The sequence below is a fragment of the Achromobacter veterisilvae genome (assembly GCF_037619525.1).
GTDB classification, from domain to species: Bacteria; Pseudomonadota; Gammaproteobacteria; order Burkholderiales; family Burkholderiaceae_B; genus Achromobacter; species Achromobacter veterisilvae.
Genome location: NZ_CP148753.1, coordinates 3172258 through 3229090 on the forward strand (window position 1 = coordinate 3172258; position 56833 = coordinate 3229090).

Annotated in this window: 48 protein-coding genes (2 of these 48 running past the window's edge); 34 read left to right on the forward strand and 14 right to left on the reverse strand. The window is 68.4% G+C overall.

The window, feature by feature from the left end; translation table 11 throughout:
• Positions 1 to 915: the 3' portion of a hypothetical protein gene (locus WHX56_RS14785; RefSeq protein WP_287752196.1), read on the forward strand. It extends 45 nt beyond the left edge of the window; only the last 915 of its 960 coding nucleotides appear in the window; the start codon falls outside the window, past its left edge; it ends in the stop codon at positions 913 to 915.
• Positions 916 to 962: 47 nt separating this feature from the next.
• Here the strand turns inward: WHX56_RS14785 and WHX56_RS14790 are convergent, their stop codons facing one another.
• The 5 genes from WHX56_RS14790 to WHX56_RS14810 form a co-directional block, all read right to left on the reverse strand.
• The gene (locus tag WHX56_RS14790; protein WP_287752198.1) at positions 963 to 2579 is read right to left on the reverse strand and encodes a DHA2 family efflux MFS transporter permease subunit; all 1617 of its coding nucleotides are present in this window, start codon (positions 2577 to 2579) and stop codon (positions 963 to 965) included.
• Positions 2576 to 3769, reverse strand: coding sequence for an efflux RND transporter periplasmic adaptor subunit (locus tag WHX56_RS14795; protein ID WP_129240613.1), 1194 nt, complete (start codon positions 3767 to 3769; stop codon positions 2576 to 2578). Before WHX56_RS14795 ends, WHX56_RS14790 begins: the two co-directional genes overlap by 4 nt.
• 22 nt (positions 3770 to 3791) lie before the next feature.
• Positions 3792 to 5213 carry an efflux transporter outer membrane subunit gene (locus WHX56_RS14800; protein WP_287752202.1) on the reverse strand — a complete coding sequence of 474 codons (1422 nt, stop codon included), beginning with the start codon at positions 5211 to 5213 and terminating at the stop codon, positions 3792 to 3794.
• Positions 5214 to 5318: 105 nt separating this feature from the next.
• Positions 5319 to 5804 carry a MarR family winged helix-turn-helix transcriptional regulator gene (locus tag WHX56_RS14805; RefSeq protein ID WP_129240611.1) on the reverse strand — a complete coding sequence of 162 codons (486 nt, stop codon included), beginning with the start codon at positions 5802 to 5804 and terminating at the stop codon, positions 5319 to 5321.
• Positions 5805 to 5835: 31 nt separating this feature from the next.
• Positions 5836 to 6732, reverse strand: coding sequence for a DMT family transporter (locus tag WHX56_RS14810; RefSeq protein ID WP_287752204.1), 897 nt, complete (start codon positions 6730 to 6732; stop codon positions 5836 to 5838).
• Between the two features lie 53 nt (positions 6733 to 6785).
• Between WHX56_RS14810 and WHX56_RS14815 the strand changes: the two genes are divergently transcribed.
• From WHX56_RS14815 to WHX56_RS14860, 10 genes are all read left to right on the forward strand, one after another.
• Positions 6786 to 7763, forward strand: a complete 978-nt coding sequence (locus WHX56_RS14815) for a DMT family transporter (RefSeq protein ID WP_287752205.1) — start codon at positions 6786 to 6788, stop codon at positions 7761 to 7763.
• A gap of 50 nt (positions 7764 to 7813) precedes the next feature.
• Entirely contained in the window at positions 7814 to 8803 is a 990-nt protein-coding gene (locus WHX56_RS14820; protein ID WP_129240608.1) for a quinone oxidoreductase family protein, read from the forward strand.
• Positions 8804 to 8999: 196 nt separating this feature from the next.
• Complete coding sequence (gene styD, locus WHX56_RS14825; protein WP_338881668.1) at positions 9000 to 10496, forward strand: phenylacetaldehyde dehydrogenase StyD; 1497 nt, start codon at positions 9000 to 9002, stop codon at positions 10494 to 10496.
• 69 nt (positions 10497 to 10565) lie between these two features.
• A complete protein-coding gene (locus tag WHX56_RS14830) occupies positions 10566 to 11447 on the forward strand; it encodes a transporter (RefSeq protein ID WP_338881670.1) in 882 nt (293 codons plus the stop codon).
• Positions 11448 to 11478: 31 nt separating this feature from the next.
• A complete protein-coding gene (locus WHX56_RS14835; protein WP_338881671.1) occupies positions 11479 to 12669 on the forward strand; it encodes an amine dehydrogenase large subunit in 1191 nt (396 codons plus the stop codon).
• A complete protein-coding gene (locus tag WHX56_RS14840) occupies positions 12666 to 13217 on the forward strand; it encodes a MauE/DoxX family redox-associated membrane protein (RefSeq protein WP_338881672.1) in 552 nt (183 codons plus the stop codon). Before WHX56_RS14835 ends, WHX56_RS14840 begins: the two co-directional genes overlap by 4 nt.
• Positions 13218 to 13228: 11 nt before the next feature.
• Entirely contained in the window at positions 13229 to 13867 is a 639-nt protein-coding gene (gene mauD / locus WHX56_RS14845) for a methylamine dehydrogenase accessory protein MauD (protein ID WP_129240603.1), read from the forward strand.
• On the forward strand, positions 13851 to 14372 hold the full coding sequence (locus WHX56_RS14850; protein WP_338881674.1) for a methylamine dehydrogenase light chain: 522 nt from the start codon (positions 13851 to 13853) through the stop codon (positions 14370 to 14372). Before mauD ends, WHX56_RS14850 begins: the two co-directional genes overlap by 17 nt.
• Before the next feature lie 119 nt (positions 14373 to 14491).
• The gene (locus WHX56_RS14855; RefSeq protein ID WP_338881676.1) at positions 14492 to 14893 is read left to right on the forward strand and encodes a cytochrome c; all 402 of its coding nucleotides are present in this window, start codon (positions 14492 to 14494) and stop codon (positions 14891 to 14893) included.
• Between the two features lie 80 nt (positions 14894 to 14973).
• A complete protein-coding gene (locus WHX56_RS14860) occupies positions 14974 to 15927 on the forward strand; it encodes a helix-turn-helix domain-containing protein (RefSeq protein WP_129240601.1) in 954 nt (317 codons plus the stop codon).
• Positions 15928 to 15963: 36 nt separating this feature from the next.
• Here the strand turns inward: WHX56_RS14860 and WHX56_RS14865 are convergent, their stop codons facing one another.
• Positions 15964 to 16638, reverse strand: a complete 675-nt coding sequence (locus WHX56_RS14865) for an epoxyqueuosine reductase QueH (RefSeq protein ID WP_129240600.1) — start codon at positions 16636 to 16638, stop codon at positions 15964 to 15966.
• Positions 16639 to 16727: 89 nt separating this feature from the next.
• Complete coding sequence (glnE, locus tag WHX56_RS14870; protein ID WP_338881678.1) at positions 16728 to 19508, reverse strand: bifunctional [glutamate--ammonia ligase]-adenylyl-L-tyrosine phosphorylase/[glutamate--ammonia-ligase] adenylyltransferase; 2781 nt, start codon at positions 19506 to 19508, stop codon at positions 16728 to 16730.
• 192 nt (positions 19509 to 19700) lie between these two features.
• Between glnE and WHX56_RS14875 the strand changes: the two genes are divergently transcribed.
• Positions 19701 to 23330, forward strand: a complete 3630-nt coding sequence (locus tag WHX56_RS14875) for a YhdP family protein (RefSeq protein ID WP_338881781.1) — start codon at positions 19701 to 19703, stop codon at positions 23328 to 23330.
• Positions 23331 to 23490: 160 nt separating this feature from the next.
• Here the strand turns inward: WHX56_RS14875 and rho are convergent, their stop codons facing one another.
• Positions 23491 to 24750 (reverse strand): transcription termination factor Rho, encoded by a 1260-nt coding sequence (gene rho / locus WHX56_RS14880; protein WP_006218533.1) that lies wholly within the window; start codon positions 24748 to 24750, stop codon positions 23491 to 23493.
• 117 nt (positions 24751 to 24867) lie between these two features.
• Positions 24868 to 25194: a thioredoxin TrxA gene (gene trxA / locus WHX56_RS14885; RefSeq protein WP_129240598.1), complete on the reverse strand. Its 327-nt coding sequence runs from the start codon at positions 25192 to 25194 to the stop codon at positions 24868 to 24870.
• Between the two features lie 327 nt (positions 25195 to 25521).
• On the opposite strand from trxA, the gene parE reads away from it, so the two are divergent.
• The 4 genes from parE to WHX56_RS14905 are packed head-to-tail and all read left to right on the forward strand — an operon-like array spanning position 25522 to position 31662.
• Complete coding sequence (parE, locus tag WHX56_RS14890) at positions 25522 to 27483, forward strand: DNA topoisomerase IV subunit B (RefSeq protein WP_338881679.1); 1962 nt, start codon at positions 25522 to 25524, stop codon at positions 27481 to 27483.
• 2 nt (positions 27484 to 27485) lie between these two features.
• Positions 27486 to 28079, forward strand: a complete 594-nt coding sequence (locus WHX56_RS14895; RefSeq protein WP_287756257.1) for a YcxB family protein — start codon at positions 27486 to 27488, stop codon at positions 28077 to 28079.
• A gap of 45 nt (positions 28080 to 28124) precedes the next feature.
• Positions 28125 to 30449, forward strand: coding sequence for a DNA topoisomerase IV subunit A (gene parC, locus WHX56_RS14900; protein ID WP_129240597.1), 2325 nt, complete (start codon positions 28125 to 28127; stop codon positions 30447 to 30449).
• 7 nt (positions 30450 to 30456) lie between these two features.
• A complete protein-coding gene (locus WHX56_RS14905; RefSeq protein ID WP_129240596.1) occupies positions 30457 to 31662 on the forward strand; it encodes a DUF418 domain-containing protein in 1206 nt (401 codons plus the stop codon).
• Here the strand turns inward: WHX56_RS14905 and WHX56_RS14910 are convergent, their stop codons facing one another.
• From WHX56_RS14910 to WHX56_RS14925, 4 genes are all read right to left on the reverse strand, one after another.
• Positions 31663 to 34296, reverse strand: coding sequence for a TRAP transporter fused permease subunit (locus tag WHX56_RS14910; RefSeq protein ID WP_338881680.1), 2634 nt, complete (start codon positions 34294 to 34296; stop codon positions 31663 to 31665). It lies immediately after the preceding gene.
• A 164-nt stretch (positions 34297 to 34460) separates the two neighbouring features.
• Positions 34461 to 35465 carry a TAXI family TRAP transporter solute-binding subunit gene (locus WHX56_RS14915; RefSeq protein ID WP_129240594.1) on the reverse strand — a complete coding sequence of 335 codons (1005 nt, stop codon included), beginning with the start codon at positions 35463 to 35465 and terminating at the stop codon, positions 34461 to 34463.
• A 158-nt stretch (positions 35466 to 35623) separates the two neighbouring features.
• Positions 35624 to 36964 (reverse strand): aspartate aminotransferase family protein, encoded by a 1341-nt coding sequence (locus tag WHX56_RS14920; RefSeq protein ID WP_129240593.1) that lies wholly within the window; start codon positions 36962 to 36964, stop codon positions 35624 to 35626.
• Positions 36965 to 37009: 45 nt separating this feature from the next.
• Complete coding sequence (locus tag WHX56_RS14925; protein WP_338881681.1) at positions 37010 to 37942, reverse strand: MurR/RpiR family transcriptional regulator; 933 nt, start codon at positions 37940 to 37942, stop codon at positions 37010 to 37012.
• 261 nt (positions 37943 to 38203) lie between these two features.
• Here WHX56_RS14925 and WHX56_RS14930 point away from each other — a divergent pair, with 261 nt between their 5' ends.
• From WHX56_RS14930 to WHX56_RS14955, 6 genes are all read left to right on the forward strand, one after another.
• The gene (locus WHX56_RS14930) at positions 38204 to 38752 is read left to right on the forward strand and encodes a MarR family winged helix-turn-helix transcriptional regulator (RefSeq protein WP_129240644.1); all 549 of its coding nucleotides are present in this window, start codon (positions 38204 to 38206) and stop codon (positions 38750 to 38752) included.
• Positions 38749 to 39309: a diaminobutyrate acetyltransferase gene (gene ectA, locus WHX56_RS14935; protein ID WP_287754427.1), complete on the forward strand. Its 561-nt coding sequence runs from the start codon at positions 38749 to 38751 to the stop codon at positions 39307 to 39309. Before WHX56_RS14930 ends, ectA begins: the two co-directional genes overlap by 4 nt.
• 125 nt (positions 39310 to 39434) lie before the next feature.
• Positions 39435 to 40742, forward strand: a complete 1308-nt coding sequence (gene ectB / locus WHX56_RS14940) for a diaminobutyrate--2-oxoglutarate transaminase (protein WP_129240590.1) — start codon at positions 39435 to 39437, stop codon at positions 40740 to 40742.
• On the forward strand, positions 40739 to 41143 hold the full coding sequence (locus WHX56_RS14945; RefSeq protein ID WP_129240589.1) for an ectoine synthase: 405 nt from the start codon (positions 40739 to 40741) through the stop codon (positions 41141 to 41143). Before ectB ends, WHX56_RS14945 begins: the two co-directional genes overlap by 4 nt.
• A gap of 15 nt (positions 41144 to 41158) precedes the next feature.
• Complete coding sequence (gene thpD, locus WHX56_RS14950) at positions 41159 to 42085, forward strand: ectoine hydroxylase (protein WP_129240588.1); 927 nt, start codon at positions 41159 to 41161, stop codon at positions 42083 to 42085.
• Positions 42086 to 42190: 105 nt separating this feature from the next.
• On the forward strand, positions 42191 to 43063 hold the full coding sequence (locus WHX56_RS14955; protein WP_129240587.1) for an MOSC domain-containing protein: 873 nt from the start codon (positions 42191 to 42193) through the stop codon (positions 43061 to 43063).
• 23 nt (positions 43064 to 43086) lie between these two features.
• Here WHX56_RS14955 and sugE read toward each other — a convergent pair whose 3' ends face one another.
• Entirely contained in the window at positions 43087 to 43404 is a 318-nt protein-coding gene (gene sugE, locus WHX56_RS14960) for a quaternary ammonium compound efflux SMR transporter SugE (RefSeq protein ID WP_129240586.1), read from the reverse strand.
• Positions 43405 to 43595: 191 nt separating this feature from the next.
• Between sugE and panD the strand changes: the two genes are divergently transcribed.
• The 12 genes from panD to WHX56_RS15020 all read left to right on the forward strand — a co-directional run.
• Positions 43596 to 43964, forward strand: coding sequence for an aspartate 1-decarboxylase (panD, locus tag WHX56_RS14965; RefSeq protein WP_062681977.1), 369 nt, complete (start codon positions 43596 to 43598; stop codon positions 43962 to 43964).
• A 64-nt stretch (positions 43965 to 44028) separates the two neighbouring features.
• Entirely contained in the window at positions 44029 to 45075 is a 1047-nt protein-coding gene (locus tag WHX56_RS14970) for a CDP-6-deoxy-delta-3,4-glucoseen reductase (RefSeq protein ID WP_338881683.1), read from the forward strand.
• A 180-nt stretch (positions 45076 to 45255) separates the two neighbouring features.
• Positions 45256 to 46512 carry a D-amino acid dehydrogenase gene (locus WHX56_RS14975; protein WP_129240584.1) on the forward strand — a complete coding sequence of 419 codons (1257 nt, stop codon included), beginning with the start codon at positions 45256 to 45258 and terminating at the stop codon, positions 46510 to 46512.
• Positions 46513 to 46516: 4 nt separating this feature from the next.
• A complete protein-coding gene (locus WHX56_RS14980; RefSeq protein WP_129240583.1) occupies positions 46517 to 47857 on the forward strand; it encodes an extracellular solute-binding protein in 1341 nt (446 codons plus the stop codon).
• Between the two features lie 245 nt (positions 47858 to 48102).
• Complete coding sequence (locus WHX56_RS14985) at positions 48103 to 48972, forward strand: TcpQ domain-containing protein (RefSeq protein WP_338881686.1); 870 nt, start codon at positions 48103 to 48105, stop codon at positions 48970 to 48972.
• Positions 48969 to 50558: a hypothetical protein gene (locus WHX56_RS14990; protein ID WP_338881687.1), complete on the forward strand. Its 1590-nt coding sequence runs from the start codon at positions 48969 to 48971 to the stop codon at positions 50556 to 50558. Before WHX56_RS14985 ends, WHX56_RS14990 begins: the two co-directional genes overlap by 4 nt.
• 2 nt (positions 50559 to 50560) lie before the next feature.
• The gene (locus tag WHX56_RS14995) at positions 50561 to 51886 is read left to right on the forward strand and encodes a hypothetical protein (RefSeq protein WP_338881688.1); all 1326 of its coding nucleotides are present in this window, start codon (positions 50561 to 50563) and stop codon (positions 51884 to 51886) included.
• Complete coding sequence (locus WHX56_RS15000; RefSeq protein WP_338881689.1) at positions 51873 to 52385, forward strand: hypothetical protein; 513 nt, start codon at positions 51873 to 51875, stop codon at positions 52383 to 52385. Before WHX56_RS14995 ends, WHX56_RS15000 begins: the two co-directional genes overlap by 14 nt.
• Entirely contained in the window at positions 52382 to 54097 is a 1716-nt protein-coding gene (locus tag WHX56_RS15005) for an ATPase, T2SS/T4P/T4SS family (protein WP_338881690.1), read from the forward strand. Before WHX56_RS15000 ends, WHX56_RS15005 begins: the two co-directional genes overlap by 4 nt.
• Positions 54090 to 55226, forward strand: coding sequence for a hypothetical protein (locus WHX56_RS15010; protein WP_338881691.1), 1137 nt, complete (start codon positions 54090 to 54092; stop codon positions 55224 to 55226). The genes WHX56_RS15005 and WHX56_RS15010 overlap by 8 nt, the downstream gene beginning before the upstream one ends.
• Before the next feature lie 52 nt (positions 55227 to 55278).
• Positions 55279 to 55896 (forward strand): type 4 pilus major pilin, encoded by a 618-nt coding sequence (locus WHX56_RS15015; protein WP_338881692.1) that lies wholly within the window; start codon positions 55279 to 55281, stop codon positions 55894 to 55896.
• On the forward strand, positions 55893 to 56833 hold the 5' portion of the coding sequence (locus tag WHX56_RS15020; protein WP_338881693.1) for a prepilin. 94 nt of this gene lie beyond the right edge of the window; 941 of the gene's 1035 nt are visible here — the first part of the coding sequence; it begins with the start codon at positions 55893 to 55895; its stop codon lies beyond the right edge, outside the window. Before WHX56_RS15015 ends, WHX56_RS15020 begins: the two co-directional genes overlap by 4 nt.

The following is a 56833-nucleotide window of genomic DNA, read 5'->3' on the forward strand; positions in this document are numbered from 1 at the left end:
GGGCGGGCCGATCGTTTTGTGCGCAAGCTGTTTCGCTTGTTGCGATCGCGCACGCAGAGGCACAACCAGCACCTGTGGCCCTTTGTCAGGATCTGGCGGGACCGGTCGGGCGCCATTTGCGGGTTCCGCGCGTTCGGCCGTTCGCTGCCGGTCACGCCCCTGGAACAGGGGTACGACCCCGGCGATCAGGAAGTGCATCTCATCCTGAGCGGCCCTTCGGTCGCTGAAATCCCCTACGACCGGCTCGACATCCGCGTGGCGATGGGCGTGAACGGCGCCATCGCGCTGGCGCGCAAGTTCGACCTGCCGTTCAAGTACTACTGCATCATCGACCAGAACTTCGTCCGCGACCGCATCGACCTGGTGCGGGAAATCGTGTCGCGCGACCTGACGCTGTACGTGTTGCCCGAAGTGCTGCGCTACATCATGCAGGGCATCCCGCAGGAATCGATCCGCTGCCGGATCTGCATCATCGAATTGATTTCCGAACGCGCCTACCAGCGCAGCGCCGCGCCGGCCGTCCTCAAGCGCATGGCGGCGGCGACGCCCGACGTGAAGCTGCTGGACGCCAAGCAGGGGCTGGGATACAGCTTCGACGTGGCGCTGGGCGTCTTCGACGCCGATACGGTGGCCTATGCCGCCTTGCAGGTGCTGGTGTCCGGCGGAGCCCGCCACGTATACGTGCACGGGCTGGACCTGACGCTGCAGAACGGCCTGCGTTTCTACGACGAGGGGCCTTCCCCACAGGCCAGCAGGCTGGCGCGCAATTTCTCGCGGCTGATCGAGCCGTCTTTCCGGTTCGCGGCCGCGCAGTGGCGCACTCGCGGCGTGTCGGTGTTCAATCTGTCGCCCATCAGCGCGTTATCGGCCGACATCATCGAGCGCCTGGACTGGCAGGTACTGCTGAAGGAATGACGCGGCTGGGCGCCAGGCGCGCAACGCGCCCGGCGCCCGGACGGCGGTCAGTGCGCGCCGGCGGCCGCTTCGGCGGCTCCGCCGCCGCCGCCCACCTTGGCCGATTTCGGGCGGGCGAACCACACAAGGCCCGTCAGCGCCAGGAAGATGATGGCGGACGCGTAGAACACGTCCACCGCCGACATCGTGAAGGCCTGCCCGTTGATCATGGCGTCGACCGTGCTCAAGGCCTGCGGGTGCGTCATGCCCAGCCCGTTCTGCAGCGTATTCAGCGTGTGGTCGAACGCCTGCTGGCCGGGCCTGGCCGCTTCGGTCAATTGCGCGTGATGCATGGTCGCGCGGTTTTCCCAGAGCGTCGTCGCGATCGACGTGCCGAACGCGCCCGCCGTCAGGCGCAGGAAGTTCGACAGGCCGGAGGCGGCGGGGATGCGCCACGGCTCGATGCTGGCGAGCGTGATCGAGGTCAGCGGCACGAAGAAGGCGGCCATGGCCGCGCCCTGGATGATGGTCGGGATCATCAGCGTGCGCACGTCGGTCTGGGTGTTGAATCCCGACCGCATGAAGCACACCAGGGCGAAGATCATGAATGCCACCGTCACGATCTGCCGCGGGTCGCGCGTGGCCAGCATCTTGCCGACGATGGGCGTCAGCAGGATGGCCAGCAGCCCGACCGGCGCCGTCACGAGGCCCGCGTACGTGGCGGTATAGCCCATATTGCTTTGCAGCCACAGCGGCAGCAGCACGACGTTGCCGAAGAAGACGCCGTAGGCCACCGCGAGCGTCAGCGCGCCGACCGTGAAGTTGCGGATCTTGAACAGCCGCAGGTCCACCACGGGATGGGCGTCGGTCAGTTCCCAGATCAGGAAAAAGACGAAGGCCACGAAGGCGGTCGCCGCCAGCGCGATGATGGTGGGGCTGGCGAACCAGTCCAGTTCCTTGCCCTTGTCCAGCATGATCTGCAGCGCGCCCACCCAGACCACCAGCAGCGCCAGGCCGACCTTGTCGATCGGCAGCTTGCGCGTGACCGATTCCCGGTTGCCGTAGATGCGCCAACTGATCCAGGCGGCCAGCAGGCCCACCGGCACGTTGATATAGAAGATCCACGGCCAGGTGTAGTTGTCGGAGATCCAGCCCCCCAGCAGGGGGCCGGCGACGGGGGCGACCAGCGTGGTCATGGACCAGACCGCCAGCGCCATGCCCGCCTTCGACTTGGGGAAGCTGGCCAGCATCAGCGCCTGCGACAGCGGGATCATCGGGCCGGCGACGGCGCCTTGCAGCACGCGGAACGCGATCAGCGCCTCCAGCGAAGGCGAGAAGCCGCACAGCCACGACGCCAGCACGAACAGCAGCGTCGAAATCAGGAAGAGGCGCACCTGCCCGAAGCGCTGCGTCAGCCAGCCCGTGAGCGGCACCGTGATCGCGTTGGCGACGGCGAAGGAGGTGATGACCCACGTGCCCTGGCTGGTGCTGACGCCCAGGTCGCCCGAAATGGTGGGGATGGACACGTTCGCGATCGAGGTGTCCAGCACGTTCATGAACACCGCCGTGGACAGCGCGATGGAACCGATGATGCGGGTTGCGCCTTCCAGCGGCGCATAGGTGCCCGGCGGCCGGGCGGCTTGGGGGGAGGCTCCCGCGTCCGCGGGCTGGGCGGCTGTGCTCATGATGCGAGGTTGGCTTCGATGATCTTGCCGATCATGGCGTCGACTTCGTCGTGGGCGGGTTCAAAGGCGCGCGTCGACCAGGCCGGCTCCTTGCGCTCGGCCTGCGTCAGCGGTTCGCCTTCCTGCTTGCCGACGTCGACTTCCACGTCCATGGACAGGCCCACGCGCAGCGGATGCTTCTTCAGGTCTTCGGGATCCAGCGCGATGCGCACCGGCACGCGCTGCACCACCTTGATCCAGTTGCCGGTGGCGTTCTGGGCGGGCAGCAGGGCGAAGGCGCTGCCCGTGCCGGCGTCCAGGCCGGCGATCGTGCCGTGATAGGTCACCGATCCGCCGTACAGGTCGGCCACCAGCTTGGCCGGCTGGCCGATGCGCATCTTGCGCAACTGGCCTTCCTTGAAGTTCGCCTCGACCCAGACCTGGTCCAGCGGCACGACGGTCATCAGGGCGGCGCCGGGGGCGACGCGCTGGCCGACCTGCACGCTGCGCCGGGCGATCACGCCGGATACCGGGGCGGGCAGCACGGTTCGCGATTGCGCGAGCCAGGCGTTGCGCAGGCCGGCCGCCGCCTGCTGCACGTCGGGATGGTCGGCCACGGTGGTGCCCTGGGTCAGCGCCTGGTTGGTCGCCAGCTTGGCGCGCGAGGCCGCCAGCGCGGCGCGGGCCTGCGCCAGGCCCGACTGGGCGGACTTCAGCGCGGCTTCGGCGTGCAGGATTTCTTCGCCGCTGACGCCGCCCGACTTGGCCAGTTGCTGGCGGCGGTTGACGTCGCTTTGCGCGCGCGTCAGCTCGGCCTGCGCGCGCAGGATGTCGGCATTGCGCAGGTCGACGTCGGCGGCCAGGGCGTCGTTCTGGACGTAGATGGTGCGCACCTGGCGCACCGTCTGCGCCAGCTTGGCCTGGGCCTGTTGCAGGGCCACGTCGGTATCGGCGGGGTCCAGGCGCACCAGCGGCTGGCCAGCGGCGACGGTTTCCGTGTCGTCGGCCTCGATGGCGACGACCGTGCCCGGCACCTGGGGCGTGATCTGCACCAGGTTGCCGTGCACATAGGCGTCGTCGGTGCTTTCGAAGTGGGCGCCGAACAAGGCCCACCAGATGCCGTACGCGATCGCGACGAGGACGAAGGCGCCGGTGGCCAGCAGCAGCAGGCGTTTACGGGCGGGGTTGGCGGCGGGAGGGGCAGCGTTCATGACGTCTGAATCCGGGGATCGTTCAATGGGTGGGGTTCGTGGCGGGCGCGGATCCGGCCGCGGGGACGTAGCCGCCGCCCAGCGCATTCGCCAGGTTGGCGTCCAACTGATAGGCGCGGATGCGCAGGTCGGTGTCCAGGCGGGCCTGGGTCAGCACGCCGGTCTGCGCGATGAGCACGGCGATGTAATTGCCCATGCCGGCCCTGTAGCGCTTGACGGCCAGGTCGTAGGCGGCATCGATCGCTTCGCGGGCCTGGCGCTGCTCGGCCTTTTCCTGGTCCAGCAGGCGCAGGCCGTCGAGGGCGTCGGCAACCTGGTGCACGGCGTCCAGCACGGTCTGGTTGTAGTCCGACACCGCGAGGTCGGCGTCGGCGCGGCGGCCCGCCAGATTGGCGTTCAGCTCGCCGCCATGGAAGATCGGCAGGGTGACGGCCGGACCGAAGCCGGCCATGCGGGCGTCGGCGCCCAGCAGGTTGCCGGTGCCCATGGCCTGGAAGCCGGCGAACGCCACCAGGTTCACGTTGGGGTAGAACTCGGCCTTGGCGCTGTCGATGGCGTGCCGGGCGGCCTCGGCGCGCCATTTCGCGGCCGCCACGTCGGGACGATGGCCCAGCAGGTCCAGCGGCACGCTGGCGGGGATGCCGCCGGCCGGCGCGGTCAGCGCCACGGGCGTCAGGGACTGTCCGCGCTGCGGTCCGGCGCCGGCCAGCGCCGCGACCTGGTTGCGCAATTGCGCCAGGGTGGTCTCGGTCTGGGTCAGTTCCACCTTGCCGGCGGCCAGCGACGATTCCGCCTGCTTGACCTCCACCTGGGTGTCCAGCCCGGCCTTGTAGCGGCCCTGGGTCAGCGACAGCACCTCGGCGCGCTGGGCCAGCACGCGGTTCAGGACGTCGCGCTGCGCGAAGGCGTTCTGCAGGTTCAGGTAGGCGCGCACCGTGGCGCTGGCCAGCACGTTGCGCGCCGCCTGCGCGTCGGCCGCGGCGGCCTGCTGCTGCGATACGGCCGACTGCAGGCGCGAGCGGTTCTTGCCCCAGAAATCCAGCTCGTAGCTGAAGTCCAGCGCCAGCCGGTTGTCGCTGACGACCGAGCCGCCCAGCGGGGCGGGGTAGATGTAGTCCTTGGACAGGTGCTCGCGGGTCAGCGCATAGTTGGCGTCCACGCGCGGCAGCAGCGGCGCGCGGGCCGTGCTGACGGCGGCGTTGGCCCGGGCCAGGCGGGCCTGGGCCGCGCTCATCGAGGGGTTGTTCGCCAGGGCTTCATCCAGCAGCGCGTTGAGCTGCGGATCGCCGTAGCGCTGCCACCATTGCGTGGCGGGCCAGGCGGCGTCCTGGCCGGTCAAGCCCAGCTTGGCCGCATCCAGCGCCGCCACGGGTTCGGGCCCGGGTTCCATCAGTGCGCAACCGCTCAGGGCCAGCACCAATACGGTAGAAAGAAGGCGTTTCATCCTGACTGTTTGCTGAAAGTAATTGATTAATCTGTATTTGCCTAGGCAATTATTATGCCAAACAAAACCCCCATGGGAGGGGGAAGTGCGCGCTGGCAGCGTGCTTCAGGCGGAGCCGTTGGCGAGCATGCGCCGCAGGAAGTGCATGAGCTGGGAGACTTCGTCGGTCGAGAATCCGCGCAGGTGATGGTTGAGCGAGCGGGCGATGTTGGCCGGGATCTCGCGCGCCTTGGCCTCGCCCAGTTCGGTGAGTTCGATCTTGACCACGCGGCGGTCTTCCTGGCTGCGGCTGCGGCGCAGCAGGCCCTTGGCTTCCAGGCGGTCCAGCGCGCGGGTCATGGCGCCCGTGTCCATGCCGTTGAGCCGCGCCAGTTCCGCGGGCGTATCGGCGCGGCCCAGGAAGACCATGGCGATGGGGCGCCATTGCATGGCGGTGAGGTCCAGCGGAGCCATTTCCTGGTCCAGCATCCGGTTCAGGGAGTTGTAGACCTGCTTGATGAGGAAACCGGCGTTGTCCTCCATCATGCAGCGGGCGTCGCTGCGGTAGTGGACGGGGTTGTCGGGCGTGGAGGGGGGAGGCGCGGCATTCATGCGCCGAATTTTACTGCCTAGTCAGTTATTGTCAAGGCTGTATCTTCGTCGGCGCTTGGACGGGCGGCGCGGCCGGCGCCTGCTTGCGCAGGCCCGACCAGACGATGGCCGCCACGATCAGGGCGGCGCCCGCCATCATGCGCGGGGTGGGCTGCTGGCTGAACAGCGCCCAGGCGAAGGCGATGGCGTAGACCGGTTCCAGGGCGATGACCAGCCCGGCGCTGCGGGCATTGAGCCGGGTCAGGCTGGACACGAACAGGTAGTGGGACAGGCCCGTGCAGAAGATGCCCAGCAGCGCCAGCCAGAACAGGTCCAGGGCGGGCAGGGCCGGCAACTGGCCGGCGGCGAAGGGCAGCATCACCAGCGCGACGACCAGGTTCTGCCAGCACGCGACCTGCATCGGGTCCATGCCGGAGGCCGAGCGGCGGTTGCTCAATGCCAGCAGCGCGAAGCTCAGGCCCGACAGCAGGCCCCAGGCGAGGCCGATCGTGCCCTGGTCGGCCAGGTCGAACGAGGGGGTGACCAGCACCAGCCCGGCGGTCACCAGGCCCAGCAGCAGCCATTCCGCCGGGCGGATGCGCTCGCGGAAGATCAGGCCTTCGAACAGCGTGATGAAGGCCGGGAAGCTGGCGAAGCCCAGCGTCGCGATGGCGATGCCGCCGACCTTGACCGAAATGAAGAAGGTGACCCAGTGCCCCGCCAGCAGGGCGCCGGCCACGACCAGCACGAACAGTTGCGCGGGCGTGAGGGCGCCCAGCAGCGGCTTGCGGCGCATGCGGGCGAAGAGCCCCAGCGAAACCACCGCGAAGGCGGCCCGCCCCAGGGTGATCACGGCGGCGCTGGCCTGTATCAGTTCGCCGAATACGCCGGTCAGGCCGAAAAGCACGGCGGCAATGTGGATGTAGGTAAGGGCGCGGTGTCGAGTCATGCGGGGGGAGCCAAAAAGTGCAATTATTTGTGCACTGAACATAAAATCATCGCATGAATCGCCTTGCCGAGTTTTTGCCGCTACTCCGTCCTTCCAGCCGCGCGGCCGGAATCCTCATGGCGACCCTGGGCGCGGTCCTGTTTTCGGCCAAGGCCATCGTGGTCAAGTTCACCTACCGCTACGGTATCGACGCGGTCACCCTCATCGCCTTCCGCATGCTGTTCGCCATGCCGTTTTTCGCGGCCGTGGCGTGGCACCAGTCGCGCCGCGCCTCGCGCGGCGAGATCGTCGTCCTGACGCGCAAGGAACGCCTGCAGGTGTGCGTGCTGGGGCTGCTGGGCTATTACCTGTCCAGCTTCCTGGATTTCCTGGGGCTGCGCTACGTCACCGCCAGCCTGGAACGGCTGATCCTGTTCCTGTCGCCGTCGCTCGTCGTGCTGCTGTCGGCGTTCTGGTTCAAGCGGCCGGTCGAGCGCCGCCAATGGATGGCCATGGTGCTGTCCTACGCCGGCGTGGTGCTGGTGTTCGCCCATGATCTCTCCTTCGGCGGAGGCGAGGTGCTGTTAGGGTCTTTATTCGTTTTCGGGTCGGCCGCAAGCTATTCTGTGTACCTGATTTGTTCAGGGGAACTGATCAAGCGGGTCGGCGCGACGCGCCTGGTGGCCTATGCCATGCTGGTGTCCTGCGTGGCCTGCATCGTCCAGTTCTTTGCCGTGCATCCGCCGGCTATGCTCGTCCAGCCCGCGGGGGTCTATGGATATTCCGTGATCCACGCCACCCTGAACACCGTGGTGCCGGTGTTCATGCTGATGTGGGCGGTGGCGCTGATCGGCGCGCCCACCGCGTCGCTGCTGGGCATGCTGGGGCCGGTGTCGGTGCTGTTCCTGGCGTCATGGTTCCTGCACGAGCCCATCACGGTGTGGCAGATGGCGGGGACCGCGCTGGTGCTGGCTGGTGTGTTCGCGTTGATGGGGGGCGGGCCTGGCAAGACGGCGTCCGCCAGGCAGCGCGAGGCGCGGCCGTCTCGTTGAATCCGGTTTTCCCGCTTAGTTCGCATTATTTCCAATGAAAGGAGGCCAGCATGGCCAGCAATCTCGTCAAGGCAATTCGTATCGAGCAGCACGGTGGTCCCGAAGTCCTGAAGCTGGTCGAGGTGGAAGTGCCTCCGCCCGCCGCCAATGAAGTCACGATCCAGCAGCATGCCGCCGGGCTGAATTTCATCGATATCTATTTCCGCACGGGCTTGTATCCCCATCCGCTGCCCCATGGCCTGGGCTTCGAGGGCGCGGGCGTCGTGACCGCCGTGGGCGCCGACGTCAAGCACCTGAAGACGGGCGACCGCGTCGCCTACGGCCAGAGCCCCATCGGCGCCTACGCGCAGGCGCGCAACGTGCCCGCCGCGCAGGTCGTCAAGGTGCCCAAGGGCATCGGCTTCGACGAGGCCGCCGCGCTGATGCTCAAGGGCCTGACGGTGCAGTACCTGTTCCGCCAGACCTACCGCCTGCAGGGCGGCGAAACCATCCTGTTCCACGCCGCCGCGGGCGGGGTCGGGCTGATCGCCTGCCAATGGGCCAAGGCGCTGGGCGTGAAGCTGATCGGCACGGTCTCCAGCCCCGAGAAGGCCGAGCTGGCCCGCGCCAACGGCGCCTGGGAAACCATCGACTATTCGCGCGAAAACGTGGCCGAGCGCGTGCTGGCGCTGACCGGCGGCAAGAAGGTGCCGGTGGTGTACGACGGCGTGGGCAAGGACACCTGGGAAACCTCGCTGGACTGCATCGAGCCGCGCGGCCTGATGGTGAGCTTCGGCAACGCCTCCGGCCCGGTGGCGGGCGTCAACCTGGCGACGCTGAACCAGAAGGGCAGCCTGTACGTGACGCGCCCGTCGCTGGGCATCCACGTGAACACGCTGGAAAAGTTGCAGGCCGCGTCCGAGGAACTGTTCGACCTGGTCCTGAAGAAGAAGATCAAGGTCCGCATCGACCAGCGCTATCCCCTGGCGCAGGCCGGCGAGGCGCAGACCGCCCTGGCCTCGCGCAAGACCACCGGCGCCACGGTGCTGATGCTGGACTGACCGGCGCCTGGCGCCGCGCGGCCCTGGGCAGGGCCGCGCCGGACCCGGCACGACGCGGCGGCGTCGTGCCGGGTTTGTTTTTGGAGACGGCGGCGGGGGCGCCGTGCGCAGAATGACAAATCGCCATGCACGGCCCGACAAGCCAGCCGCCGACGCCGTTGCTATTCTGGCTCCGACCTTTTCGTTGGAGTTCCGAATGCCTGCTGCAAGCGCTTCCTCCGCCGACCGCCCAGAACTGGGCGCCATCCGCGAGTCCATGCTCATCGACGGCAAGCCGGTGCGCGAAGGGCAGGGCGAGCCCATCGCCGTGCATGACCCCGCCACCGGCCAGGTCATCGCCCACCAGCCCGATGCCGGCCCCGTCCAGATCGACCTGGCCGTGCAGGCCGCAAGGCGCGCGTTCGATGCCGGCCCCTGGCGCGACATGCTGCCCGCGGGGCGCGAGCGCCTGCTGCTGAAGCTGGCGGACCTGGTCGAGCAGCACGGCAATGAACTGGCCCGGCTGGAAACGCTGAACAACGGCAAGCTGCTGGGCGTGGCCCAGGGGCTGGAAGTCGGGTCCGGCGCGCAGTGGCTGCGCTACATGGCGGGCTGGGCCACCAAGATCACCGGCGACACGCTGTCCCTGTCCATTCCATTTCCGCCCGGCGTCCGATACAGCGCCCAGACCCTGCCGCAGGCCGTGGGCGTGGTCGCGGCGATCATTCCCTGGAATTTCCCGCTGCTGATGGCGATCTGGAAGATCGCGCCCGCCCTGGCGGCCGGCTGCACCGTGGTGCTCAAGCCCGCCGAGGAAACCCCGCTGACCGCGCTGCGCCTGGGCGAACTGGTGCTGGAGGCGGGTTTTCCGCCCGGCGTGGTCAACGTCGTGACGGGCAGGGGCGAGACCGCCGGCGCGGCGCTGGTGGCGCACCCCGGCATCGACAAGATCGCGTTCACCGGTTCCACCGAGGTGGGCAAGCTGATCGGCCGCGCGGCGATGGACGGCATGAAGCGGGTGTCGCTGGAACTGGGCGGCAAGTCGCCGGTGATCGTGCTGGACGACTGCGACGTCGACCGCGCCGTGCAGGGCGCCGCGGCCGCCATTTTCTTCAACCAGGGCCAGGTGTGCACCGCCGGCTCGCGGCTGTACGTGCAGAAAGGCCTTTACGCCAAGGTCGTCCAGGGGCTGGCCGACCTGGCCGCGGGCATGAAGCTGGGCTCGGGATTCGACCCGGCCACGCAGATCGGCCCGTTGGTATCCGCGCGCCACCGGCAGCGCGTCATGGACTACATCGGCATCGGCCGCGCCGAGGGCGGGCGCGTCCTGGCGGGCGGCGGCGCCGGCGACGGAGCGGGCTATTTCGTGCAGCCCACCGTGTTCGCCGGCCTGCGGCCGGACGCCCGGATCGTGCGCGAGGAGATCTTCGGACCGGTCGTCGTGGCGCAGCCCTTCGACAGCCTGGACGACGCCGTGCGGCTGGCCAACGACAGCGCCTTCGGCCTGGGCGCGAGCCTCTGGAGCAACGACCTGGCGCGGGTCCAAAGCCTGATCCCGCGCATCGCCGCCGGAACGATCTGGGTGAACACGCACAACATGCTGGATCCCAACATGCCTTTCGGCGGATTCAAGCAGTCCGGCATCGGCCGCGAGCACGGCCGCGCCGTGCTGGACCTGTACCTGGAGAAGAAGTCGGTTTGTATCGCTTACTAGAACGACGGTAGCGCGGCCCAAGCCGGGAGATACCGGCGGCCGCCCCGTCATGAAACCAAGGGGAAATGCATGGCAGGCAAGACGGTTTGCCGGACCTGGAGACGCGCGGCGCTGCTGTTGGCGTGCGTGGCGGCGTCGCAGGCGGCATGGGCGGGAGATCCCAGCGCGCGCGATTGGATACCCGCGCCGGTGGGCACCAATCTTATCGCCGGGTATATGGCCGGGCTGCGCTCGTCGGGGCTGTACGCCGAAGGCAGGCGGGTGGACGGCGCTTCGGTCGACGTGAACGCGCTGGTGTATCGCCAGATGCACTACCGCGATTTCTACGGCAAGACGGTGCAGCTCGAATTCATCGTGCCGATGTACCGGACCTCGCTGGACCTGCCCGGCGTGCCGGGCGATCACCAGACGGGCATCGGCGACGTGACCCTCGGGTCGGCGGTCTGGCTGTACAACAACGAGCAGACCCGGACCTGGTTCGCCTGGGAGCCGTTCATCGTGGCGCCGGTGGGGCGCTACGACGGTTCGCGCCCCGACGTGTCGCCGGGCAAGAACCGATGGTCCACCATCCAGGATTTTTCCTTCGTGAAGGGGATCGGCGAATCCACCTACCTGGAAGCCATCGCGGAAGTGGAAATCTATGGCCGCAACACCGATTGGTATGGGCAGACGCTGAAGAAGGATCCCTCGTTCCGCTTCTTCGCCCTGGCCTCGACCAACCTGACGCCCGATACCTACACCGGGGTGCGCTACCGCTATGAAACGGGCGGGCGGGAAACGTCCTCGGGCGAGACCGTCGCCACGCGGGCGCGCAACCACCAACTGGCCGTCGAGCTGACGCACCAGATCAACGACGCCAACCAGATTCAGATGCAGTACATCCACGACCTGAAGGTCGAGAACGGGCCGCGGATGCGTGGCGTGCAGTTGCGCTACGTCTACGCATTCTAGGAAATCGGATCATGAGACCAGGAGAATATCGATGAATGCGCTTCGTGCCAGATCACGCGCATCGCGGGCCGGGCGATGGGCGCTGTGCGCCGCCCTGGCGGCCTCGGCCGGGTTCGCCCGGGCGGACCTGCCCGTGGAGGAGCTCAAGGGCGGCGCCCGTCTGCCGCCGGCCACGCCGCACCGGCTGTACGTGATGGACGCCGTCTTCAACCACCTGGTGGACAGCCGGGTGAATGTCTACGACGGCGACACCATGAAATTCCTGGGGCTGGTGCCCACGTCGTTCAACGGCCACATGACCGTGTCCGCGGACGGCAAGGACATCTACGTGATGACGACCTACTACGAACGGCTCAACCGCGGCAAGCGCACCGACGTGGTCGAAGCCTGGGACGCCGAGACGCTGACGCCCAAGTTCGAGGTGCCCATTCCGCAGAAGCGGGCGCAGGCGCTGAACTACCGCAACTATCTGCGGCAGAGCACCGACGGCGGGCTGCTGTTCGTGCAGAACGCGACGCCCGCTTCCTCGGTCACGGTGGTGGACCTGAAGACGCGCCAGTTCACGGACGAGATCACCGCCGCCGCGGGATGCTGGAGCATCATCGTCCTGCCGTCGCGTCCGCGCAGCTTCGCCAGCATCTGCGGCGACGGCGCGCTGCTGACCGTCGACCTGGACCCGGCCGGCAAGCCGGCGGGCCAGCAGCGCAGCCAGCCCATGTTCGATCCGGAGAAGGACCCGGTCTTCACGCACACCGAGAACCTGGGCAACACCTTCTACTTCGTTTCCTACAACGGCAACGTCTACAGCGCGGACTTCAGCGGCCCGGAGGCCGCCTTCGGCCAGCCCTGGTCCCTGCTGGATCCGTCGGGCAAGGACCGGGGCTGGCGGCCGGGCGGCTACAACCTGCTGGCCGTGAACCAGGCAAGCAAGCGGCTCTACGTCGGCATGCATCCGGACGGCGCGGAAGGCACGCACAAGACGCCCGCCGCCGAGATCTGGGTCTATGACCTGGGCACCCGCAAGCGGGTGGCGCGGGTGCCGGGCCGGAACGCGCTGTCGATGTCGGTATCGCAGGACGACGCTCCGCGCCTCTACACCCTGGACGGCGGCAACGTGAATATCTATGACGCCGCGCCGGCCGCCCCGGTCCTCAAGGGCACGATCGAGGCCGCGGGCGAGACCGCGCTACAGGTCGAGCCGCAACCGCGAGGCGCGCGATGAACGATCCCGTCCTGCTCTATGCCGCGAGCGCGGCGCTGGCCTGCGTGCTGCTCCTGGGCGCGCTGGAAAAGCTGAAGGACGTGGCGGGCTTCGCCGCGGCCGTATCGGGCTACCGGATCCTGCCGGCGGGCTGGACCTACCCGTTCGCGTGGGCCTACGCGCTGGCCGAGGCGCTGGCCGGCGTCTTGCTGCTGGTGCCGTCGCGCCAGGCGGCGGGCGCGGAACTGGCGCTGCTGGTGCTGGCGGCGGCCACCCTGGCGCTGGCCTTCAATCTGCTGCGCGGCCATCGCGACATCGATTGCGGCTGCGGCGGACCGGCATCCGCCGGACCGGGCCGGCGGGGCGGCGGGCTGTCGTGGTGGCTGGTCCTGCGCAACGCGATCCTGGCGCTGTGGACGGCGCCCGCGTTTCTCGCCGCGGCGGAGGGCTCCCGCGGGCTGCAATGGGCGGATGCCGCCGCCGTCTTCGGGCTGGCGATGTCCGCGGTGGGCCTGTATTTCACCGTCAATCACCTCTTGGCCTCGCACCTCAAGCTGCGGAATCTTTGAAGGAGTTTCACATGGATGCCTTGATCATTTCCAACTTCCTGCTCTGGGGCGTGGTGCTTTGCCTGGTGCTGGTCATCCTGGCCCTGTCGCGGCAGATCGGCGTGCTGTACGAACGCGTGGCGCCGATGGGCGCGCTGACGATGGACAAGGGCCCCGCCGTCGGCGAGGCCGCGCCGCGCTTCGAAATCGCCGACCTGCTGGGCCGCCGCATCGCCGTCGGCGAACGCGGACAGCACAGCCAGTTGCTGTTCTTTCTTTCCCCGACCTGCCCGGTGTGCAAGAAGCTGCTGCCCATCCTGAAGTCGGTGGCCGCGACCGAAAGCGCGTGGCTGCGCATCGTGCTGGCCAGCGACGGCGAGATGCCCGAGCACCTGGCGTTCTACAAGCAGGCCGGGCTGGAGCGCTTTCCGTACTTGCTGTCGGCCGAACTGGGCATGAAGTTCCAGATCAGCAAGCTGCCCTACGCGGTGCTGATCGACGAGACGGGAACGCTGCGCGCGAAGGGCCTGATCAATTCCCGCGAACAACTGGAAAGCCTGTTCACGGCGAAGGAACTGGGCGTGGCGTCGGTGCAGGAATTCCTGGCCGCCGGCACGCTGGAAGAAACCCGGATTTCGCGCAAGGAGAGCGGCAATGCACTGGCTGGATAAACTTGGAGAGCGCGCCACGCGCTCGGTCGCGCACGCCACGTCCCGGCGCAGCGTGCTCAACCGCATCGGCAAGGCGCTGGTGGGAACGGCCTTCCTGATGCCGGTGCTGCCGGTGGCGCGTTCCGCGCCCGCGGACGCCAAGAAGCCGCAAATGGACGACACCGCATGCGACTACTGGCGTTACTGCGCGGTGGACGGCTTTCTTTGTTCATGCTGCGGCGGCAGCATGACGTCCTGCCCGCCGGGCACGTCGCCGTCGGCGGTGTCGTGGGTGGGGACCTGCCACAATCCGCTGGACGGCAAGGACTACATCATCAGCTACAACGATTGCTGCGGCAAGGCGGCCTGCGGCAAGTGCATGTGCGCGTCCGCCGAGCGCGAACGTCCCGGCTACCAGATGTTCCTGCACAACGACGTGAACTGGTGCATGTCCAACGAGTCTTCCATTTTCCATTGCACCACCTCCGTGATCGTGGGCATGGCCAAGGCGAAACCGAAGCCATGATGCGGGGGAAGCGGCGGCCGGGGAGGGGATGGCGGTGGCGTTGCGCCGCCGCCGTCCTGCTCTGTGCGTCGCGGGCCGCCGCGGCCGAAGGGGCCGCCGGCCAACCCGGGACGGACGCCGTGCGCCTGGCCGTCCGCGCCGATTACGTGTTGCAATGCGCGGGCTGCCATCGCGTGGACGGCCGCGGCAGCAGCCGCCACGGCATCCCGGATTTCCGCAATTCCGTGGGCGCGTTCGTACGCCTGCCGGCGGGCCGCGAATACCTGATCCGCGTCCCGGGCGCCGCGCAATCGCAACTGAGCGACGCGGAACTCGCGGCCGTGCTGAACTGGGTGCTGGAGGAATTCAGTCCGGCCCAGTTGCCCTCGGATTTCCGCCCCTATGACGAACAGGAGGTCGCGGCCGCCCGGCGGCGCCGCTACGAAGACGTGGTGCCGGTGCGCCACGGGCTGGCGAAGGCGCTGTCGGCGCAGGGGTTCGGCCTGGCCGATTACTCCTATGGCAGTGACAGAAAACCCTAGCGGGGCCGCAGCTTAGGGGTAGTCACCGATACTCCCTCCCGCCGCCCGGTGCTAGAAAGAGGCAGCATTCCGGAGTCGCCATGTCCCAATCCCTTTTGCGCAGCGCGCCCAGGCATTTCCTGGATTGCGCCAGTTGGCAGGAAAGTGTCAGCGATACCTTCGTTCCCCTGGAAGTTTCCGCCGTGTTTCCCGCGCGTTTCCGCAACAGCGTGGCGGTGGACTCCCTGGGCTGGATGCAGGTCAGCGAATTGCGCAGCAGCGCGCAGCGCGTGCGCCGCAGCAAGCTGCTGGCCGACCGGTCCGTGGCGGCCGGCTACAAGGTGACGCTGCAACTGTCCGGCCGCAGCGAAATCCGCCAGGCCAGGCGCAGCGCCTTGCTGATGCCCGGCGAATGGGGCATTTACGACACCACCCGCCCGTACGAAGTCGATGTGGACGAGGGCGCGCATTTTCTGGTGATGCAGGTGCCCGGCAAGCATTTCGATGCCTGGCAGCCTTTCATGCAGAACGCCGTGGCCCGCCGCTTCAGCGCCCTCCAGGGTTGCGGGCGCATGGCCATGGACCTGCTGCGGGTGGCGTTGACCGAACACGCCCACTTGTCCGAAAGCGCGTCGCGCGACGCCGCCAATGCGGTATTGCAGATGATGGGGCTGGACATCAGCGAACGGGCCGGCGCGCTGGCCGAGCAGGACCAGGCCGACCTGCGGCAGGCGCAATTGCGCCGCGTGCAGCAGCACCTGCTGGAAAACCTGCATGATCCGGCGTTGTCGCCCGCCAGCGCGGCCGCGGCCTTCCGGGTGTCGCGGCGGTATCTGTACAACCTCTTCGCCCAAGCCGCCACCACGCCCGCGGACTTCATCCTCAGCGCCCGGCTGGAGCGCTGCCGGGACATGCTTTGCGACGCGGCGCAGTCAGCCCGGCCGATCGGCGACATCGCCTATCGTTTCGGCTTTTCGGACGCCGCGCGTTTCAGCCACGCGTTCCGCAAGCGTTTCGGCGTGTCGCCGTCCGAATACCGGCGCCAAGGGCGCTAGATCAAGGCGCTTTCCGGAGCGGGCCGCCTCGGCCGATCAGAGCTGTTCCTCGTTGATCAGGTCTTCCTTGCCGTAGAACTTCACGCCGATGTAGATGCGTTCGCGGCCCTGCGAACGGCGGTGGCGGTTGGTGTCGCGCAGCGAATAGACGCAGCCGCAGTATTCCTGTTGGTAGAAGTTCTCGCGCTTGCTGATTTCGATCATGCGGGCCGAGCCGCCGCCCTTGCGCCAGTTGTAGGTCCAGTAGACCAGTTCGTCGTAGCGCGCCGCGGCGCGTTCGCCGCAGCCGTTGATCTGGTTCATGTCCTTCCAGCGCGAGATGCCCAGGGAACTCGTGATGGTGTCGAAGCCGTGTTCGTGCGCATAGAGCGCCGTGCGCTCGAAACGCATGTCGAAGCAGACCGTGCAGCGCTCGCCGCGTTCGGGCGAGTCTTCCAGGCCCTTGACGCGGTCGAACCAGTTGTCCATGTCGTAGTCGGCGTCGATGAATTCGATGCCGTGCTGTTCGGCGAAGCGGATGTTCTCCTGCTTGCGGATCTCGTACTCTTTGACCGGATGGATGTTCGGGTTGTAGAAGTAGATCGAGTAATCGATGCCCGAGGCCGTCATGGCTTCCATGACTTCGCCGGAACAGGGCGCGCAGCACGAATGCAGCAGCACCTTGCGGCGGCCGGCGGGCAGGTCGAGTTTGGGGCGCACGAGATCGGACATGGCTTGCAGGCAGGAAAAAGCGGAAAACTCCTTATTTTACGACGAGTTGCCGCAAGCGCGGCGGGGGCCGCGCCCCGCCCGGCAAGGGCTCACCCCAGCACCGCCGCCCACAGCTCGCGCACGGCGGTGCGCTCTTCCTGCAATTGTTCGGGCGGCACGCGCGCCTTTTCCACGCCCTGCAGGCGCAATTGGTGCTGGGCGCGGCGCAGCGTGCGGTAGGCGTCGCCGGCGCGGGCGGCAAGCGCCGGCGCAATCAGGCCGGCCTCGCCCGCCAGGCGCAGCAGCGCGATGTTGCCCAGGTTGCGCACCAGTTGCGGGTGCGTGCCCGAATGGCACAGCACCAGGTATTGGGTGACGAATTCCACGTCGACCATGCCGCCCCGGTCATGCTTCAGGTCGAACATCTGGCTGGTGTTGGGGTGGCCCGCGTTGATTTTCTCGCGCATCGCCAGCACCTCGTCGCGCAACGCGGCGGCGTCGCGGGGCAGCACCAGGATGTCCTCGCGGATCCGTTCGAAGCGGGCGCCGATGCCGGCGTCCCCGGCGGCATGGCGCGCGCGGGTCAGCGCCTGGTGTTCCCAGGCCCACGCATGCTTGTGCTGGTATTGCTCGAAGGCTTCCACGGATACCGCCAGCAGGCCGGCGTCGCCGTCCGGCCGCAGGCGCAGGTCGACCTCATACAGGCGGCCCGAAGAGGTCATGGTCGAGAGCCAGGACGTCATGCGCCGGCCGAGCTTGGCATAGACCTCGGCGGCATCCTCGCGCGGATCGTCGAACAGGAATACCAGGTCCAGGTCCGAGGCGTAGCCGAGTTCCTTGCCGCCGAGTTTGCCGTAGGCGATCACGGCGAACCGGGGGACGGCGCCTTCCATCCGGTTCACCAGCGGCCAGGCGCGGCGGATGGTCTCGGCCAGCAGCAGGTCGGCCAGCGCGGACAACTGGTCGCCCAGCTTTTCCACGGTGAGTTCGCCTTCCAGGTCCTGCGCCAGCAATTGGAAGCTGGCCTGGCGCTGCACGTCGCGCATCAGGTTCATCTGCCGCTCGACGTCGGGGCTGCCGTCGGGCAGCCGGCATGCGTCCAGGTCCGCGCTCAACTGGCGCGCGATCTGGGCGAAGTCCAGCGGTTCGAACAGGGTGCGCCAGTCGATCAGGCTGTCCAGCAGCAGGGGATGCTGCGTCAGGTACTGGGCGGCCCACGGGCTGGCCGCCACCATGCGGGCGACCCGCGCCAGGGTGTCGGGGTATTCGGCCAGCAGCGCCAGGTAGGCGCTGCGCTGCGCGATTTTCTCGATCAGGTCGAACAGGCGCACGGTGGCTTCCAGCGGCGCGGGCGTCCGCAAGGCGGCGCGCAGGGCTGCGGGCAGCAGGGCGTCCATGCGCTTGCGGCTGCTGTCGGGCAGGCTGCGCACGCGATGGCTGTTCAGCAGGGTTTCGGTGCGGCGCAGCAGGTCCTGCGCGGCGTCGCCGAATGCCTGGCGGATCTGTTCGGACAGTTCGCAATTGTCGTCCAGGTCGTCGTGGCAGGGCGTCGCTTCGGCGGAGCCCGGCGCGGACGGCTGTTCCTCGGTCTCTCCCATGCCCATGATGCGGAACACGTTGCGGAAGGTCTGCGAGACGAACTCGCGGTGCGCGGCCAGCGTGCGTTCGAAATCCTCGTGGCTCATGCCCAGCGCGGCGGCGAGGCTGGCGCGCTGCGCGGGATCGCCCGGCAGCAGATGGGTTTGCGCGTCTTCGCGGTATTGCAGGGCGTGTTCGGTGCGCCGCAGGTAGCGGTAGGCTTCCTCCAGGCGCCGGGCGTCTTCCTCGGGCACCAGGCCCGCGGCGCATTCGGCATGGAGCGCCTCCAGCAGGCCGCGCTTCTGCAGGGCCGGCATGCGGCCGCCGCGGATCAACTGGGCAAGCTGCACCACGAATTCGATCTCGCGGATGCCGCCGTCGCCCAGCTTGATGTTGTTCGCGCTGTCGATGCCGCTGCGCGCATGGGCGCGCCGCTGCCAGTCCTGGCGGATGCGTTCCCGCAGGGCGCGCAGGGCGGCCAGGGCATCGAAGTCGAAATACTTGCGGTAGACGAAGGGCACGCGCAGGCTTTCCAGTTGCCGCGCCTGGGCGGCGCTGTCGCTGCCTTCGAACGCCCGCGCCGGCATCAGCCGCGCCTTGAGCCAGGCGTAGCGTTCCCACTCGCGGCCCTGGCCGATCAGATAGTGCTCGAGCGCGTCCAGGCTCCAGGCCAGGGGCCCGGAATCGCCATCGGGGCGCAGGCGCAGGTCGGTCCGGAAGACCTGCCCGTTGGCGTCCACTTCCGACAGCACGGGCATCATGCGCCGCGTCAGGCGGCCGTAGAACTCGTGGTGGCTGATGCGGCGCGGGCCGTCGGTTTCGCCCTCTTCGCCGTACAGCATGATCAGGTCGATATCGGAGGACACATTCAGTTCGCAGCCGCCGAGCTTGCCCATGCCGACGATCAGCATTTCCTGCGGCTTGCCGGTGGCGGGATCCCGGGGCACGCCATGGACGGCCGCCAGGTCGGCCGCCACGCTTCGGTAGGCCGCGGCCACCGCGGTATCGGCCAACGCGGTCATGGCGCCCACGACCTCTTCGAGCGGGGCCTGGCCCGCCAGGTCGCGCACGATGAGCACGTTGAAGACGCGTTCGCGCAATTTGCGCAGCACCATGCGGCAGGCGTCGACCGGCAGCACGTCGGGCGCGTCCGGTCCCGCCAGCTCGGATTGCCATTCGGCGATACGGGCGGGAGTGACCGGCTGAAGCACGGCCTGCTCCAGCCAGACGGCCAGATCCGGATGGGCATCCAGTCGGCGGCGCAGATGGCCGGACCAGGCGAGGGCGGGGGCAAGCGGAGTGGGTGTGGGCATGGCGAAAGGGGCGGCGGAATGGGCGCGTTTCAGGTATAAGTGGGGACGATACCGCAAGACAATTCTCCTGCCCACCGATCCGTGTCTGTTTCAAAAAAGACCCCTACGCCGAGCCCGCGATCCGGGCCCGCCGCCCCCCAAGGGGGGCGTTCGTCCTGGGGTGGCCCGACCGCGAGAAAAGCCCTCCGTTGTCTGTTCTGGGCGGCTCTGGTTATTTACGGCATCGCGGCCGCCGGGGTGCTGGGCGTGCGCTATTGGGTCCTTCCCAGGATAGACCAGTGGCGTCCCCAGATCGAGGCCTACGCCAGCCGGGCGCTGGGCTCCCGGGTCGCCATCGGCGCCATCGACGCGAACTGGCAGGGCCTGAATCCCAGGCTCGATCTTGCGTCCGTCCAGGTCTACGACGACGAGGTGGCCCCCGTGCTGACCCTGCCGTCCGTCTCCGCGGTGCTGGGCTGGCGCAGCATCCTGGCGTTGTCGCCCACGCTGGTGAGGCTGCAGGTCGAGCGGCCCGAGATCACGCTGCGGCGCGATGCCTCCAACCATCTGTGGGTGGCCGGCCAGGACATCGACCTGAATGCCGATAGCCATGGGTCGGACCTGGACCATCCCGCCTTGCGCTGGCTGGCCGCGCAACGGGAGCTGCGGGTCAGCGGCGCCACAGTCCGCTGGCAGGACGAACGGCGCCAGGCGCCCGAACTGACGCTTTCCGGGGTGGACTTCCTGGCGCGCAACGGCAGCCTGTCGCACCGCTTCGTCCTCCGGGCCGCGGCCGGCGATGCGCTGGCGCGCAACCTCGAATTGCGCGGGGAATTCAACCGCGCCCTGTTCGCGGTGAACGCGGCGAATCCCGGCAACTGGAGCGGGCAGCTCTATGCCCAAGTGGACGATGCGGAACCGCTGGCCTGGGCGCCGTGGTTCGAACTTCCCAAGGCGGCGGGCCGCATCAGCGCGCGCGCCTGGCTGCAACTGGAACGCGGCAAATTCACGGAGCTGACCGCGGACGCCGCGGTGCGCGGCGCGCGCTGGGCGGCGGGGGCGGAAGGCCCCGCCGTGAAGGCCGGCTACGTCCAGGCGCGCATCCAGGGCCTGCCCGGCGATTTCGTCCAGCTTGAAAACGTGCCGCTGGCGCGCAGTCCGGGCGCCCCGGACGTGTCGGTCAGCGCAAAGGCCGAACAACTGGCCGCGACCTTGCCGGGCGTGTTCGAAGAGCCCACGTTGACGATGCGCGACCTGGCGCTGGATGCCAGCGTCAAGGGGCCGGACGCCAAGCACTGGTACGTGGACGTCGCCCAACTGCACCTGGCCAACGACGACATCGACTTGCGGCTGCAAGGCCAGTGGCAGCGCGAAGGCAAGACGGCTGCGGGGAGCGCCGACATGCGCGGCACGATGGTCCGCGGCGCCATGCCCGCCATCCACCGCTACCTGCCGCTGGAGGTCAACGCCGACGCGCGCGAATGGCTGGCCACCGGCTTGCCGGCGGGCGAGATGCAATCCGCCTCCATCACGCTCAAGGGGGACCTGGACGATTTTCCCTATGGCGATCCCGCGGCCCAGGGCGAATTCGTCATCGCGGGCGCGTTTACCGGCGCCAAGGTCGACTACGCGCCCGCGCGCGGGCATCGCAAGGGCTGGCCGATGCTGGAGAACCTGGCCGGCAATTTCCGCATCGACAAAGTCAGTCTGGCGCTGGATAGCGCCGGCGGCGCGGTGGCCCACGTCGGGGCGGGCCAGACCGTGGCGCTAGGAGCGGTTTCCGCCACCATTCCCAACATGGAGCACGATTCCGAATTGCTGCTGGACGGGGAGACTTCCGGCGCGGTCCCGGCCTACCTGGCGCTGGCGGCGAACTCGCCCTTGGGCGAACTGCTGGACGGCGCCCTGGAAGAGGCCCGGGGAACCGGCGACTGGCGGGTCGGCCTCAAGCTGAAAGTGCCCTTGCTGAATACCGATGACACGCAGGTCCAGGGCCGCATCCGGTTCGCGGACAACAGCTTCACGTTCATGCCGGAAATGCCCTTGCTCAGCCAGATGCACGGCGACCTGGAGTTTTCGGAGAAGGGCATCGAGACCAAGGAGATCCGGGCCCAGTTCCTGGGCGGCCCCGCCAGGATCTTCGGCCGGCTGACCCAGGGGACGGATGCGCTGCGGTTCGAGGGCACGCTGGCCGGGCCTGCACTGACCCAGTTGAGCAACACGCCTTCCATGTCGCGTTTTTCGGGCAAGGCCGCCTACAAGGGCAAGGTGGGCTATCAGCGCGGCGGCGCGGTGGACATCTCGGTCGAGTCCGACCTGGTGGGGATGGCGATCGACATGCCCGCGCCGGTGGGCAAGCCGGCGCAGGCCTCGCAGCTATTCAAGGCGCAGTGGTCGCCCGCGCAGGACCGCGGCGCCCAGAACCGGCGCTGGCTCACCGCCAGCCTGGGCGATGGCGTCAACGCGCTGTTCGAGCGTTCCCCGTCCGACGGCGCGCCGTCGTACTTCGCGCGCGGGGCGCTGGGCATCGGCCGTCCGGCCAGCCTGCCGGAGCAGGGGCTGAGCCTGAACGCCAGCCTGCCGGAGCTGGACCTGGACGCCTGGGAAAAGGTGTCCGACGGATTCAGCCCCGCCGCCGGCAAGGGCGGGGCGAAAGGCAAGGCCGCCCCGCCCATGCTGCCCGAGGCCGAACGCATCAGCCTGGCGGCCGGGGTGCTGCGCACCAGCGGCTACATCCTGAACGATCTGACGCTGTACGCCACGCGGCCCGGGCCGGCGCAGTGGCGCGTGGACCTGCAATCGCGCCAGGCCGCGGGTTCGCTGGAGTGGCGCGAAGCTTCCGGCGCCATCGCCGGGCAGATCACCGCGCGCCTGAAGCACCTGTCGCTGGGAGGCGAGGGCGATACCAACAACGCGGACGAGGCGCTGTCGTCGGGCAGCGACCTGTCGGACATTCCCGCGATCGACCTGCAAGCCAAGGAATTCCGGCTTTACGGCAAGAACCTGGGCGAACTCCAGGTGCTGGGCACCAATCTGGAGCGCGGCCGCCAATGGCGGCTGGACAAGCTCTCCATCGTCAACGATGCGGCCTCCCTGAACGCAACGGGCAATTGGCGGCTGGAAGGGGCGGACCGGGGGCTGACCGTGGACGCGTCGGTGAAATACGAAGACATCGGCAAGTTCCTGGACCGCATCGGCTTCGAAAAGGTGGCCTCCGGCGGCCAGGGCACCATGCAAGGCAAGGCCACGTGGCGCAACCTGCCCTGGACCCACAAGATCGAAGACCTGTCGGGCGAGGTCGACGTCAGCCTGGACAAGGGCCGCTTCATGCACGTCAATTCCCGCACGGCCCGCCTGCTGGAATTGCTGTCCCTGCAATCGCTGCAGCGGCTGGCGCGGCTGGACGTGAACCCGACCAATCTGCTGCGCGACGGCTTTCCGTTCGACACCATCCGCGGCCGCGTGAACGTGGCGGACGGGGTGGCGTCCACGGAGGGCTACAAGATCAACGGCCCCGTCGCGGCGATCGTGCTGGCGGGCGGCGTCAACATCATCCGCGAACGCTGGGACCTGAAGGCGGTGGTGATCCCCAACCTCGACGCCAGCGGCGCGGCCATGGTGACGGCGCTGGCGGTCAATCCGCTGATCGGCCTGGGCGCGTTCGTGACGCAGTGGCTGCTGAAACAGCCGCTGGCGCGCGCGATGACCATGGAATACGCCGTGACGGGCAGTTGGGACGATCCCAAGATCGAACCGATGGACGCGTCCGGCAAGTCCGTGGCGGACAAGCAGACCAAGCGCCCCGAGGCACCGGGCCGGCTGGAAGACTTCCTAGGCAACTAGGCCGTCGGCCGAGCGCCGACCCCGCGGCAATAACTGGGGCAATAAGAACGGATGCCCCACGAGCAAACGGATGCCCCACAAGCCAGGCCGCGCGGATCCGGCTCCGCCGGTCCGCAGCGGCGCCCCCCTGGGGGGGAAGCGCGCAGCGCTTCGGGGGGATCTACTTCTTTTTCATCATGTCGAAGAATTCGGCATTCGTCTTCGTGGCGCGCATCTTGTCCAGGATGAACTCCATGGATTGGACTTCGTCCATGTCGTGGATGAACTTGCGCAGCACCCAGACCTTCTGCAGCAGGTCGGGGGCGATCAGCAGCTCTTCACGGCGGGTGCCCGACTTGTTCAGGTTGATCGACGGGTAGACGCGCTTTTCGGCCAGGCGGCGCTCGAGGTGGACTTCGGAGTTGCCCGTGCCCTTGAACTCTTCATAGATGACTTCATCCATGCGGCTGCCGGTTTCGATCAGCGCCGTGCCCAGGATGGTCAGCGAACCGCCTTCTTCCAGGTTGCGGGCCGCGCCGAAGAAGCGCTTGGGACGTTGCAGGGCGTTGGCGTCCACGCCGCCGGTCAGCACCTTGCCGGAGGCCGGCACCACGGTGTTGTAGGCGCGGGCCAGACGGGTGATCGAGTCCAGCAGGATCACGACGTCCTTCTTCATTTCGACCAGGCGCTTGGCCTTTTCGATGACCATTTCGGCGACCTGCACGTGGCGGGTGGCGGGTTCGTCGAAGGTCGACGCCACCACTTCGCCGCGCACCGTGCGCTGCATTTCGGTCACTTCTTCCGGGCGTTCGTCGACCAGCAGGACGATCATGACCGCGTCGGGGTAGTTCGTGGTGATGGCGTGCGCGATGTGCTGCATCATCACGGTCTTGCCCGACTTGGGGCTGGCGACGATCAGGCCGCGCTGGCCCATGCCGATGGGGGCGAAGACGTCGAGGATGCGGCCGGTGAGGTTTTCCTCGCTCTTGATGTCGCGTTCCAGGCGCATGGTGCGGTTCGGATGCAGCGGCGTCAGGTTCTCGAACATGATGCGATGCTTGATCGCTTCCGGCGCCACGCCGTTGACCTTGTCCACCTTCACCAGGGCGAAATAGCGCTCGCCGTCCTTGGGCGTGCGCACTTCGCCTTCGATCGAGTCGCCGGTGTGCAGGTTGAAGCGGCGGATCTGCGAAGGAGAGATATAGATGTCGTCCGTGCTGGCCAGATACGAGGTCTCGGGCGAGCGCAGGAAGCCGAAGCCGTCGGGCAGGACTTCCAGCACGCCGTCGCCGAAGATCTGCTCGCCCTGCTTGGCGCGCCGTTTCATGATGGCGAACATCAGCTCCTGCTTGCGCAGGCGGTTTGCGTTCTCGATTTCGAGGCCGGCGGCCATTTCCAGCAGCTGCGAGACGTGCAGCGCCTTCAGTTCGTTGAGGTGCATCGCGGTGATTGGTGGGGGAAAAGTAGAGGAGGGTTCTGGCGGCGCGCCACGGACGGGCTCGCGCGGTATTGAATGAGCGCCGCCACCAGGGCGGCGCCTTCGTTCACAGCACGCAGTTTACAACGCGCCGTCCAGGAATGCGGTGAGTTGCGACTTCGACAGCGCGCCAACTTTGGTGGCGGCGGCCTGGCCGTCCTTAAAGAGCATAAGGGTGGGAATGCCACGGATGCCGTACTTGGCGGCGGTGCCCTGGTTTTCGTCCACGTTCAGCTTGGCGACCGTCAGGCGGCCGGCGTACTCGGTGGCGACTTCTTCCAGGATCGGGGCAATCATCTTGCAGGGGCCACACCAGGCAGCCCAGTAGTCCACCAGCACCGGCTGGCCGGACTTCAACACATCGGCATCGAAGCTCGCGTCACTGACGTTCTTGATTTGGTCGCTCATGAGGTGATTCTCGGTTCGGCAGCAAAGGGCGCGTAAAAGGGGACGCGCCTTGCCGTTGTTCTTGTTTGTGGAATGGACTAAAGCATACCACTGTCAATAACAACAGGCATACCACTGTTAATAACAACAGGGTTTGCCGGATTTGTGTAGGATGTTGCGGCGCAGTTGTCGCGATCCGGGCCCATGCGGCCCCGATGCGCCGGCTGTGACTGTCATCATCCTACCGAATCCGGAGCTGGTCAGGTCGTGCGCATCCCACCGGGAGCCGCGCAGAACCTGGGCTTATCCGTAAAATGTCGGTTTTTTTCCACAGATGTTGGGGATAACTTGGCCACTCCACGTTACACCGAGGCGTCCATTCGCGTCCTGAAGGGGCTGGAGCCCGTGCGCCAGCGCCCGGGCATGTACACCCGAACCGAAAACCCCCTGCACGTCGTGCAGGAGGTCATTGATAACGCCGCAGACGAGGCATTGGCCGGTTACGGCAAGCAGATCCAGGTCACGCTGCACCCGGACGGCAGCGTTTCCGTCGAGGACGACGGGCGGGGCATCCCCGTCGGCCTGCACCCCGAAGAGCACGCTCCCGTCGTGGAGCTGGTGTTCACCCGCCTGCACGCGGGCGGCAAGTTCGACAAGGCGGGCGGCGGGGCGTACGCCTTCTCCGGCGGCCTGCACGGCGTCGGCGTCTCCGTCACCAACGCCCTGGCCACGCGGCTGGAAGTCGTGGTGTGGCGCGATGGCGCGGTCAACCGGCTGGTCTTCAAGGGCGGCGACGTCGCCGAACCCCTGGCGCCGTACGACCAGGGCGGCCGCAAGAAGTCCGGCACCCGCGTGCGCGTCTGGCCGGACGCCAAATACTTCGACAGCCCCAACATCCCGCTGGGCGAACTGACGCACCTCCTGCGCAGCAAGGCCGTGCTGCTGCCCGGCGTCAAGGTGTCCCTCGTCAACGAAAAGACCGGCGACACCAAGACCTGGCAGTACCAGGACGGCCTGCGCGGCTATCTGTCCGAGGCGCTGTCCGGGGCGGAGCTGATGGTGCCGTTCTTCGAGGGCCAGCAGTACGCCGGCGCCGACCACGAGAACTTCGCCGAGGGCGAGGGCGCCCAGTGGGTGGTGGCCTGGACGGAAGACGGCAACGCCGTGCGCGAATCCTACGTCAACCTGATTCCCACGCCGGCCGGCGGCACTCACGAATCGGGCCTGCGCGAAGGCCTGTTCGGCGCGGTCAAGGGCTTCGCCGAATTGCACAGCCTGCTGCCCAAGGGCGTGAAGCTGCTGCCCGAGGACGTCTTCGCGCGCGCCAGCTTCGTGCTCTCGGCCAAGGTGCTGGACCCGCAATTCCAGGGCCAGATCAAGGAACGCCTGAACAGCCGCGACGCGGTGCGCCTGGTGGGCGGCTTCTCCAAGAGCGCGCTGGACCTGTGGCTGCACAGCAACGTCGAATACGGCAAGAAGCTGGCCGAACTGGCGATCCGCCAGGCCCAGGCGCGCCAGCGTTCCGCCCAGAAGGTGGAAAAGCGCAAGAGCTCGGGCGTGGCAGTGCTGCCGGGCAAGCTGACCGACTGCGAATCCAGCGACGCGTCGCGCACCGAAGTGTTCCTGGTCGAGGGCGACTCCGCGGGCGGCTCGGCCAAGATGGGCCGCGACAAGGAATTCCAGGCCATCCTGCCGCTGCGCGGCAAGGTGCTCAACTCCTGGGAAGTGGACCGCGACCGGCTGTTCGCCAACAACGAGATCCATGACATTTCCGTCGCCATCGGGGTGGACCCGCATGGCCCCGGCGATACGCCGGACCTGTCCGGCCTGCGCTACGGCCGCATCTGCATCCTGTCCGACGCCGACGTCGACGGTTCGCACATCCAGGTGCTGCTGCTGACGCTGTTCTACAAGCACTTTCCCAAGCTGGTCGAGGCCGGGAACGTCTACGTGGCCAAGCCGCCGCTGTTCCGCCTGGACGTGCCGGCGCAGGGCAAGCGCCCGGCCCGCAAGATCTACTGCCTGGACGACGGCGAACTCGAGGCCGCGCAGGACAAGCTGCGCAAGGAAGGCGTGCGCGAAGGCGCCTGGGCCGTCAGCCGCTTCAAGGGCCTGGGCGAAATGAATCCCGAGCAGTTGTGGGAAACCACCATGAACCCGGACACGCGCCGCCTGCTGCCGGTGGGCTACGGCGACCAGACCCCCGAAGACACCACCCGCATGTTCGACATGCTGATGGGCAAGGGCGAATCGTCGCAGCGCCGCGCCTGGATCGAAGAGAAGGGCAACCTGGCGGAGCTGGATATCTGATGATGTCCGACCAGCCCGACCAAGCCCGTATGACCGTCCAGATGACGGCCGACGACTACGCGGAGTTCGCGGCCTACGTGTACAAGCGTCCCGAACTGCGCCGCCGCCGCTACCGGTCCCACCTGCGTTTCGCGATCCTGATGATCGTGGCCTTGCTGGCCTACCTGATCTGGCAGACCTGGGACGGCAAGGGGCCGGACTGGGGGCGGATACTGCCCGTGTATTTCGAGGGGCTGGCCGTGGGGCTGGGCATCCTCGCGCTGCTGGCGCTGGCCTACGAGTTCGCCTTGCCGCCGCTGGTCAGGATGAACACCCGGCGCATGCTGAAAAAGCAGCCCGACGACCTGTTCCTGGGCCAGCACCGGCTGGACTTCGGACCCGAGGGCATTTCGGACACGACCGCCACCGCCTCCGGGCGCATGGACTGGTCCGATATCCGCCGGGTTGAAGAAACCCCGCAGCACCTGTACGTCATCCTGGGCACCTTGCAGGGCGTGATCATTCCCAAGCGCGGCCAGGACGCCGCTACGTTGGAGGCGGTGCGCGCCCAGTTGCGCGCGCACGTCGCCGATACGCAGTTGGCGCCGTCCGCTTGAGGCGCTTAGACGCCGTTCCGATGAAATTGTCTATCTGAAACCATCATGACCGACAGCAATCAACCCGGCTTGTTCGACTCCACCCCGCCCGATGGCGACGGGGACGCCGCCATCACCCTGGCGCGCTATGCCGAGCAAGCCTATCTGGACTATGCCGTTTCCGTGGTGCGGGGCCGCGCCCTGCCGGACGTGGGCGACGGGCAGAAGCCCGTGCAGCGCCGCATCCTCTTCGCCATGCAGGCGATGGGCCTGTCCGCCGGCGCCAAGCCGGTGAAATCCGCGCGCGTCGTGGGCGACGTGCTGGGCAAGTATCACCCGCATGGCGACCAGGCCGCCTACGACGCCATGGTGCGCATGGCGCAGGACTTTTCGCTGCGCTATCCGCTGATCGACGGCCAGGGCAATTTCGGTTCGCGCGACGGCGACAACGCCGCCGCCATGCGGTACACGGAAGCCCGCCTGACGCCCATCGCCAAGCTGCTGCTGGACGAGCTGGACGAAGGCACCGTGGACTTCGTGCCCAACTACGACGGCAGCCAGGAAGAGCCGCAGATGCTGCCGGCGCGCCTGCCCGTGATGCTGCTGAACGGCGCGTCGGGCATCGCGGTCGGCATGGCGACCGAAATCCCGCCGCACAACCTGCGCGAAGTGGCGCAGGCCTGCGTGGCGCTCATCAAGCATCCGCAGTTGCCGGACGCCGAACTGCACGCGCTCATCCCCGGGCCGGACTTCGCCGGCGGCGGGCAGATCATCACGCCCGCCGAAGACATCGCCCAGATCTACGCGGGCGGCCGCGGTTCCCTCAAGGTGCGCGCCCGCTGGCAGTTCGAGGAAATGGCGCGCGGCCAGTGGCAACTGGTGGTCACCGAGCTGCCCCCGGGCACCTCGGGCCAGAAGGTGCTGGAGGAAATCGAGGAAATCACCAACCCCAAGGTGAAGACCGGCAAGAAGAGCCTGACGCCCGAGCAGACGCAGGCCAAGGCGGTCATGCTGAACCTGCTGGACGCGGTGCGCGACGAATCGGGCAAGGACGCCGCCGTGCGCCTGGTGTTCGAACCCAAGACCTCGCGCGTGGACCGCGACGAATTCGTCAACACGCTGCTGGCGCAGACCAGCATGGAAAGCAGTTCTTCCATCAACCTGGTGTGCATCGGCACCGACGGCCGGCCGCGCCAGAAGGGCCTGCGCGGCGTCCTGGTCGAATGGCTGGCGTTCCGCACCGACACCGTGGTGCGGCGCACGCGCTTCCGCCTGGACAAGGTCATCGACCGCATCCACGTGCTGGAAGGCCGGATGGTCGTCTACCTGAACGTGGACGAAGTGATCCAGACGATCCGCGAATCGGACGAGCCCCGCGCCGCGCTGATGGAGCGCTTCAAGCTGTCCGAGCGGCAGGCCGAGGACATCCTCGAAATGCGCCTGCGCCAATTGGCCCGCCTGGAAGGCTTCAAGATCGAGCAGGAACTGGCGGACAAGCGCAAGGACCAGGTCAGCCTGCAGGAACTGCTGGACAATCCTTCCGCGCTCAAGCGCCTCCTGATCAAGGAGATCGAGGCCGACGCCAAGCAGTACGGCGACGACCGCCGCACGCTGATCGAGACCGCCGAACGCGCCGTGCTCGAAACCAAGGTGCTGGACGAACCCGTCACCGTGGTGGTGTCGCAGAAGGGCTGGCTGCGGGCCCGCCAGGGCCACGGCCACGACGCCGCGCAATTCGGCTTCAAGCAGGGCGACGACCTGTACGGCGCGTTCGAGTGCCGCACCACCGATACCCTGATCGCCGTGGGCGACAACGGGCGCGTCTACTCCGTGCCGGTCGCCGGGCTGCCTTCGGCGCGCGGCGACGGCCAGCCGGTCACCACCATGATCGACCTGGGACCGGGCACGCGCATCGTCCACACGATCGCGGCGGCCGCCGACAGCCGCTGGCTGCTGGCCACGCGCGGCGGCTATGGCTTCGCCGCCAGGCTCTCCGATATGGTCAGCCGCCAGCGCGCGGGCAAGCAGTTCATCACGCTGGAAGAGGGCGACGAACTGCTGCGCCCGGTGCCGCTGTTCGCGGGCGCCACGCAGCTTGCGCTGCTGTCGCACAAGGGCAAGTTCCTGGTCTTCGGCCTGGACGAGGTCAAGACCCTGTCGGGCGGCGGACGCGGCACCATCCTGATGGGCCTGGATCCGTCCGACAAGCTGGACCAGACCGTGCCGATCGGCGCGGGCGGCCTGCGCGCCGCGGGTATCTACCGCAACAAGCACACCGAGGACATCCTGGCCGGCGCGGCGCTGGCGCCCTACGTCGGCAAGCGGGCCCGCAAGGGACGCGCGCTGGACGTCCGGCCCAAGCAGCCGGTGCTGTCCCCGGTGCTGGGCTAGGCTGGCGATGCGCGTCCAACCGGCCGGGGCTCCCGAGCGGCTGGCCCAGGTGGACGCGCTGCGCGGCTTCGCGCTGTTCGGCATCCTGGTGGTCAACATCGGGGTGTTCTCATCGCCGTTCTACGGCGCCGGCATGGCTGACCCGGCGTACTCCCGCCCCGTGGACCTGGCAGTGCGATGGCTGATCGCCTGGCTGTTCGAGACCAAGTTCTACCTGCTGTTCTCGTTCCTGTTCGGCTACAGCTTCACCTTGCAGATGGCGGCGGCCGAACGCGGGCAGGCCGCGTTCACGCCCCGGTTCCTGCGCCGGCTGGCGGGGCTGGCCGTGCTGGGCGGCGCGCATGCCGTGCTGTTCTACCAGGGCGACATCCTCGTCACCTATGCCTTGCTGGGCGTGGGGCTGCTGCTGTGCCGGCGGATGGCCCCGGCGCGGGCGCTGCGCGCCGCGCTGTGGCTCGTCGTCGTGGCCTCCCTGCTGTGGGCCGTCCTGGGCGCGCTGGCCTTCCTGGACCCGGCGCCGGCCGATTACGCGGCGCAATACAAGGCGGATGCGCTGTCGGCCATCGAGGCCTACCGCGGCACCATCGGCAGCACCATCGCCCAGCACGTCAAGGAACTGGCCGAGGCCGTCTGGTTCACGGTCCTCTTCGTGCAGGGGCCGTTCGTCTTCGCCATGTTCCTGGCCGGCTACGCGCTGGGCCGCCGTGAAGCGCTGGCCGACCCCTGGCGCCGCCCGCAAGCGCTGGGCCTGCTGTGCGCGCTGGGGCTGCTGCCGGGCCTGGCCGGCTCGGCGGCGTACGCCACCGCCGCGCTGCCTTCCGCGGGCGCCGCCTGGGAACTGCCCGGGCTGGCGGCCGACCTGCTGACCGCGCCGCTGCTCAGTATGTCCTATGCGGCCGCTTTCCTCCTGGCGCTGCGCACGCGTCCGGGCGCGCGGATCGGCGGCTGGCTCGCGGCGGCGGGGCGCATGGCGCTGACCAACTACCTGATGCAGTCCGTCGTCTGCGCCTTCCTTTTCACCGCCTGGGGCCTGCGGCTGTTCGCCGCGGTGCCGCCGCTGGCGGCCTTCGGCATGGCCGTGGCCATTTTCGCGGCCCAGCTTCCGCTGTCCGCATGGTGGCTGCGGCGGCATGCCTACGGCCCGGTGGAATGGTTCCTGCGCGCGCTCACCCTCGGCGCCCGGCCGGCCTGGCGGCGCGCGCGGGCGGGCTGATCAGGCCGGGTCCGTCCGCAACCGGCCGGCGGGGGCGCCGCCGTCGCGCCGGCCCTGGCGCATCCACATGCCCGCCAGCAACAACAGCGCGGGCACGTACACCCAGAAGTCGGACCAGCGTTGCGGGTTCGGCATTTTCACTTCCAGCACGTCCCAGCCCTGTTCCCAGCCGGCGCGCTGCGCGCGGCTGCCGAAGCGCAGGCCGCCGATCTGCGTCTGGTCGCCCAGGTTCATCAGCGTCAGCCCGGCTTCGGCCAGGCGCTTGCGGCCCGCTTCCGGCGTACCGGCGCCCGGCGTCTCGGCGCCCGGCGACAGCTCGGGCAGGGCGACGGCGACGGTCTTGGTCAGATCGTCGCCTTCCAGGTTGATCCCGCGCAGCACCACCGTCAGGCGGCCGTTGTCCGGCAGCGCGGCGGCGATAGCCTGCAACTCGGATGCCGGGCGGCTTTCGTGGCGCGGCGCGAAATGGTCCATGAACCAGTCCGGACGGAAGAGCATGAACGTCACCAGTAGCAGCACGCCGACTTCGAGCAGCGTGCAGCGCGTGCGGAACCATCGCATGGTGGCCGCCGCGAAGGTCAGCGAGGCGAGGGTGGCGCCGGCCACGACCAGCGCCAGCTCCCAGCCGTAGCTGACGTCGATCAGCAGCAGCATGGGGTTGAACACGAACATGAACGGCAGGATGGCCGTGCGCGCCGCGTAGGTGGCCCCCTGGATGCCGGTCTTGATCGGATCTTCGCCCGAGATCGCGGCCGCCGCGAAGGTGGCCAGGCCCACCGGCGGCGTGATGTCCGCCATGATGCCGTAATAGAACACGAACATGTGCACGGCGATCAGGGGGATGACCAGCCCGTTCTGGGCGCCCAGTTCCACCACCACCGGGGCCATCAGCGTGGCCATCAGGATGTAGTTGGCCGTCGTGGGCATGCCCAGGCCCAGGATCAGGCACACCACCGCCGTGAAGATCAGCATCAGCAGCACGTTGCCCATCGACACCAGTTCGACGAACGCCGTCATGCGCAATCCCAGGCCCGTCAGGGTGATGGCGCCGACGATCAGCCCCGCGGTGCCGCAGGCGATGGCGATGCCGATCATGTTGCGGGCGCCTTCCTCCAGGCCGCCGATGGCGTCGCGCCATCCCTGGCGCCAGGCGGGCCCCGCCGGCTGTTTGCGGAACCACGCGATCAGCGGACGCTGCGTGACCATCTGGAACAGCATCGCCATCGCCGCCCAGAACGCCGACAGGCCCGCCGACAGTTCCTCCACGCTCAGGCACCAGACCAGGATGCCGATGGGTATCAGGAAGTACAGCCCGGCGCGCACGGTGGGCCAGGGCTGCGGCCGCACCGGGTGGTTGATGTCGATGTCCTGCGGCAGGTCGGGATGGCGGGCCGCGATGCGCAGCAGCCACAGGTAGAGCGCCGCCAGGACGGCCAGCAGCACCCAGGTGGCGGCGGCGCCCGCCACCGCCTGTATGCCTGTGCCGATGTAGTAGACCGCGCCCATCACCACCAGGGTGCCGCTGATGCCCATGCCCCAACCCGCCAGCTTCTGCAGCGGCGTGCGGACGGGGCCGGAAGCCATCATGGGCTGGATGCCGAGTTTCAGGGCTTCCAGGTGGACGATGTAGAAGAGCGCGATGTACGAGATCGCGGCCGGCAGGATCGCGTGGCGGATGATGTCGGTATAGGGGATGCCGACGTATTCGATCATCAGGAAGGCGGCCGCGCCCATGACGGGCGGCATGATCTGGCCGTTGACCGACGAGGCGGTCTCGATCGCGCCCGCGCGCACGCCGCCGTAGCCGGCCTTTTTCATGAGGGGAATCGTGAAGATGCCGCCCGTCACCACGTTGGCCACCGACGACGCCGACACCAGGCCGTTGACGGCGGAGGACACCACGGCCACCTTGGCCGGGCCGCCGCGCAGATGGCCCAGCAGCGCGAACGAGACCTGCATCATGTAGTTGCCGGCGCCGCACCTGTCCAGCATGGAGCCCAGCAGCACGAAGATGAAGATGTACGACACCGACACGCCCAGCGCCACGCCGTAGACGCCCTCGGTGGTCAGCCACATGTGGGACATCAGGCGTTCCAGCGACGCGCCCCGGTGCGCCAGCACGTCGGGCAGCCAGGGGCCGGCCAGCGCGTAGGCGACGAACACCAGGCCCAGCACCGTCATGGGCAGGCCCAGCGCGCGGCGCGTCACTTCCAGCAGCAGCGCCAGCCCGATGACGGCCGTGGCCACGTCCATCGTCGTGGGCTGCCCGGGGCGGCCGGCCAGTTCGTTATAGAACAGGTACAGATAGCTGCCGCAGAAGGCCGCCATCAGCGCCAGCGCCCAGTCGTACCAGGGCATGCGGTCGCGCGCGGACCGCTTGCTGGCCGGATACGCCAGGTAGCCCAGGAACATGGCGATGCCCAGGTGCAGCGCGCGCGCCTCGGTGTCGTTGAAGATTCCCCAGTTCAGCGAGAACGGCAGCGGGGACGCGTACCAGAGCTGGAACACGGACCAGATAAGCGCGCCCGCGGCCAGCGTGGCGCCCGCGACGCCGCGGACGTTGCGGCCTCCGCGGTCGGCGTCGGCGACCAGTTGTTCGAGGTCCGGGGCCGGCGTATGCGGCTCTTTTGTCATGAAATTCCCCTACGAGTCATGGCGCGCGCCGTGGAGCGGCGCGCGTTGTGTCCTTGCGCGCGGCGGCGGCGCGCATGGGGCGGCAGCCGCCGGGACCGCGCGCGAGCCCGCCGGGCCAGTGAGCGCGGTCCCTTCCGGCCCGCCGGGCTGGCGGTCCTGCGGCCTTAGAGCAGGCCCTTTTCCTTGAAGTACTTTTCGGCGCCCGGATGCAGCGGCGCCGACAGCCCGTTCTTCACCATGTCGGCGGCCTTCAGGTTGGCGAAGGCCGGGTGCAGCTTCTTGAAGTCGTCGAAGTTGTCGAACACGGCCTTGACCACGGTGTAGACGGTGGCCTCGGGCACGTCGGCCGACGTGACAAAGGTGGCGGTGACGCCGTAGGTCTTGGTTTCGGCCGGGTTGTTCGGATACAGCCCCGCCGGAATCGAGGCGTGCGCGTAGTAGGGGTATTTTTCGACCAGCTTGTCCACCGCGGGGCCGGTCAGCGACACGAGCTTGGCGCCGCAGCTTGTGGTGGGGTCCTGGATGTTGGCCGACGGGTGGCCGACGCCATAGAAAAAGCCGTCGATCTTGCCGTCGCACAGCGCCGAGCCGTGCTCGTCGGGGCGCAGTTCCGACGCGAGCGCGAAGTCCTTCAGCGTCCAGCCCATGGTGGCCAGCAGTTCTTCCATCGAGGAGCGGGTGCCCGAGCCGGGGTTGCCGACGTTGAAGCGCTTGCCCTTCAGGTCCTCGAAGGTCTTGATGTTGGCTTCCTTGCGCGTCACCACGGTGAACGGCTCGGGATGGATCGAGAAGACCGAGCGCAGCTTGGGATAGGGGCCCGCCTGCTTGAACTGGCCTTCGCCGCTGTAGGCGTTGAAGCCGACGTCGGACTGCACGACGCCCAGGTCCAGTTCGCCCGCCTTGATGGTGTTGGCGTTGAAGACCGAGCCGCCGGTCGATTCCACCGAGCAGCGGATGCCGTGGGTGGCGCGGTCCTTGTTGACGAGACGGCAGATGGCGCCGCCGGCGGCATAGTAGACGCCGGTGACGCCGCCGGTGCCGATACTGACGAACTTCTGCTGGGCGGCGGCGGGCGCCGGCGCCGTGGACAACAATGCCGTGGCCAGGCCCGCCGCGGCGAGCGTCCAGGCATTGCGATGGCCCAAGGGGTGTTTGACGGACGTGGTCATGCCAACTCCTTTTGGGGTTTTTCCCCGTGAGATTGCCGGTCTCTGCCGGCGGTCGGCGCATCCCGCGAGCCGCGGAACGCCCTGTGCGAATCGTCACGTACCCGCGCGAGGCGGGCGAAGGCGCGGCGGATTCCCCCCGCCGCGCCGGCAGGCGCCGCCTAGGCGGGCGCCTGCGCGATGGCGGCGTCGATGGCGCCCGCCAGGCGTTCGGTCAATTGGTCCAGTTCGTCGTCCGTGATGATGAAGGGTGGAGCGAGCAGCACGTGGTCGCCCTGGCGGCCGTCGAGGGTGCCGCCCATCGGATAGACCATCAGCCCGCGCGCCATGGCCTCGCGCTTGATGCGCGCGTGCAGCGCAAGCGCGGGGTCGAAAGTCTGCTTGGTTGTCCGGTCCCGCACCAGTTCGATGCCCATGAACAGGCCCCGGCCCCGGATGTCTCCGACCCGCGGGTGGGCGCCCAGCGCGCGTTCGAGCCGTTCGCGCAGGCCGGCGCCTTGTTCGCGCACGCGCGCCAGCAGGCCGTCGCGGCGGATCACGTCCTGCACGGCGAGCGACGCCGCGCAGGCCACCGCGTGCCCCAGGTAGGTGTGGCCGTGCTGGAAGAAGCCGCTGCCCTGCTGCATGGCGTCCACGATGCGCCGCTGCGCCATCACCGCGCCGATGGGCTGGTACCCGCCGCCCAGGCCCTTGGCGATGGCGATCAGGTCGGGCGTCACGCCCTCCTGTTCCACCGCGTACAGCGTGCCGGTGCGGCCCATGCCGCACATCACTTCGTCGGCGATCAGCAGCACGCCGTGGCGGTCGCAGACTTCGCGGATGCGGCGGAAGTAGCCGGGCACCGCCGTGAGCGCGCCGGCGGTGGCGCCGACCACGGGTTCGGCCACGAACGCCATGACGCTGCCCGGGCCCAGCCGTTCGAACGTCTGCTCCAGTTCCAGGGCCAGCCGTTCGCCGTACTGCTCGGCGCTTTCGCCTTCGCGCTGGTCGCGGTAGGCATAACAGGGCGAGACGTGCTCGACCTCGATCAGCAGCGGCGCGAATTGCGCGCGGCGCCACGCATTGCCGCCCACCGCCAGCGCGCCCAGCGTGTTGCCGTGGTAGCTCTGCCGCCGCGCCACGATGTGGCGGCGCTCGGGCTGGCCGATTTCCACGAAGTACTGGCGGGCCATTTTCAGCGCCGCCTCCACGGCCTCGGACCCGCCCGACACGAAATAGGCGTGCGAAATGCCTTCCGGCGCGTCGGCGACCAGGCGGTCGGCCAGGCGCTCGGCGACTTCCGTCGTGAAGAAACTGGTGTGCGCGTAGGCCAGCGCGTCGATCTGCGCATGCATGGCGGCCTGGACGTCGGGGTGGTTGTGCCCCAGGCACGAGACGGCGGCGCCGCCCGATCCGTCGAGGTAGGCGCGGCCGGCGCTGTCATAGACCCACGCGCCCTGGCCGCGCACGGCGACAGGAGGCGTCTGGCGTAGGGAGCGATGCAGGACGTGGGTGTGGCTCATGGGCGGTTCCGCAATGCAGGCGTTGAAGACGAATCCGGGACGGCGTCAGGCGGGCCGGCGGGCCTGGCCGCCGGTCCAGTAAATGTTGTCGGTAAGCAGGCGCTGTTCCACCTCGGTCAGGCGGCTCAGCACCTCGTCTCCGCCGCGCGCGGTCAGGCGCGCGATCAGGTGTTCGGCCAGGCCCAGCAGGCCGGCGGTGGTATGGAAAAAGGACCCGGGGCCCTGGCGCGCCGGGCGGGCCTGCACGCCGTCGCGGTCCGGCGGGGCGAAGCGCAGCGTGTGGCGGGCTTCCACGGCAAGCGGCGACAGCGGGTCGTCGGTCAGGGCGATGAGCGCGACGCCGCGCTGGGCCGCCTGGCGGGCCAGCAGTACGGTGGCGGTGGGATAGGGCGCCTGCGAAATCACGATCAGCGCGTCGCCGGCGCCCAGGTTGTCGGCCTGTTCGGCGGGCGCGCCGCCCAGGCCGTCGATCAGCACGCTGTTGCGGCGGACCAGTTGGTAGGCATAGCGCATCTGGAAGGCGATGCCGAACGCGGAGCGCGTTCCCAGGAAGCCGACCTGCCGGGCTTCCAGCAGGGTCTGCACCGCGGCGTCGAAGGCGGGGGGCGGATTCAGCGCGCACACCGAGCCCATGGCCTGGATCTGGTATTCGGTCAGCACGTCGTGGCCGGGCGGGGCGGGTTCGCCCGCCGCGGCCTGTAAGGCGGCGGCGCGGTCGCGCAGCCCCGGCTTGCCGTGTCCCGCCAGCGCCTGCTGGAAAGGCAGGCGGAAATCCTCGTAGCTGGAGAATCCGACGGCCCGCGCCAGCCGCAGCATCGTGGCGGGCGCGACGCCCAGCGCCTGGGCCTGGCGCCGCATCGACCACAGCCCCACTTCCGCGGGATGCGCCGCGACCCACCTGGCCGCCCGCTGCAATTCCGGGGGCAGGCGTTCCAGTTTTTCCTGGAGGGCGAGGAGCAGGTCCGATGGCAGGGACATATCGGGCAAGGCCTTGGAAAAAACACATGATAAATCTGTGTTCAATAAGAAAACATATGTTTTTTATAGGGACTTCCACCTAGGGTTCCCAGGGGACTCCCCGCGACTGGCTCCCGGTCGGCAAGTCCATGAATCTTGCTGCCATCCGCTGCAAATTCGTATTCATTTATTTACATCGCGCAGGGGCATTTTTGTTTGACTCGAATAGATCGTGCGCATATCATTCGTATAGAAATGAATTTGTCCGAACCCACTTCCACCATGACTGACGCCGCGAAATCCGATCCCTCACAGCAGTACGACCTGCGCATTTTGCGGGCCCTGCGCCGCATCACGCGGTCGATCGCGCTGCATTCGCGCCAGTTGTCCGCCGTCAGCCATATCACCGCGCCGCAACTGATGTGCCTGCGCACCGTGATCGGCAATGGCCCGATGACGGCCACGGCCATCAGCCGCGAAATGCACGTCAGTCCCAGCACCGTCGTGGGCATCCTGGATCGCCTGGAAGACAAGGGCCTGATCCGCCGCGAACGCGGCCGCGAAGACCGCCGCATCGTATTCGTCACGGCCACGGAAGCCGGGCGCGAACTGGCGCAAGGCGCGCCTTCGCCGCTGCAGAAACACCTGGCCGACGCGCTCAATGCGCTGCCGGAACTCGAACAGGCCACCATCACGCTGTCCCTGGAGCGCATCGTGGCGCTCATGGAACAGGACGGCCAGGCCGCCGTCGACACGCATGGCGATGTGTCGTCGCCCATCCTTGAAGTGCCCACGGGCGGGGCACCCCCAGAATCGGGAATCGTCGCATGAAGAAAAACGAACTGGATACCCCAACCCTCTCAAGTGCCGTGGCGCCGGCGGTCAGCGCGCAGACCCATACCATGCGTCTGCCCGACCGCAAAGACGGCGCCGCCATCCACCGCCTCATTTCCGAGTGCCCGCCACTCGACCTGAATTCCCTCTACGCGTACCTGCTCCTCGCCGAGCACTTCCGCGACACCTGCGTCCTGGCCGAAAGCTCCGGCGGACGTATCGACGGTTTTATCTCCGCTTATGTGATCCCGGCCCGGCCCGACGTCCTGTTCGTCTGGCAGGTCGCGGTGCACACCCGCGCACGCGGCCATCGGTTGGGCCGCGCCATGCTTCGCGAGCTCTTGCGCCGCAAGGGTCTCGAGCATGTCCGCTATCTCGAAACCACGGTGGGGCCTGACAACCAGGCATCGCGCCGCAGTTTCGCCGGCCTGGCCGGCGAACTGGGCGCCCACGTCTCCGAACAGCCGTTCTTCGACCGGCAACTCTTCGGCGGCGCGGACCATGACGACGAGATGTTGTTGAGGATAGGTCCGTTCGCCTTGCCGACCCCTTAGGGGTAGCGCAAGCCCAGCGGTCTTATCGAAATACCGGGATGGTCAAGTCGATCCGGATGCGTCCGCGCGCCCGGAGGGATTCCGGCCGTCCATCAACTTATGAGATGAAAGGGAGGATTAATCATATGGACTTGAAAATCTTTGACCGGATGGAGTCGGAGGTACGGGGCTACATCCGGTCGTTTCCCGTGATCTTCAGCCAGGCCAGGGGTTCGACGCTGATCGATGAGGACGGCACCGAGTACATCGATTTCTTCAGCGGCGCCGGCACCCTGAACTATGGCCACAACAATCCTGTTCTCAAGGAAAAGCTGCTGGAGTATGTGCAGTCGGACGGCGTCGTCCATGGCCTGGACATGGCCACCAGCGCGAAGAAGCGTTTCCTGGAGACGGTGGATCGCGTGCTGCTCAAGCCGCGCAACTGGCAGTACACCCTGCAGTTCACCGGCCCGACCGGGACCAACGCCGTCGAGGCCGCGCTGAAGATCGCCCGGCAGGTCAAGCGTCGCCCGAACGTGATTTCGTTCACCCACGGCTTCCATGGCGTGAGCGGCGGCTCGCTGGCGGTGACCGCCAACATGAAGTTCCGCGAAGCCTCCGGCTACGCGCTGGGCAACACCACGTTCATGCCCTACGACGGCTATTTCGGGCCGGACGTGGACACCATGGCCTATATGGAACGCATGCTGGAGGACCCCAGCAGCGGCATGGACAAGCCCGCCGCCGTCATCGTGGAAACGGTGCAGGGCGAAGGCGGCGTCAACGTCGCCACCCTGCGCTGGCTGAAGGAACTGGAAAAGCTCTGCAAGCGCCACGACATGCTGCTCATCGTGGACGACATCCAGGTCGGCTGCGGCCGGACCGGCACGTTCTTCAGCTTCGAGGCCGCGGGTATCCGGCCCGACATCATCACCCTGTCGAAGTCGCTGTCCGGTTTCGGCCTGCCGATGTCGCTGGTGCTGATGAAACCCGAGCTGGACATCTGGAAGCCGGGCGCCCACAGCGGCACGTTCCGCGGCAACAACCTGGCCTTCGTCACGGCGACGCAGGCGCTGGAAACCTATTGGGCCAACACCGCCTTCACCGCCGACATCCAGCGCAAGGAGCGCCAGGTGCGCGACTGGCTGGAGAACCTGGTGCACAGCTATCCCAACGCCGGCCTGTCGGTGCGCGGCCGCGGCCTGATCCAGGGGCTGGTGTGCAACGCCACGCCCGCCCTGGCCAACCGCATCGCGCAGAACGCCTTCAAGAAGGGCGTCGTGATCGAGACCTCGGGCGCGCAGGACGAAGTGCTGAAGCTGCTGCCTGCCCTGACGATCGAGGAAGAGCTGCTGGGCAAGGGCCTGGAAGTGATCGAGGCCAGCGTCGCGGAAGCGCTCGCCGAAGAAGGGCAGTCCGCCCGCATCCTGAAATTTGGAGGAAAACGTCAATGATCGTACGCAATGTCAAAGATGTGATCGGCACCGCCGACGAAGTCCGCACCGATACCTGGGTCAGCCGCCGCGTGCTGCTGAAGAAGGACGGGATGGGGTTTTCCTTCCACGAAACCACCATCTTCCCGGGCGGCCGCACCCATATCCACTACAAGAACCATCTTGAAGCGGTGTGGTGCATCGAAGGCGACGGTTCCATCGAAACCATTGCCGACGGCAAGAAGTACGACCTGGGACCCGGCGTGGTCTATGCCCTGAACGAGCACGACGAGCACTGGCTGTGCGGCGGCAAGGAGCCGCTGCGCGTCATCTGCGTCTTCAACCCGCCGCTGACCGGCCAGGAAGTGCATGACAAGGAAGGCGTCTACGCATTGCCCCAGGCCGAGGCCCAGGCAGCCTGATACAAGGAGGTTCGCATGATCTCACCTGCACAGGATCCGTACGCCTCGCGCACGGATCGAAGTTCCGCCATCATCGCCCGCCAGGATCCGGTGGTCTACGAAAACGGCCAGTACGCCGGCGCCCTGGGCGCCGAGCAGATCGGGCAGTACGAGCGCGACGGTTTTCTCCTGCTGGAAAACCTGTTCTCCGAAGACGAGATCCGCGCGCTGTCGTCCGAGGTCGAGCGCATGACGCGCGATCCCTCGATCATCCGCCGCGAAGAGTCCATCACCGAGCCGGGCAGCAATGCCGTGCGCTCCATCTTCATGGTGCACGTGCTCAACCCCATCCTGGCGCGCCTGGTGCGCGATCCCCGGCTGGTCAACGTGGCGCGGCAGATCCTCGGATCCGAGGTGTACATCCACCAATCGCGCGCCAATATGAAGCCCGGCTTCAAGGGCAAGGAGTTCTACTGGCACTCCGATTTCGAGACCTGGCACGTCGAGGACGGCATGCCCGCGATGCGCGCCCTCAGTTGCTCGGTGCTGCTGACCGACAACAATGAGTGCAACGGCCCGCTGATGCTGGTGCCGGGCTCGCACCGGCAGTTCATCTCGTGCGTGGGCGAAACGCCCAACGAGCACTACAAGCAGTCGCTGAAAAAACAGGAGTACGGCGTGCCGGATCCGGTCAGCCTGCAACTGCTGGTGGAGCAGGGCGGCATCCGCTCCATGACGGCCAAGGCCGGCTCGGTGGTGTTCTTCGACTGCAACACGATGCACGGCTCCAATAGCAACATCTCGCCGTGGCCGCGCGCCAACGTGTTCATGGTCTACAACAGTATGGAGAACACCTTGAATCCGCCCAAGTACGGGCTGACGCCGCGTCCCGAACATATCGCGACGCGCAAGGGATTCAAGGCGGTCACGCCGCTGGACACCCTGAAGCTGGTCGGCGGCTGAACCCGCGCCGGCAGTCAGCAGAGCCCAGGCCAAGCCTGGGCTTTTTTGCTGGCGGACCGCTCTGCTATTCTTGGCGCACCCCGCCACCCAGGAACCCGGTACGCCATGTCCGCCCGCATCCTCAGCCTGCACATCTACCCGCTCAAATCCTGCGCGGGCATCGACCTGAACGAATCCTCCATCGACCGCGCCGGCCTGGCCTATGACCGCCGCTGGATGCTGATCGGGGAAGACGGGCAGTTCATGACGCAGCGCCAGTGGCCGGCCATGGCGCTGGTCCGCACGGCGCTCACGGCGGACGCCCTGCGCCTGTCGGCGCCCGGCATGCCCGACCTGGACGTGGCCCTGGACGGCTCGGGCCTCGAATCCGGCCCGCAGGACGTCACCGTCTGGAAGGACACGATCTCGGCCCGGCGCGAAAGCGCGGCCGCGGGGCGCTGGTTCTCCGAATTCCTCAAGACGCCTTGCGGCCTGTACAAGGTGGACGCGGCCGCGCGGCGGCCGGCCAAGCTCGACTGGGTGTCGCGCTGGACCGAGGCGCATCCCGACCTCGCGGACACCTTTTCGGGCGACCACTACTTCGGTTTCGCCGACGGCTTCCCGTTGCTGGTGGCCAACCAGGCATCGCTGGACGACCTGAACGCCCGCCTGCGGGCCAAGGGGGCCGCGCCGGTGCCGATGGACCGGTTCCGCCCCAATATCGTCGTCCAGGGCGAATGGGAGCCCTTCGAGGAAGACCACACCGCGATGATCGAGGCGGCGGGCGTGAAGATGGCGTTCGTCAAGCCCTGCACGCGGTGCTCGATCCCCGACATCGACCAGCGCACCGCCCAGCGCTACGACGAGCCGGGCCTGACCCTGGCGGGCTATCGCAATCTGGAAATCGGCGTGGTGTTCGGCCAGAACGCCATTCTCGACGCGCCCGCCGGGGCGCGCCTGAAGGTGGGCGACGAAGTCGGGATCGAACTGGATTTCTAGCCCGGCGCCCGGGGCGGGCGGCCTCAGGCCGACGATAGCTTCAGGCCCACCAGGCCAAGCACGATGAGGGTGACGCTGGCGATGCGCATCCAACTGGTGGATTCGCCGAACAGCACGATGCCGGCCACGAAGGCGCCGATCGTGCCGATCCCCACCCAGACCGCGTAGGCGGTGCCCAGGGGCAGGGATTTCATGGCGACCGCCAGCAGCCAGACGCTGATGGCCATGCCGCCCGCGGTAACGAGGGATGGCCAGAAACGGGTGAATCCATGGGTGTACTTCAGGCCTACCGCCCAGACGATTTCGAAAAGGCCCGCGAGTACCAGGATGATCCAGGTCATAGTCGACTCCTGCTGCATTCAGGGGTCGTCCCCGGGAAGAGGCATGCCGGCCTGGCGGCCGCGCGCGGCAGCGGGCCGTCCCGCTGCGGCAAAAATTATAGAATACGGGCTTCCGACGGCAGAACCGGGTGCCGGGCATCGACTCTTGCAACACTTCGCGTTCCGGGCCGCGAAACCAGGATATTTCCATCATGCAACGCATAATGCTGCGGGCAAAGCTGCACCGCGTCACGGTCACCGAAGCCGACCTTCACTATGAAGGGTCTTGTGGCATCGACGAAGACCTGCTGGACGCTGCCGGCATGCGCGAGTTCGAACGCATCGAACTCTACAACGTCACCAACGGCGAACGCTTCGATACCTACATCATCAAGGCGGCCCGCGGCAGCGGCGCCATTTCCTTGAACGGCGCCGCCGCGCGCCGGGCCCAGGTCGGCGACCTGCTGATCATCTGCACGTACGGTCCGATGTCCGAAGCCGATTCGGCCGCGCACAAGCCGCAAGTCGTGCTGGTGGACGACGCGAACCGCGTCAAGGAAATCCGCAAGTTCCCGGCCTGACGCCGGGCCGCGCGCGGCGCCTGCCTTGCCGGCCGGCGCCGCGTCAACCCTGAACCGTTTCATCATGAGCTTCCAGGTCATCATCCAACCCAGCCAGCATCAATTCCCGGTCGAGCCCGGCCAGACCGTGCTCGACGCCGCCCTGGCCGCGGGCATCGTCCTGCCCTATAGCTGTCGCAACGGCGCGTGCTCCACCTGCAAGGGGCGCGTGGTTTCCGGGGAGTTCGATGCCGGGCAGTATCCGGCGCAGATCCTTTCGCCCGAGGAACTGGCCGACGGCTACACCCTGTTCTGCCAGGCCCGGCCCGCCTCCGACATGGTGGTGGAGTCCACCGAGGTCCGGCTGGCCAGCGACATCCAGATCCGCAAGCTGCCTTCGCGCGTGCAGACGCTCGAGCGCGTGGCGCCGGACGTGACGGTGATCAAGCTGCAACTGCCGGCCTCCGAGCAGTTCCGCTACTACGCCGGCCAGTACATCGAAGTCATCCTGAAGGACGGCCGCCGGCGCAGCTATTCCATGGCGGGCGCCCCGCACACCGGCAGCCCGCTCGAACTGCACATCCGCCACATGCCTGGCGGCGTCTTCACCGACCATGTGTTCGGCGCGGGCGACACGCAGATGAAAGAGCGCGAGATCCTGCGCCTGGAAGGGCCGTTCGGCTCCTTCTTCCTGCGCGAAGACAGCGACAAGCCCGTCGTGCTGCTGGCCAGCGGCACCGGCTTCGCGCCGGTCAAGGCGATCGTCGAGCACATGATCCACGAGAACATCAAGCGCCCCGTCGCGCTGTACTGGGGCGGACGCCGTCCGCGCGACCTCTACATGCACGAGCTGGCGCAATCGTGGTCGGCCCAACTGCCCGATTTCCGCTACGTGCCGGTGGTGTCCAACGCCTTGCAGGAAGACGGATGGACCGGGCGCACGGGCTTCGTCCACGAAGCCGTCATGCAGGACATCGAGGACCTGTCGGGCCATCAGGTCTACGCCTGCGGCACGCCGCTGATGGTGGACGCGGCCAGGCGCGAGTTCAGCGCCCAGAACGGACTGCCCCCGGAAGAGTTCTACGCGGACGCCTTCACGTCCGAGGCCGACCTGGCGAAAGCCGCGTCCTGAGCCACCGGCCATGAACGGAAGGGGCGGAATGAACGGGCCTGGAAAGGTTTGTGACTTCCGCCCCTTTTTATTCCGTAGGCGCGGGCAAATCGCCGGGGTAAACTGCCGTGGCAGCAGCTTGCCATGGGGCGCGGGCATCGGGTCCGCGAGCCGGGATGGCACGCAAGGAGCAATGCGGGCATGAAAGTAGCGGTATTGGGTGGCGGCATCATCGGAATCTCAAGCGCCTGGTGGCTGAGCCAGGCCGGCCACGACGTCGTTGTCATCGATCGCTGCACCGGTCCCGCGCAGGAAACCAGCCTGGCCAACGGCGCCCAGATTTCGGTGTCGTATGCCGAGCCCTGGGCCAATCCGCAGGCTCCCTTCAAGCTGCTCAAATGGATGTTCCAGGACAACGCGCCGCTGCTGTTCCGTCCGCAGTTGGACTGGCGGCAATGGATGTGGGGGCTGGCGTTCCTGCGCGAATGCCTGCCCGGCCGCCTGGCTCCCAACATCCGCGCCATGGTCCGCATGGCGGAATACAGCCGCGCGACCCTGCGCGGCATGCGCGCGGACCTGGGCATCCAGTACGACCACCTGGAACGCGGCATCCTGAATTTCTACCGCGACCAGCACGAATTCGAGAACTCCCAGCGCGCCGCCGGCCTCATGCGCGACTTCGGCGTAGAGCGGCGCGTGGTGTCCACCGACGAGGTCATCGCCATCGAACCGGCCCTGGCTCCGCACCGCCAGACGATCGTCGGGGGCGACTACACGCCCGAGGACGAGAGCGGCGACGTGCACCTGTTCACGGTGGCCCTGGCCGAGCATTGCGTCCGCGCCGGCGTCGAATTCCGCTACAGCACCCGCGCCACGCGCTTGCTGACCACCGGCGGCACGGTGCAGGGCGTCGAACTCATCGGGCCCGACGGCCGCTACGGCACCCTGTCGGCCGACGCCTACGTGGTTGCCATGGGCAGTTTCAGCCCCGGCCTGCTGCGCCCGCTGGGCATTCCCTGCAACGTCTATCCGGCCAAGGGCTATTCCGCGACGTTCCCGGTGCTCAAGCCGGGCGCGGCGCCCACGGTCAGCCTGACGGACAGCAGCCACAAAGTCGTGTTCTCCCGCCTGGGCGACCGCCTGCGCATGGCCGGCACCGCGGAACTGTCGGGATATTCCCGCAGCCTGAACACCGGGCGCTGCGAGGCCATGACCCGCCTGGCGCGCGAACTTTTTCCCGACGCGCTCGATTTCGAGCGCGTCAGCTATTGGTCGGGCCTGCGCCCGTCCACTCCTTCGAACGTGCCCATCATCGGCCGCAGCCGTATCCCCAACCTGTACGTCAATACAGGGCACGGTACGCTCGGCTGGACGATGGGCGTTGGCTCGGGCCGGGCATTGGCCGATCTGCTCAGCGGACGGCGGCCAGAACCGGAATTTCCTTTTCTTGGTCTGTGAACCTATGAAGAATCTGCAATTGGCGGGCATTGCCCGCGCGATGTTCGCCAACCGGCGCGCATGGGTATTCGGCGCCGCCATGGCGATGGCCGGAGCGGCGAACGCCGCCGCGGTCGAAATACAGGTCTGGCACACGCTGACCGACGCAAACAAGGCTGAGTTCGAAAAGCTCGCCAAGCAATACAACAAGGAGCAGGACCAGGTCCGCGTCACGCTGCGCGGCTTCGCCTCGCCCTCCGCGCTGGAACAGGAAGCCGTTTCCGCGGTCAAGGCCAAGAAGGGCCCGAACCTGCTGCAACTGACCGACAACCATTCGCCCGAAGTCGTGGCCCAGCACAAGGCGGTGCTGCCGCTGTACGAACTGCTGGCCAAGTATCCGATCAAGGACCTGAACTGGTTCGTGCCGGCCACCAGCAGCTTCACGCGCGACAGCAAGGGCCGCCTGCTGGCCTTCCCCTGGATGGCCGAAGTGCCGGTGATGTTCTACAACACCGCCGCCTACAAGAAGGCCGGGCTGGATCCCAACAAGCCCGCCCGCACCTGGACCGCCCTGCAAGGCGAACTGCTGAAGCTGCGCGACGTGGCCGACATCGACTGCCCGTACGCATCCAGCGACCAGGTCACTGTCCACCTGGAGAACCTGGCGCCGATCAACAACCAGGCGTTCACCAGCAACAACAACGGGCTCGACGCGGTCACCAAGAAGTCGACCGCTGCGGCCATGCAGTTCGATACGCTCTACATGCGCCACATCTCGCTGATGGTGAGCTGGAAGCGTTCGCTGCTGTTCATGGCCCATTCCGGCGACAGCGCCAGCGACAAGCTGTTCGCCAAGGGCGAATGCGCGGTGCTGACCTCCAACACCGGCGCCTTCGGCCAGTTCATCAACACGAAATCGCTGTCCTTCGGCGTGGCGCCGCTGCCTTACTACGACCAGGTCACCAAGGACGGCGGCAAGCCGTTCGTGAGCGGTTCGGCGCTGTGGGCGCTTGAAGGCCATCCCCAGGCGGAGGAGAAAGCCACCGCCCAATTCCTGGCCTGGCTGTCCAAGCCCGTCATCGCGGCGGAATGGCACCAGCGCACCGGCTATCTCCCGCTGACGGAAGCGGCCTTCCGCGCTTCGGACGTGTCGTTCTACGACCGCATCCCGGGCGTCCAGGCGCTGATCACCTCCATGCGCGCGCAGCCGAACACCAATAGCCGCGGCTTCCGCATGGCCAACTACGAGCGCATCGAGCCCGTGCTCAACCAGCAGCTCAACGACGCCTTCGACGGCAAGGTGCCGCCGGTCGCGGCGCTGAACAACGCCGCCTCGCAAGCGCGCAGCATCGCCGCGCAGCGCTGACGGCCCAAGGCGGCCCGGCGGCGCAAGCACCGCCGGCGCCCTGGAGAAACCTGGTCCTCGGGCCGGGTTTTTTTTCGTCCCGGGCCGGGCCCCGCGATAAATCGCGGCCCCTTTCCGGGCAGCGGGTCCGCGCGGCGGGACCAAACCATCCATGCGTACATGCCAGTCTGGCGGGGCAAAGGGCGCTCCTCCACCATGCGGTCATGCGCGTCGCTTTCCGGTGCGCCTTTCGCTCGCGGTGAGGCATGGTTCGACTCTTCTTCATGGCGGCAGGCCTGTCCTGCCTGGGGGCTTGCTCATGGTCCGGCAAGGACCCTGCCGGATCGTCCTGGCAGGCGGCCGAGCCGGCCGCGCAAGGCTTCCGTTTCGATTGGCAACTGTCCGGCGATCCCGCCGTGGCGCCCATGCAGGTGTTCGACGACGGCAAGGAAACCTGGCTGCAATTCGCGCCAGGCCAGGCCCTGCCGGCAATCTTCGGCATCGGCGGCGATGGCGAACGCGCCTTGCCGTATTTCCGGCGCGATCCCTATGTGGTGCTGACGGGCGGGTGGAACAGCCTCTCGTTCCGGGGAGGGCGGCTGACGGCGCGGGCCCAGCGCATGCAGGCGCTGGCCGCCAGCGGGCACGAACGCGTGCCGTCCGAACCGCCAGCCGTCGCGCAACGCATCGGGCCGCCGCCCGGCGCGCAGGCGCCCGTCGGCGCCTTGGCGGCCGGCGGTCCCCTGGCCTCCATCGCGGGGCCGGCGGACGCGAACCAGGCCGCCGCCGCGCCGGCCACCACCGCGCTGCCGATGCCGGATAATCCGGGCGCCGCGGCCGCGCTTTACCGCGCCGCCCCGCCGGACGCCACGTTGCGGGCCGTCCTGGCGCGTTGGGCGGGCATGGCGGGATGGACGTTCCAGCCGCAGCACTGGGCGGTGGACGTGGACATCCCCCTGTCCGCCACGGCGGAATTCTCCGGCGACTTCAAGTCGGCCGTGCGCGATCTGCTGGGCGCCACCGAACTTGCCGAGAAACCCTTGCAGCCCTGCTTCTACGGCAACAAGGTGCTGCGCGTCGTGCCGCTGGCGCAGTCCTGCACGCGCACGGCCGCGCCGGGAGGGGCCGCCGCATGACGCGCCGACTGCTCTTGTGCGCCGTGGCGTCCGGGGTGCTGGGCGGCTGCTCGGTATCCCAGCAGGTCGCCGATATGCGCCGCGCCGCCAGCGACCGGCAGGCCGGGGTGGCGGCGCGGCATCAGGCGTTCGCCGACGGCCTGTCGGACCGCGCGGCGCGCCTGGCCGCGCAAGAGGTCGCCACGCCGTGGCTGGCCGGCAAACCCCAGCCCCTGGCGCGGGACGTGCTGCTGCCTCCCGCCTTGCGGGAAAACTTGCGGACCACGCTGATGCTGGCCGACGATGCCGACCTGCCCGCGGTGGCGCAGCGCCTGACCGCCGCGACCGGCATCCCCGTGCGGGTACAGCCGGACGCCTTGCTGCCGCTGGACCTGTTCCTGCCGCGCCTTGCCGTCAGCGGCGCGCTGGCCGTCCCGGCGCCGGCCAGCCTCGAGATCCGCGCTGGCGGGCAACCGCTGGCCGACCTGCTCGATGCCCTGGCGGCCCGCTACTCCGTGCACTGGCGCTATGAGCGCAATGCGCTGGAGTTCTACCGCACCGAAAGCCGCGTATTCGATCTTCGCGCGCTGTCGCTTGCCAGCAAGGTCGACATCCGGCTGGGCCGTTCGGGCAGCAAGGAAGGCGAGGGCTTCGAAAGCGCGTCCAACACGTCGCTGTCCGCGGGCCAACACAACGCGCTGGCCATCCTGCGCGCCAGCCTCATGCCGTTCCTGACCCGCTCCGGCGTCCTGGCCGATGCGGTCGACGGCGCCACCTCCCTCGTCGTCACGGACACGCCCGAAGCGCTCGAACGCGTCGCCCGCTACCTCGAACGCGAGAACAAGGCGCTGACGCGCCGAGTGCGGCTGGTCTTCGAGGAAATCACCGTCATCGCCAACGACTCGGCCTCGGGCGGCATCGACTGGAACGCCGTCTACGCCGCGGCCGGGGCGACGGCCCGGCTGGCGCTGCCGGGCGCCGGCGCCGCCGGCGACGGAGTGCTGGAAACCGCGGTGGGCAGGGGGCCGTTCCAGGGTTCGCAGGCCATCGTTTCCGCGCTCAGCGCAATGGGGGCGGTCGTGCGCCACAGCAAGGTTCCCGTATTGACCTTGAACCGCCGGCCCGTCACGCACGCCGTAAGAACCACGTTTTCCTACATCGACCGGGTGCAGAGCACCGCCGTCCCCGGCACCACCGCGGGCGGCGCCAACGGCACGCTGCCCGCGGTGTCCATCAGCCAGAAGGAAGAAACGGTCGGCTCGTTCCTGACGCTGCTGCCCGACATCCAGGAAGACGGCCAGATATTGCTGTCGCTCGCCTACGACAACGCGGTCGCGCAACCATTGAAAACCATCACCTTCGGCGAACGCGGCAACCAGGTCCAGGTCCAGCAGATCACCATCGACGGCAACGGCACGGTACAGCAGATAGAACTGCGTCCCGGGCAGCCCATCATCGTTTCCGGGTTCGACCGCAGCCAGGATCAGCACGAACGCCGGCGGCTCGCGCCCGCGGCGCCCCTGATCGCGGGCGGCCAGGACAGCGCCGCCTCGGCACGCACGACCACGCTGGTGCTGGTGACGGCCCAGGTCGAGGAGGGCTACTAGGCATGGACCGGGTTCCCCACACGCTGCTGCTCGATTGTCCGGGCGCCGGGCGGATGCTGGCGTTCGGCCTGCGCTGGTTCGCGCTGATCGGCTCGAACGCGCCCGCGCTGGCCCGTTCGCGCGGGCGGCGCTTGCGGGCCAGCCACTACGTCGTCGGTGGCGCGCCGGCCACGATGGCGGGCTATGGCCGCGTGCGGCCGCTGCGGCGGGGCGGATGGCGCGCCGGACGCGCGAGGGCGCGCGGCGCGGTCCCCATCCAGGCCGCGGCGCAGCTTTTCGCCTTGCTGTATCCCGAAGGCGGACACAGCCTGGTCCGCCTGCCCGATGGCGGGCATTGGCTGGTGGCGGCCCAGCGCGGCACGGTGCTGTCGCAGACCGACAGGGTGTTCGCGTCCCGGGACGAGGCCCTGCGCGAACAAGCGCTGTTGCTGGCCCAGCGGCCCGCCTTGCCCTTGCGGGAGGCAGGCGAGGTCTGGGAAGCGCTGCAGCAGGCGGTGGATCCCGCCACCCGGCTGAGCGCGCTGCCGACCCGCTGGGCCGAATTGCCGCTCGCCCTGCGGCTGTTCCTGGCATGCGTGGGGCTGGCGGCCTTCGCGCCCGCCCTCTGGAACGCGCTGGGAGCGCCGCGGCCCGGACGCGAAGCGCCCGCGCCCGGCGGCCCCGGAAACGGCCAGTCCCCGCCGGACCCCTATCTCACCTTGCTGCAAACCACCGCGGCCCACGCGCCGTCCGAAGTGCCCCGCCTGCTGGCCAGCCTGGGCAGGCTGCCCATACAGGTCCGGGGCTGGGCGCTGCGCCGCGCGCATTGCCTGGCGGGGGCGCAGCGCTGGACGTGTTCGGCGGCCTACGTCCGGGCCTATCCCTACGCCACGAACCAGGCGCTGTATGCGCTGCGGCCCGCCGGTTGGGAACTGTCGTTCCAGCCGCTGGAGGCGGCCACGCTGTCGTGGGGGATGGCTTCGGGGCAGGCATGGCTGGCCGACCTGTCCCTGCCCACGGGCATCCAGGTCGATACCGAGCTGGCCGCCGCCTTGCAGCGCCTGCAGCCGGCGTTTTCCGCCGTCGTCCTGGCGGCGGCCCTGCCGCTGCCCGTCCCCGCGCCCGCCGCCCACGGAGGCGCCGTCGCGATCCCGGACCAACCGCCAAGTATTCGCCGCCGGGCGCTCACCCTGCGCGGGCCGTTGCGTTCGTTCGCGTTGCTGCCGGACGCCATTTCGACTGCGCGGTGGTCCCGCCTATCGCTGGAAATCCAGCCGCAGCCCAGGCCCGGCCTGGCGGCAAGCACACTCATCGCAGAATTGCAGGGGGAACTCTATGAACAGGAATAGGGCGGCCGCGCGCCTCGGAATCGCGGGGCGCCTCGCCTGCTGCCTCGCGCTGTCGGCCGCGCCGGCCCAGTACGTCCGCGCCCAGCTTGCGGCGCCGGCCACGGAGGAACCGCAAGCCTGGCCGGAAGCGGAAACCGTGCGCACGCTGCTGCGCGCGGACGCCGCGGCCGCCCTGGCGGATTGCCGCGTTCCCGGAATCTGCCCGGCCGGCGGCGCGGCGGCGTCTCCAGCGCCTCCGGCGGGGCCGGCGGTTCTTCCGGCCCGGCCGTTCGACGACATCCGCGTGCTGGCCATATTCGGCGTCGCCCGAAGCCTGCGCGTCGATCTCAACGTCAACGGCGTCGTGCTGCGCTACCAGGCCGGCCGCGGCGCGCCCGTCGCGGGCTCGGCCGTGGCCGGCGCCTACCAGTTGCTCGCCATCGAAGACGCCTGCGTGCGGCTGCGCCGAGACGACCGCGAACACACCGCTTGCCTGGACCTCGGCAGGGCCTACCCATGACGGCGCCCGCCTTGCTGCCCGCCGTCGCGGCATCGCGTCCGCCCGAACTGCGGACGCCGGAAGACATCGCCCGCCTGGCGCCGGCGTTCGTGCGCGCCCTGGGCCGCGAATTCGACCTGGCCGCCCTGGCGGGCCGGCTGTGTCCGGTGCTGCTGGAAAATGGCGAGGTCGCGGTCTTCGCGGTGAAGGACTACACCCTGGGCGACCAGATCGACGAAGTCGAACGCATGGTCGCGGCGCAGGGATACCGGCTGGCGCGCGTGCCGCGCTACCAGTTGCCCGCGCCGCTGCTGTTGATGGTCGCCCGGGGCCAACTGGCGGCTCCGGGCCTGGCCGCGCGGGGCGGGGCGCAACGGGAAGAGCGCGCCTCGGCCCTTGCTTCGCTCTTCCTGGACATCGTGCGCTGGGGCGTGGCGCAGGGCGCGAGCGACGTGCACATCAACGTCGACCGGCGGCGCGAAGCCTGCGAAATCCGCTACACCATCGGCGGCGAATACGTCGGCACCGGCCGCTACGCGGGCCTGTCCAACGCGACCCTGCTGGAAGTCCTGGCCGTGGCCTGGATGGACGTCAGGGGCGGCAACGGCGCGGTGTTCGATCCGGCGCTGGAACAGCAGGGGCGCATCGGCCTGGACGTCGACGGCATTCCGATCGTGCTGCGGTGGGCCTCGCTTGCCGCCGACGCGGGGCCGTCGGTGTGCCTGCGCATCCTGCGGCTGGATGCAACCGCCGACGGCGACCTGCTCTCGCTGGGCTATCTGCCGGCTCAGGTGGAAACCCTGGCGCGCGCCCGCGAACGCGAGGGCGGCGCCATCGTGCTGGCCGGCGTGGTGGGTTCGGGCAAATCCACCACCATCGCCGCGCTGATGCGCGGAATCGCGCCCACCCGCAAGGTCATTACCCTGGAGGACCCGGTCGAATACCTCATCGGCAACGCCTTGCAGAACACCCTGGGCGGGGCCCTGGCGGCGGCCTGGCCGGCGGTCGACGCCAAGCTCAAGACCATCAAGCGGTCGGCGATGAACGATCTGCTCATCGGCGAAATCCGCGATGCCGACACCGGCCGCGCGTTCATGGACCTGGCCGGTTCCGGCGTCAGCCTGTACACGACCACCCACGCGGCCTGCGCCGTGATGATTCCCGAACGCCTGGCTTCGGATTCGATCGGGGTGTCGCGGGATTTCCTGGCCTCGCCCGGCATCCTCAAGCTGCTCGTCTACCAGACCTTGCTGCCGCGCCTGTGCTCCCGCTGCGCGCTGCCGGCCGACAGCCTGTGGGCGGCGTCCGCCGCGTCCTCCGGGGACGCGGCGGCCATGGACTGGCGGGCGTGGATCGAGCGGATGGCCGGGAAGTTCCAACTGGATGCCGGCGCGCTGCGGGTCCGGAACGCGGCCGGATGCCCCGATTGCAGGCGGCCCCACCTGCCGGAACTGAACGGGACGGCCGGCCGCTGCGTCGCGGCCGAGATGGTCGAGCCCGAACGCGTGGACGGGTTCCTCGAACGCGTGCGCGCCCGCGATAACCTCGGCCTCAAGCGGCAGGCCCAGGCGGCGGGCCCGGCCGCCTGGCGCAACGAGGCCACGCGCGGCGCGCAGGCGCTGGACAGCGCCCTGTACCGGGCCAGCCTGGGCGAAATCGACCCGCGTTCCCTGCTGCGCCGCTTCGACCTGGCGGCGGCCGTGCCGGACTCCGGCAGGGGCGCTCATGGCTGAGCCGCTCATGCAGGCGTCCGCCTGGCGCCGGCCCGCCGGCCGCGCGCTCTTGCTGCGCCTGGACGCATTGCGCTTCCGGTCCCGCCGCGCGGACTACTACGAGTATCTGGCGGATCTGGTCGAGGGAACGCAAGGGCGCAAAAGCCTGCGCGACATCTTCGAAGACGACGCGCGCCGGCACGGCCAGGACACGGTGCGTGGACGCCTGTCGCAGCACTGGGCGGCCGCGTACCAGGAAGCGGGCGGAGACCTTAGCGCCGCCTGGTCGGACACGCTGCCCGCCGGTGAATGCCTGTTGCTTGGCTGCGTGCAGGAAGAAGGCGGCGACCTGCCGGCCGCGCTGCGCGATCTGGCGCGCGCCGTCCGGCTGGCGACGGACGCGTGGCTGGCGCTCGTGTCCGCCGCGGCGGCGGGGGTGGCGGCCGCGGCGGTCGCCTTCGCCCTGCTGTGCGCCATTCCCTTTTTCAGCGTTCCTCGGCTGCAGCACGTGTTCCAGGCCGTGCCGGCGGAGGACTACGCCCGGCTTACCCGCGCGCTGTTCGCGCTTGCGCAGGGCCTGCGGACATGGCTGCCCCTGTGGCTGGTGCTGGTCTTCGGCCTGGCCGGGCTGGGCCTGTGGTCGCTTCCGCACTTTACGGGGCCCCTCAGAGCGCGGCTCGACCGCTGGCTGCTCTGGCGGCTTTACCGCGATTTCCACGCCATCCGTTTTCTTTCCCTGCTGGCCGTGCTGGTCAGGCAGCACGGCTCCGCCGACACCCGCCTGCGCCGCGCCCTGGCGGTGCAGGCGCGCGGCGCGCCGCCTTGGCTGCACGCGCACCTGCTGGACATGCTGGCGCGGATCGACGCCGGCCTGGCTGGCCCGGAGGTATTCGGCACCGGCCTGCTGGAAGCGGACACCTGGTGGTACATGGCCGACATGATGGACGCCCTGGGCATGGAGGCCGGGCTGGCGCGCGCGCGCCAGCGCATCGAACTGCGCCTGCTTGCGCGCGTGCGGCGGCAGGCATCGGTGCTGCGCTGGTCGCTGCTGATCTCGTCCGTGGCGGCCGTGCTGGGGATCGCGCTCTGGCACTACGGCGTGATCGACGAACTGCGCCAGGCGCTCACCAATTTCTATGCCGGCCGATAGGGCGGCCGGAGCCGGCGGCTCGCCGGCGCTTCATTTCACCAAGGAGACAAGCATGCGACATTTCCAGGAATTCCTGGCCGGCGCCATCCGGCAGCGGGGCTTTTCGCTGATAGAGGTGTCCATCGTCACCGCCATCATCCTGCTGATCGCGATCGTCGGCATTCCGGCCATCGGCGCCTACGTCATCGAAAACAAGGTGCCCAAGGTCGGCGAGGAATTGCAGCGCTTCATCGCCAGCACCAAGATCAACGGGCTGGGCGGCGGCGTCACGCCCTATGCGGGCCTGGACACCGGCGCCATGGCCAACGCCTTGCGGGATTCCAGCGTCCTGTCCGTGCAGGGCACGGGCCCCGGGGCGCGCATCGTGCACGGCCTGGGCGGCAATGGCGTGGGCGGCAACGGCGTCGTCGAGGTGGCGGCCGCCGCGTTCGGCAGCGCGGGCCTGGGTTCCGCGTTTTCCATCACGCTGACCAACGTCAGCCATGCGGCCTGCCCGGCGCTTGCCTCCGTGCTGCAGCGGATGTCCGAAACCATCTCCATCGGCGGCGATGGCGGCGTCCGCGTCGTGAAGGACGCGCTGGCCGCGCCCAGCGTGCCTTACCGGGCCGCCCTGGCCCAGGCCCAGTGCAGCCAGGGCGACGTCAACACCTTTGTGTTCACCGCCAAATGAGCCGGGGCGCGCATCCGCGCCGCCAGCGCGGATTCTCGGCGCTCGGCCTGGCGCTGGCCCTGGCCTTGACCGCCATGGCCGCCATCTGGGCTTCGAACCAGCAGGTACAGCGGATCGAGGACGCGGCGGCGCGTTCCTCGGGGGTATGGCTCACCCAGATACGCCTGGCCATGGCCGGCGTGCTGTCCGCGCATTTCACCGCCCTGGCCAAAGGGGAGGCGCCGCGCAACGCTCAAGGAAAGCCGCTGTTCGCGGATTCCCTGGCGCCCGCCATGGACGAACTGCGCGCCGCGGGATTCCTGCCCGCCGATTTTCCCGACCGCTCCGCCTTGGGTTTCGCCGCAAGGCTGCGGATCGTCAGGGGGCCGGCCTGCCCCGGCGAGCAATGCCGGCTGGATGGGCTCGTCCACGGCGCCCAGCCGGTTCTGAAAACAGGGACGCAATCTCCCGACCTGATCGGCATGGCGGCCATCATCGAGGCCGCGGGCGGCTACGGCGGCGCGGTGTGGCCCGGCGCGCCGGGGCGGCTGCGGGGGGCGGCGTTCAACTTTGCCAATCCCCTGGCGGGCGGCCCGGCCCATGTGCCGGGCACCGTGGCGCTGTGGGCGGGAGCGGGGGCCGGCGAACCGGACCTGGACCGCTTCGTGAAAATCCGCGATACGCGCGATCCCCAGCTCCAGGGGGCGCTGAGCGTCGCCTCCTCGGTTGCCGTCGGCACCTACCTTTCGGTCGGCGCGCGCGCCACGGAAGGACGGTACTGCGGCGTCGCCAACGGAACGATGGCCACCTCGGCCCGGGGGGAACTGCTGACGTGCCAAGCCAATGCCTGGACGCAGGCCAGCGGGAGCTTCGGCGGGGCGTACAGCCACAATTACCCCTTGGGTTGCTACCATTACTCGGGCGTGTCCACCGCCAATCCCCGCACGGGCGCCTGCTC

Coding starts and splice junctions, on each gene's coding strand:
- WHX56_RS14805 (WP_129240611.1), bottom strand. CDS start 5,804: ATGAATGCCGCGCCTCCCCCCTCCACGCCCGACAACCCCGTCCACTAC.
- WHX56_RS14815 (WP_287752205.1), top strand. CDS start 6,786: ATGAATCGCCTTGCCGAGTTTTTGCCGCTACTCCGTCCTTCCAGCCGC.
- WHX56_RS14835 (WP_338881671.1), top strand. CDS start 11,479: ATGAATGCGCTTCGTGCCAGATCACGCGCATCGCGGGCCGGGCGATGG.
- WHX56_RS14795 (WP_129240613.1), bottom strand. CDS start 3,769: ATGAACGCTGCCCCTCCCGCCGCCAACCCCGCCCGTAAACGCCTGCTG.
- WHX56_RS15000 (WP_338881689.1), top strand. CDS start 51,873: ATGAACAGGAATAGGGCGGCCGCGCGCCTCGGAATCGCGGGGCGCCTC.
- styD (WP_338881668.1), top strand. CDS start 9,000: ATGCCTGCTGCAAGCGCTTCCTCCGCCGACCGCCCAGAACTGGGCGCC.
- WHX56_RS14895 (WP_287756257.1), top strand. CDS start 27,486: ATGTCCGACCAGCCCGACCAAGCCCGTATGACCGTCCAGATGACGGCC.
- WHX56_RS15005 (WP_338881690.1), top strand. CDS start 52,382: ATGACGGCGCCCGCCTTGCTGCCCGCCGTCGCGGCATCGCGTCCGCCC.
- WHX56_RS14860 (WP_129240601.1), top strand. CDS start 14,974: ATGTCCCAATCCCTTTTGCGCAGCGCGCCCAGGCATTTCCTGGATTGC.
- mauD (WP_129240603.1), top strand. CDS start 13,229: ATGGATGCCTTGATCATTTCCAACTTCCTGCTCTGGGGCGTGGTGCTT.
- WHX56_RS15015 (WP_338881692.1), top strand. CDS start 55,279: ATGCGACATTTCCAGGAATTCCTGGCCGGCGCCATCCGGCAGCGGGGC.
- WHX56_RS14955 (WP_129240587.1), top strand. CDS start 42,191: ATGTCCGCCCGCATCCTCAGCCTGCACATCTACCCGCTCAAATCCTGC.
- glnE (WP_338881678.1), bottom strand. CDS start 19,508: ATGCCCACACCCACTCCGCTTGCCCCCGCCCTCGCCTGGTCCGGCCAT.
- WHX56_RS14995 (WP_338881688.1), top strand. CDS start 50,561: ATGGACCGGGTTCCCCACACGCTGCTGCTCGATTGTCCGGGCGCCGGG.
- WHX56_RS14930 (WP_129240644.1), top strand. CDS start 38,204: ATGACTGACGCCGCGAAATCCGATCCCTCACAGCAGTACGACCTGCGC.
- WHX56_RS14920 (WP_129240593.1), bottom strand. CDS start 36,964: ATGAGCCACACCCACGTCCTGCATCGCTCCCTACGCCAGACGCCTCCT.
- WHX56_RS14975 (WP_129240584.1), top strand. CDS start 45,256: ATGAAAGTAGCGGTATTGGGTGGCGGCATCATCGGAATCTCAAGCGCC.
- WHX56_RS15010 (WP_338881691.1), top strand. CDS start 54,090: ATGGCTGAGCCGCTCATGCAGGCGTCCGCCTGGCGCCGGCCCGCCGGC.
- WHX56_RS14830 (WP_338881670.1), top strand. CDS start 10,566: ATGGCAGGCAAGACGGTTTGCCGGACCTGGAGACGCGCGGCGCTGCTG.
- WHX56_RS14850 (WP_338881674.1), top strand. CDS start 13,851: ATGCACTGGCTGGATAAACTTGGAGAGCGCGCCACGCGCTCGGTCGCG.
- parC (WP_129240597.1), top strand. CDS start 28,125: ATGACCGACAGCAATCAACCCGGCTTGTTCGACTCCACCCCGCCCGAT.
- WHX56_RS14980 (WP_129240583.1), top strand. CDS start 46,517: ATGAAGAATCTGCAATTGGCGGGCATTGCCCGCGCGATGTTCGCCAAC.
- WHX56_RS14910 (WP_338881680.1), bottom strand. CDS start 34,296: ATGACAAAAGAGCCGCATACGCCGGCCCCGGACCTCGAACAACTGGTC.
- WHX56_RS14905 (WP_129240596.1), top strand. CDS start 30,457: ATGCGCGTCCAACCGGCCGGGGCTCCCGAGCGGCTGGCCCAGGTGGAC.
- rho (WP_006218533.1), bottom strand. CDS start 24,750: ATGCACCTCAACGAACTGAAGGCGCTGCACGTCTCGCAGCTGCTGGAA.
- ectB (WP_129240590.1), top strand. CDS start 39,435: ATGGACTTGAAAATCTTTGACCGGATGGAGTCGGAGGTACGGGGCTAC.
- trxA (WP_129240598.1), bottom strand. CDS start 25,194: ATGAGCGACCAAATCAAGAACGTCAGTGACGCGAGCTTCGATGCCGAT.
- thpD (WP_129240588.1), top strand. CDS start 41,159: ATGATCTCACCTGCACAGGATCCGTACGCCTCGCGCACGGATCGAAGT.
- panD (WP_062681977.1), top strand. CDS start 43,596: ATGCAACGCATAATGCTGCGGGCAAAGCTGCACCGCGTCACGGTCACC.
- WHX56_RS14915 (WP_129240594.1), bottom strand. CDS start 35,465: ATGACCACGTCCGTCAAACACCCCTTGGGCCATCGCAATGCCTGGACG.
- WHX56_RS14820 (WP_129240608.1), top strand. CDS start 7,814: ATGGCCAGCAATCTCGTCAAGGCAATTCGTATCGAGCAGCACGGTGGT.
- WHX56_RS14990 (WP_338881687.1), top strand. CDS start 48,969: ATGACGCGCCGACTGCTCTTGTGCGCCGTGGCGTCCGGGGTGCTGGGC.
- WHX56_RS14970 (WP_338881683.1), top strand. CDS start 44,029: ATGAGCTTCCAGGTCATCATCCAACCCAGCCAGCATCAATTCCCGGTC.
- WHX56_RS14840 (WP_338881672.1), top strand. CDS start 12,666: ATGAACGATCCCGTCCTGCTCTATGCCGCGAGCGCGGCGCTGGCCTGC.
- WHX56_RS14800 (WP_287752202.1), bottom strand. CDS start 5,213: ATGAAACGCCTTCTTTCTACCGTATTGGTGCTGGCCCTGAGCGGTTGC.
- WHX56_RS14865 (WP_129240600.1), bottom strand. CDS start 16,638: ATGTCCGATCTCGTGCGCCCCAAACTCGACCTGCCCGCCGGCCGCCGC.
- WHX56_RS14925 (WP_338881681.1), bottom strand. CDS start 37,942: ATGTCCCTGCCATCGGACCTGCTCCTCGCCCTCCAGGAAAAACTGGAA.
- sugE (WP_129240586.1), bottom strand. CDS start 43,404: ATGACCTGGATCATCCTGGTACTCGCGGGCCTTTTCGAAATCGTCTGG.
- WHX56_RS14945 (WP_129240589.1), top strand. CDS start 40,739: ATGATCGTACGCAATGTCAAAGATGTGATCGGCACCGCCGACGAAGTC.
- WHX56_RS14810 (WP_287752204.1), bottom strand. CDS start 6,732: ATGACTCGACACCGCGCCCTTACCTACATCCACATTGCCGCCGTGCTT.
- WHX56_RS14985 (WP_338881686.1), top strand. CDS start 48,103: ATGGTTCGACTCTTCTTCATGGCGGCAGGCCTGTCCTGCCTGGGGGCT.
- ectA (WP_287754427.1), top strand. CDS start 38,749: ATGAAGAAAAACGAACTGGATACCCCAACCCTCTCAAGTGCCGTGGCG.
- WHX56_RS14790 (WP_287752198.1), bottom strand. CDS start 2,579: ATGAGCACAGCCGCCCAGCCCGCGGACGCGGGAGCCTCCCCCCAAGCC.